Origin of the sequence: Lentilactobacillus rapi DSM 19907 = JCM 15042 (assembly GCF_001436255.1) — a bacterium.
In the GTDB taxonomy this organism is placed as follows: Bacteria; Bacillota; Bacilli; order Lactobacillales; family Lactobacillaceae; genus Lentilactobacillus; species Lentilactobacillus rapi.
This window is the reverse complement of the sequence record NZ_AZEI01000085.1, coordinates 17,283-59,035: the sequence shown is the minus strand read 5'-3', so window position 1 is coordinate 59,035 and position 41,753 is coordinate 17,283. Positions and strand designations below refer to the sequence as shown.

The following is a 41,753-nucleotide window of genomic DNA, read 5'->3' as shown; positions in this document are numbered from 1 at the left end:
CAGTTATGTGCCTGAAAATTATTAAATATTATCTCCAACTATTGGGGTTCACTTCACAAACCAGAATGCATTACTTTTTTCACTTAAATTCTGGGATCAAAACGCCTTTCGTCCCAATCTCGGCCGTTTGACGCAGCTTTAATCCAAGTTAATGACCCCCAAATGGAATTTAACAATCCCTCTATCTTCGGGCAATCAACCAACAAGCCAATGCGTAACCTAACCGTTGGGCAGTTTGCGCCGTCGGGTGAATCTTATGATCCTGTAATGTTTGATCACGGTTATGCCAACTAATGACGGTTGGCGCAATTTGATTAAAGTCAACCACCGTCGCACGGTTTCGCCGGTAGGTTCTGGCTTCGGCTGCCCGCAACTGATCAAAGGTATAACCATACATGTTTGGAATATGATCACAACTTCGACCGAGCACATCATAACGGGAAATTGGCAAGATTCCGTATACCTTAGCACGTGGATTAACTTTGTGAATATAGTTGATTTCTAATGCCAAATGACGAGTCACATTTTGCAAGCTACCTGACCTGGATCCGTTTGTATAGTCGTTGGTGCAAATTTGGACAAAGATCAGATTCATCTTCTTAATTGTCTTACGCTGGTGCTTCAAAACTTCACTCAAGTCTTCTGGAACAACTCGATTATATTTACCACCAACGTATCTGAACCGATGCCCCACAATTTGGGCACTGGGAACTGCTTCATTATGGACTTTCGGCTTGGCGCCCAGGTATTTTCTTGTCCAGTCCGGATAAGCATCATTCAAATAAAAATGATAACCGTCCCATCCAGATGGAATCGAATCACCAAACACGCCAATCCGTTTATGGCTAAATCGATTTCCTGCTTTGGGCAATTTGATCTGAAAGGATTGACTGCCAATTCCCTTAACTTGGGAATGAAACACCCAGTACGTATGCCGGCCATTGGCACTCACCAATTTGAAGACGGCCCTTTTTTGACCATTTACCACAACATGGGCCACCTGCGTGCGATACCAAGCTGTCCTTAAATAACGTTTGGCAGAAACGGATCGTTTGAAACTGAGGCTGGTGTATAGATAGGCCCGTTTCTTAACTGCGTAAGCGTGGGCATGAATCGGCAGGACCGCATGCACGTGAACATCCTTGATTGGATTAGCTTGAACCCCCTGCTGACTAACCAATAAACCACACGCTATTATGAAGCTAATAAGCCAAAAGAAACGCCCCTTATGTAACAAAGCAAATCCTCCCCCAATTAATCAACCGCCGCATTCTAATTATTAATTATACGACAAGTTAGATCACTGGATTGTTTCGTTTTGGTTACAGGCGGGGCGGCGAGTTCAATCGACTTCATTTTTGTTTAAGGGCATACATAGTTAGTTATGGAAATCGATAAAAGAGGGGATATTAGCCCGCAGATTATGCTCCGGTTATTAACCGCTTTGCTGCGCTCACTTTCCAGGACAGCTCCGACGCAACTGATGCTAACATCTAAAGGGCTTTGAACTCAAACCCAAAACCGGGGTTTAAGCCCAAAGCCCTTTAGATACCGCATCACCCGTTGCTCGTCGCTCACTTGTTTAGGACAGCTCCTCAAAGCAGGAATCTGCACATAAGCACCCTGTCTGTAAATCCAGAACCAGGATTTTCAGACAGGGCGACTTATGCTCCGATTCCTAAGCGCTTTGATCCGCTCACTTCTCTTAGGACAGCTCCTCCAGGCAGCAGCCTGCACGTAAGCACCTTTGGCAAAAATCCCAAAATCAGGGATTTTTGCCAAAGGAGACTTACGCTCCGGTTGCTAACCGCCTGGATCCGCTCACTTCTCTTAGGACAGCTCCTCAAAGCAGAGATCTGCATGTAAGCACCTCGAACAAAAATTCCCAAAACCGGAATTTCCGTTCGAGGAGACTTACACTCCGATCTCTAACGCTTTGCTGCGCTCACTTCTCTTTTTTACTTATAATAAATTTTGACAAACTGTTTGTTGGCCGTAACGTAGCCGCCATTTACAACCAACCGCTTCGTTCCCGATTTGGTCAATGAGGTTGGGTGGCTATACGTATAACCCTTGACAGTTAATTTGGTTCCCTTCTTATAAGAACCATTCCGTTTCGTGAAATTAGCATCCCGATAGCGGTTAATTGGTTGTTTAACGACAATTCGTTTAGGCATCTTGACTCTGCCCAACTGAACCAATTTCCGATTACTGGTAATATAGTTGCCATCTGCGAGGACCAGATAACGGCGAGTTAAATTATGCGTTACCAGGTTGCCAACTTTAACGACTTGCCCTTGTTGATAGTGTCGAACCGTGCTGGTTAAATTACGATTTCGATACTCTTTAATCCCCTTAGGACTGATAACTGTAATCACGGATTGTTTACTTTGATAATAAACGGGGCGAACGTACTTGGAGTTAGCCGTAATGAATCCAGTCTTGCCAGCACTTTTACTTTCGTGGTTCACGTCACGAACCCGATATCGCAAATTGCCGGCCTTGGAATACTGATACCCGGTTACGACAAACATCGGTCGAAATACCCGCGGCTTCTTCGCGTAACCAACGATTCGCTCGGACTTTTTAAAGTTCACATTTTTATATAGGTATATCTTCTTCATTGAATAAACAACCGTCTGTTCAACGCTGGCTGGCTGATTGGTGGTGGTTTCCTCCGGCTTAATCGGGGTCGTTGGAATGATCGGTTGACTCGGCGTGGTCGGTTCAGTTGGCACACTTGGCGTATCTGGGTTAACTGGATTGACCGGCGAAGCGTTCTTCGTATACACCAACTTGAAGGTCTGCGCCTGATCGCTAATCTTACCAGTCTGGGCAGGTTCGTACGTTTTAAACGTGTAGCCAGGGATGCTCAATTGATACTGACTGGTAGAAAGATCAAATTCCTGATCGATTGACCCCGTAATTGTCTGAGAAGCATGAATTGAGTTGCCTTGTTCATCCACGTAGTCAACCGTCACTGGTTTAGCAACCAATGGGGTTATCGTATAAGGCTTAAAGTACGTCATTACTGGGAAGCTGTAAGTCGTCCCACCTCCCAAGAAATAACGATACTGGGCAATCATATAATAGGTGTACGGGTTATGAATCACTGCCGCTTCGGTTCCCCATGGGTCGGTGTCGTCAACACTTGGCTGAATCTGGGGTGCCAGCCCTGAATAGTCGATATCATCGCCGACTACTTTGGCCGTTCCCTCAGTTCCATCCTTGTTGAAAACACCATTTCTAAATACTTGGACGTGTTGATAAGGGGTTGTGGTCTCGGCTTGGAATCCGGTAGCTTTAGTACCCGTAGCAATCCATTTAGGATCATAAGGTTGAAACGGCTTAGTGGGGGTTGTCTCAGTATTCTGCGGCAGCTCGTCTTTGAATGGTGCCTGCCAAGTATAGGAATTGCTCGGTAAATCAACGGCCGGCAATACAACAACCTGGTTCAAATAATTAAAGCCACCAGTATACTGTTTGGCATTCAACACATTCAGGTTATAAATACAGTTGTCGTTAATATACAGCGTCTTCAGATTTGGCAATTTGGCAATCGGTGAAATATCTGCAACCCGGTTCCCCACTAGATCAAGATATTCAAGCTTGGTGAGATTCTTCAGTGGGGAAATATCGGTGATATCATTTCGGGTAAACTGATGACCATAACCATAGTTCACGCTGATATTCAATTTAATCAGATTAGTGGCATACTCGATCCCCTTTAATGAATAATTACCGGGATTAGCCGGGCCAATAACGCCATTCCCCCCATCTACCGGGTCCAACGCATCGCTTTCTTCTTTGGTGCCAATCGGCCAATTCAACGATTGTAGCTGTGCTAAATCTTCTTTAAAACTATCCAGCGTAAAATCAGTCATTTGGAAATTTTGGTCAACAATGTTTTCTTGCTTCATATTCAAAAGGACTAATTGTTGCAATTTTTGATTTGGCATCAAGTCATTGATGGCTTGCTGATCGGCTGCCGTGTTGGCCTGAGCAGTGATAGTCAATGGATTAGATGCGATGCTGGTAGAAGACATAAAAGAGACCAATAACGGCATCAACGCTAACAATGCAACCGCTAACATTTTTTTAAATTTCATAAGGCAACTCCCCCCTATTCTCCCTTGGTACTCACTTTTATATTATCATATGGGGGTTATAACCAAGGTGATATCTGCTTGTGAAATTAGTTGTGTGCAGCCCTCTTCATAGTTTATTCAAATCTCAATCACAACAGTATGTTATCCTAAAATCAATCAGTCAGAAAGCCGGTGATTCCTATGCAGCAAATTTCAACCAGCACGCTCAGTAAAAATGTTCAGGCTGATCTCAATCTCAATTGGCCAACCCAGGCAATTTTGTTCTGCGCGATTATTATTGCCTGTATCGGTCTCAATCTGAATTCCGCTCCGGTCGTCATTGGTGCAATGTTGATTTCGCCATTAATGGCGCCGATTGTTGGCATTGGGTTTGCCCTTGGGAATAGCAACTCTAAACTATTACTCAAAGCAACCCGCCTAATGATCACTCAAGCGTCAATCGGGATCTTGGGGGCAACCACCTACTTTTTGATTTCACCGATTAACACCGCCAGCGATCAACTGCTTGCGCGAACTGAACCAACAATTTGGGATGTTCTCATCGCGCTTGCCGGTGGCTTTGCCGGGGTCATCAGTTTAGCCAAAAAAGGCGGTGGCGGCAACGTCGTTCCAGGCGTGGCAATTGCGACCGCTTTAATGCCGCCGCTTTGTACGGTCGGTTATGGAATCAGTCATCTGAACCTATCTTTCACCTTGGGAGCCGGCTACCTGTTTTTAATTAACGCATTCTTCATCGCCTTGGCAACAGCGGCGGGCACAATTTTCTTTCGGATTCGCAGTGGCCAGCACCTGAATGTGTCTGTCAGACAAGAGATCCTGATTTTGATCATCGCAATTATCATCATTATTCCCAGTTCGATTTCTGGTTATTCAATTGTTCGCAAATCTTACGTGGATGCACAATTATCGGCGTTTATCGAAAAAGAACTACCCAACCAGTATATTGCCAAACAATCAATTGATCATCAACACATCAAGCTAGCCGTGATTGGCCGCCGGTTAACCCAAAGTCAGATTTCCAAGCTCAAAAGTTCCTTAAAAGACTACCACCTGAAAGGCTACAAATTAACGATTACCCAGCTCACCAAGGGTAACTATATTACCGCCCAACAATTCCAAGATTACATGAAACAACAAAACAATGGCAATAGCTTACAATCTGATAACGATAATCAAATGGACAAATAAAGAGGTGACACCATATCGAATTTTGGTGATCACCTCTTTTGTTGGAACCATAGTCAGAATAACTGGCGGTTCAAGCGGATATCATCGTGATCGGTAATTTGCCTGATCACTCGACAAGGGTTGCCAACAGCCAATGAATTCGCGGGGATGTCTCGGGTGACCACGCTGCCAGCGCCAATCACCGAACCATTCCCAATCGTCACGCCGCCAATCACCGTCACATTACTTGCCAGCCAACAATTGCTTTCAATTGTAATTGGTTTTGAATACTCCTTGCCTGGCAAGTCGTCGGGAATAAAGTTACGATCTTGGTATCTTAATGGGTGCATGGCAGTCGCCAAGGTGACGTTTGGCCCAAGCAGAACATCGTCACCAATTGTCACTCGACCACTATCCAGCACGGTGATATTGGTGTTGCCATAAAAACGTTCACCAATTGTGGTATGAGTCCCGTAATCAAAAAAGATTGGTCCCTGAAAGTAAATCCGCTTGCCAGCGTTAGGTAACAATTGTTCAAGCAACTGCCGCCGTTTTTCCATCTCGTCTTCAAATGTGTCGTTATACAATTTTGATAAACGGTGAGCTAACTGTTGCCGCTTGGCTAATGCTGGTTCGCGCGGATTGGCAAGCTTTCCTGCAAGCAACTTTTCATCTTCGTTCATGAGTGATTTTCCCCCTAAAATTTCGGCGATTCCAATGATGACTATGATGATCCTCGTTCCTTAATCACACCTTTAAAATTGAGTATAACGCGATTCCCACATTATTCATATTCACCACACATTCAAACAACTAGCGCAACAGATTCCTTCATGGTAGGATAAAGGCAAATTTAGTTGACAGGCAATCTAATATTACTATCAGTAAATGACCGAAGGAAGGATTTTTATGCAATCATTGGAAGATCAATTACAGCAGCTATCCCCAGAGGATCTGATTAAGCTCACATCTGGAGCGGATTTTTGGCGGTCAGCTGCCCTCCCGAAACACCAAATTCCGAGCTTTCGAATGAGTGATGGGCCCAATGGACTGCGTTATCAAGCTGGCGAGGGTGATGCGTTGGGAATAAATGAAAGCGTTATCAGCACGTGTTTCCCAACTGCCAGCGCCGTCGCTTGTACCTGGGATCCTCAGCTAATTTCTGAAATGGGGCAAGCGATTGGCTTGGAAGCCCGCAGTTTAAAAGTCGACATGGTTTTAGGACCGGGAATTAATATCAAACGTAATCCCCTCTGCGGCCGCAACTTTGAATATTTCAGCGAAGATCCTTACTTGGCCGGGACAATTGGGGCTGCCTGGATCAAAGGCCTGCAGTCACAAGGTGTCGCTGCATGTTTGAAGCATTTCGCCGGGAATAATCAGGAGAACGATCGACTATTGTCGGATTCATTAATTGATCCCATTGCTCTTCATGAACTCTATTTGGAAGCCTTTCGAATTGCCGTGCAAACTGCCCAGCCTGAGGGCATCATGTGCTCATATAATAAAATCAACGGTACCTATGCCAGCGACAACGCCTATTTATTGACGGATGTTTTACGCTGACAATGGGGCTTTTCAGGAACCGTGGTCACGGATTGGGGCGCGTTAAACGATAAAGTTACCAGCCTCAATGCCGGCGGTGATCTTGAAATGCCATCGAGCCACAACATGTTTGACCAGCAGGCTTTGACCTCGCTGAAAACTGGTCGTTTGAAGCCCGAAGCCCTTTCTCGAGCTGCAGGCAACGTTGTACGCGTCGCCGAAAAACGCCGACCTGACTTTAAAGATGACCGTCAAGCTTTGTTAACTCAGCATGGTCAGTTGGCTCAACGAATTGAAGAAAATGCAGCCGTTCTCCTAAAAAATGAGGATCAAATTTTGCCAATTCAACCCTCACAAAAGATCCTGGTAGTTGGTGAAATGGCCACCGAGACCCGCTATCAAGGCGCTGGTTCTTCTCATATCAATCCACCGGCTCAAACTTCAATTTTATCGGGCTTGACCAAGGCAAACATCCCCCATGACTATGAGCAGGGTTACGCGTTTTCAAAACCCAACGATGCGCAGTTAACGCGTGCAGCTGAAACTGCTGCTAAAGATGCCCAGACAGTCCTGGTCGTTGTCGGCTTACCAGAAAGTGATGAATCAGAAGGCTTCGACCGTCAAAACATGAAGCTCCCTGATAATCAAAACGCTTTGATTGACCGCCTGGCCGCCATCAATTCAAATTTAATCGTCTTATTAGTTGCCGGCGCGCCAGTTGAACTGCCCTGGCGTAACAAAGTTAAGGGGTTGATCAACCTCTATTTGGGCGGTCAGTTTGTGGGGGACGCCGCTGCCAATCTATTAACTGGCAAAGTCAATCCTTCCGGAAAGTTAGCGGAAAGCTACCCCATTACGTATCAAGATGTGCCCTCAGCTGACCTGTATGACAAAAATCCTCGCTCAGTCGCATACGCTGAGAGTGTTTACGTTGGTTACCGCTACTATGAAAAAGCCCACCAGACCGTGGCTTTCCCATTTGGCTTTGGCTTAAGCTACACCACCTTTAACTTAACCGATGCAAAATTAAGTCAGCCAACAATCCAAGCCGACCAGTCAATCGATGTGCAGGTCACCCTCACCAACAGCGGCAGCCGTGACGGTGCTGAGGTGGTTGAAGTGTTCGTTGGCAATCCAGCGCAACGGGCTTTAAAACCACTTAAGGAATTAAAAGGCTTCCAAAAGGTCTTTTTGAAAGCCGGCGAAACTAAATCTGTGACCATCACGCTGTCCGCTCAGGCATTTAGCGAATGGAACGATCAGCAACAACAATGGCAATTACCGACGGCCAAAAAATCAGTCATCGTCAAAATTGGCTCTACTCAGCAAACGCTCAGCCTGCCAGTTCAAGCTTCCGGTCAATCATCGCCAATGACTCAGGAAATGCCCGCTTGGTACACAACCCCAATTGGCAAACCCAGTCTGGCAGACTTCACGGCAATGAGTGGCTTGAAAGTTCAGCCACAAACACCGCCCCAGCCTGGCCAATATACTCGGTTGAACACGCCGCGGGAACTTGGAGTCCACTCTGTCATTATTCGCACCATTGCCAATACCTTAAAAAAGAACATGACCAAAGACATTGCAGATCCCGACAGCTCCGAAGCCCGCTTCATGGTGACCATTGTCATGGATACGCCACTGATTCGGCTGGCTCAGCAGTCCAGCGGCAAACTGTCCCTTGGTCTAGTAGATAGGCTGGTTGCCTTGGCCAATCGCCATTATTTAAAAGCAATTTTTGGTTGATAACAATCATTAGCTTCTGAGGAGGCCATCTCATGACACGAACATTAAATTGGCGGCTTGCACCCGCACTGTTATCGATTTCAATTCTCTTAACAAGTGCCAACGCGGTCGCTGGCACCATTCCACTGATGGCGGCGAGATTCCCAACGGTTCCGCTGAGCCAAATTGAAAGTTTAACCACAATCCCCAGCCTAAGTGTGTTAATTTTTGTTGTTTTAAGCAATCCAATCGCTAAAAAGTTGGGTAACAAAGTAACCGTCCTGTTGGGCGTTTTAATCGTCTTGATTGCCGGCTTAATCCCCATTGTTGCCAATTCCTTTTGGCTGATTCTGAGCTCTCGATTCCTTTTGGGAGCTGGAATCGGGCTATTCAATGCCATGGCCTATAGTTTAATCAGTTCGTACTACCAAGGAGCTAAGCGGCAAACCATGATGGGCTATCAAGGATCCGTTAACTCACTGGGAAATATTCTGATGTTTTTAATTTCATCATTGCTGATTGGATTTGGCTGGCGTCAGGTTTATTTATATTATTTAATCGCAATTCCAGTCTTTATCTTATTCTGGTGGGGCGCGCCAAATCAACGTCCCGCAGCTGAAAACCAGGAAGAATCGTCAACTGCTCAACCGCAGCTTGGGTTGGGGCAATTACTAAAAGGCCGCTTAATGATTTATGCGTTACTCGTGCTGTTTAGCATGATGATTATGCAGACGGTTATCGTTAAAATTTCAGGATTAATTTTGAGCGCCGGTTATGGCAAAATCGCTGATGGCAGTATTGCTCTGGCCATCTTGGGAGTCGCTAATATGATTGGCGGCACCCTTTATGGTCAGATATTCAAATTGCTTCATCGATTGATTATGCCCCTTGGACTGCTAATTGACGCCGTGGCCCTATTTGCGCTGGCCCACTCCGAATCCCTGTGGCTAACCTACACCTTAACCACGGTTGCCGGTTTAAGTACTTCTCTGGTCGGCCCCTATTTGTTCGCGGGATCCGCTGAAATTGCCGGCAAAGGCAACGAAACACTGGCTTCATCCGTCCTCATTGTTGGCATCAATATCGGCGTGTTCATTACCCCGTATGCGTTATCTGGCCTCAGCCACTTAATCGGCAGTGATCAACCAGGCCCAATTCTAGTGGCCGTCAGTATCATCTTAGCCGTCATCGGCGGACTTACCTTCTTATTGAGGGAACCGGAATGAATTGGGCTTGATCTTGGCTGGCTCGTTAACCACTACTTCACCCTCTTATTAATCTAATGTTTCATCAGCCCATTCGTCAAAAATGCCGTGATATGTTTGATTTCGTCTGTCATGTTAACTGGCATGTTCAACAACCGTTTACCAAAATAGCCTAAAATCGCAGTAAACAGGAACTGAATAATATAATCTTCCGGCAAGTCAACCATCTTGCCGGCTTTTTGTAGTCGTTTGATATTTGGCACAACGTTGGTTGACATTTGGTTGGTAAAAGCCGCTTTGAGTTGGTTAATAACGCCCTGATCGTCAACAATAATCTGGTCAGCCATCAACTTTAAGGCTGCATAATTCTTATCGATAAATCTCAGCCGGTCCGGGACAATTGCGTCAACAAAGCTTTCAACGTCATCAAATGAATGCTGAAAAGCCGTCGTCCCAAATTCATCAACCGCTTGTGGCAAGGCCTGGGTCAAGAGTGGTGTCAAGACAGCCACCAACAGCGCCTGCTTGTTTTGAAACCGTTGATAGACTGACCCAACAGCAACCCCAGCCCGCTCGGCAATCTGGGCACTGGAAGTTTCGCTAAAGCCTTGTGAGGAAAACAACTCGAGTGCCGCTTGTAAAATTTGTTTTTGTTTATCCGTTAAATCGTCCATTTTCTTTAAAGTCTCTTTATACAACTCTTGAAAATCATTCTCGCCGTTTGCCACGGTCCCCACCTCATTTCAATCTTTAGTTTAGCTGACTTTCAAATATTGCACAAACTTGTTTGACATTTTGGTAAAAAAAGACTAATTTTGCTTTTGTTCATAAAATGAATGAGCATTCATTCATAACTTGAGAGGGGTTTAAAAATGACAAAATGGTTTACAAATAAATTTAGTTGGTTGGGACTCTTAATTGCTTCCTTCATTTCACTATCATTTTTGTTTTGTGCACTACCAGCATTTAAGCAGATGCCGACCAATGCGAAAAATTTGCCGGTTGTGATTGTTAATCAGGACAACCAGCAAATTTCAAATAAAGTGACGACCGGTTTGAAAGATAATCTGCCGTTTAAACACGTTACGACTTCGACTGACTTAGCTGGAACGAAGCAACGAATTAAGGATCGCAAAGCATCCCTGGCGGTCGTAATTCCCGCCGGATTCAACAAGGATGTTCGGGCTGGCAAACAGCCAACATTGAACTTTGTCGTCAACAACGCCAATAGCATGCTGCAGACTAACGTCAATCAGTCATTAATCTCGCGGGTCCAAAGTACCGTGAATGCGCAGTTAACCCACCAATCACTGGTAGGAATGTATGCTAAGCAGCTTGCGCCCAAGATGATGAAGACTGCCATGCAGGCCGGGATGAAGACGGCAATGCAAAAGGCGATGGCCGCCTCAAAGGGTCAAGCAGTGAACCAGAAACAAATTCAGCGGCAAGTTCAAGCACAGGTTCAGCCAAAAGTTCAAAAGCAAATAATGGCTCAAGCCACCAAGATGGCCGCCCCATTCAATCTCACCGCCAAATCAACTACTAATATGATGGGCACCAAGCAGCCAAACATGCAGCACCAAATGGCACCGATGTTTACCTCCATGGGCCAATATCTTGGGTTAATGATCGCCTCAATTATTATGACCATGACCTTCATGTCAGTCCGATTCATCGCAGGAAAATGGCGAACCTTTGCCGGTCTGCAAATTACCGGTCTGATCACTACTTTTGTGGTTGCGCTGATTACCGTCGGGGCTTTACGCAGTCTGGTCAGCTTTGATGGCAGTATTTTCAATGGCTTGCTCTGGCACAGTTATCTTTATGATTTCGCCGTCTTTGAATTTACCAGTGGCCTTGCCCTACTTTGTGGCGGTTTGCCAAGCTTCCTTCTCCAGCTGCCACTCTTTGTCCTGCAAATCTTGGGTGGTGGCGGTACCCTGCCACGTGATGCCATGTCCGGCGTCTATAAATTTATCAGCCAAACCACGCCAATGTACCAGAACATTTACAGTGATTTCAATATCATGGCTGGCCTTGGCAACACCGGCGCCTTCGAACAAACCCTCTGGTGGATTATTCTCGGCGGACTCGTGTTAGGCGGCCTGGCCGTTTGGATTGGGTATCGAAGTAAGGAACGACGGGGATTAGCAGCCGTTATTCCGGCAGTATTTTAATCGAGGATGACAAAGTTTGCGAACGCTTGTCGTGACCATAAAATGATTGGTCACTGGGACGATAATGGGCGCTTACGTCACATCTATGTGACCATTTGGCCCGAAAACTAAAGTCTTCATTGCAAGCTTAAACCATCAAAGAGGGCTCCATTGTTCTCAGAGAAGTTGTCTCTGGAAACAATGGAGCCCTTTTTGTCTTAAAAATTATTTTTTGTCCATTCATAACTGGTGCTCTCTTAATGCGTTACAACGAGACGAGAATATATCCTGATCACTTAATTCAAGTAATTGATAAATAATTTCTCGTAGATCTCAATAAAATCTAAATACATCTGTTTATCGACAGATTCATCAACCTGATGAACACTGTTGTTGCCAGGACCAAAAATGATAAACGGAAAGGCTTTTGGCTTGTCCCGCAACATGTTTGAAGCATCGGTAACCGCCGGAATGGCACCGGCTGGAATATCTTTACCAGCATACGGTTTAGCGATTTCTTGGGCTAACTTAATCAAATCAGAATCGCCACTGGTTTCAACCGACCGTTGAGACATGTAAGTGTCTTTTGAAATTTGGGCACCCGCTTGATTTTGTTTTTCAACTAATTTGTCCAGTAACGCTTCCACCACGTCATTGTCAAATTCAGGGATGGTCCGAACATTAATGTCGGCAACCGCCTGCTCTGGAATCGAATTTACCTGATTACCACCTTGGAAAATTGTGGTATTAAAGCTTAGACGGCCCAAAAGTTGACTCTTCTTATCAGTCGTCCGGAATTCATGATTGGCAGCGTGCAACAGGTCAATTAACGGATCAATGGCATTATAGCCATTCTCCGGCATTGAACTATGAGCAGCCTTCCCTTTGGAGGTCAGGCGAATATCCATCGATCCTTTATGGGCATAAGCCAATCGATATCCCGATGGCTCACCGATAATCAAGGCGTCGACATCCTTCATCGAGCCGTCATCCGCGAACGTTCTCGAGCCGACTTCACCAACTTCTTCACCCATTGTGGCCATTAAGCGAAGCGTCCCTTTTTTCAGAAGGCCTTGATCGTGAATCTCGATCATTGCGATCACCATAGCTGCTAAGCCAGATTTCATATCTGAGGCGCCGCGGCCAAACAATTGACCATCCCGCTCCACCAAAGTGAACGGGTCACTGGTCCACTGAGACTCATCCCCAGCGGAAACAACATCCATATGCCCTGAAATACCAAGCACCGGGCTGCCACTGCCAATTTCTGCTTTCAAATCTGTCCGCCGATCACTAATTGGCATGATCGTCGCCTGAATACCGTGTTTAGCAAGCAGATCTTTTAAGTATTCGCTAACCTTTTCTTCGTCTGTATTGACTGATTTAATGGCAACTAAATCCTTAAAGATTTGAAGCCGCTGTTCTTCTGAAATGACTGCCATCGAATTCCTCCTTAAGTTAGTCCTTTAAGTTGTTAATAAGTAGGACTAATTAAATAGTACCTGGTACAATTCCTATTTTAGATTGATCAACTCAAATAACAAGATTAAAAGGCATCGGTTAGCGTTAAAAATGCCATCGCCTCAAGCAACCTAGGGGCTATTTTCAATCCCCCTCATCCTTAAGCTATCTTAATCAGGCCAACCCCGACAATCATTAATACCATACCCAACGCTTGGGCTGGCACCATCTGTTGCTTCGGCGACCGCCACCAGCCAAACTGCTGAATCAGGATTGAACCGATGATTTGCCCGATCAATCCCATCATGATCGTCAAGCCAGTGCCAATTCGGGGAACCGCGATCACCGTTACCAGCAGAAATGTGCCACCCAGAAGGCCGCCAAGCCAATTCCAGGGTTTCGTGGCTTTGAGTTCGTTGGCCGTTGGAATCCGTTTGTCAACCAGCCCAGCTACAATGGCTATCAGAATTGTCCCAATAAAAAACGAGATGAACGCCGCCTGAGTTGTTGAGTGCAGTCGCGTGCCTAAATGGCCGTTGATTGCCTGCTGCATTGCGGCCAGAACGCCAACGATAATTCCCCAGACTTGCCAGCCAATCACCACGGCGGGATGATTCTGTTTGGCAACGGCTGAATCGAATTGCCTCACGTCCCGGTTTCTCAAGCTTGGTAGGACGACCGCAACTGTTACCCCGATGACCAAAATAATAATGCCGGTAAATCGTAACGAAGTCATTGCAACTTCTTCAGCGCCAAACCACCCAAACAAATCGATCACCGATCCCATGACAATTTGGCCAACGATCGGCAAAATCGTTGTTTGAATGGCGCCAATTTTGGAAAACAATAAAATGTTGGAGGTCAAATAGATGGCACCTAACAATCCGCCAAGCCAAATCCACAGCGGTTGAGATTGAATAAAGACGAAGCTTGGAAAAAGCCGGCCACTCGTACTCAAAGCTAAGATGGCTAAGTAGAGCGTCCCAACAATAAAGGAGATCGTCCCGGCAGTCAGTGGCGATCTAACCAGCCGACTTAAATCGGCATTCACCGGGCTCTGATTAGCTAACAAGAACCCGGCAATTAATGAAATCAGCATAAATATAAGCATTTGGATCCCCTCGCAATCACGTCTGTCAATCGAACATGATGAATGAACCCATCAAGTTTCTAAAAGCAGCTAATTTTCAGTGTTGTCGAAAATTAGCTGCTTGATATCATTGTTCTTATTGAACTTAACGCTCGTTATTTAGTTATCATACACCCGTTTTCATGTCTGGACATAAAATTTTCTGAATTGCCGATCACTAGCGCAAGCCACTTACCTTACTGACAAGGGCCTTCAATTCACATCAGCCCTTAATCAATTAATGGCCTGGTCATGATAAGATTAAAGCTGTTGAAGGCAACTTTATATAGTCCTTTGACGGTGAGCATAATTGATATCCTGCTGGTGGCGGCTCTCACAGCCATTGGTGGTCTAGTTGGTACCTGGACTGCCCAAGTCTCCTGGAAGTTATTTATGATCGTTACCACGTACATGATTACTCGACCAACAGGGCGCCACTCGACTAACCCGTCTGGCAAACACGCTAGACGTTAACTAAAGGGCTCAGCTGACTACTGAGCCTTTTTAAGCACAAAAAACCATCAACCAAAAAGGCTGACAGTTTTTGATCTGATCTGAAGATCTTCATGAATCAGAATTGTTCATTTGATTGACTGGATCAAATGAACGGTAATCTATAATTGATACCTGCTAACGGTAGTATATCATCCAATTCACATTGCATCAACAGACAGACTAAAATCAACGACTGGCCAGATCATTTTTCAAATTCTATCCACGCCCAACTAATCTGAAGTACTTGAGAAACAGGATACAGCTACGAACTTGCATCAGTCCACAACCTTTTCCTAAATAATCCTATTTCCCTGCAGAGTGGCCGTATTTCTTTATTTACTACAGAAGCCTACAATATAGTCATGTTATTGATACATAATAGCAAATTTTAGAAAGTGGATGAGTGTCCAAATGAAACAAGCAGTTGTTGTATCGAATTGGTTATTACAACTATGTGGATAAATTTGGGGATCCATTTGGTCAATAACTTATCGGCCATCCCTGGACTTTTATTCAACAATCCACTATCAAGGAGCTGACACTCAAATGATGCGTTCAATCTTAATTTTTCCACAGTTCAAAAAGATTAATCAAATTCAAGCTATTCGACAAGAAATTGACCCACTTTATCCTCACATCCGGCCACATATTTCCCTGGTCTTTCCGTTTGATAGTTCAATTTCTGATCATGAGCTTATTCAAGTTTTAACTCGGGCATTGACTGGTGTTAGTGCCTTTCAGATAAGCTTTTCAACCGTTTCTGGTGACCCCCAAAACGGGTATGTTTGGCTGGCAGCTTCAAAAGGGCGTGAAGCAGTCAAACGCATCCACGATCGGCTGTACTCTCAGCCAGAATTGGCTCCGTTTGAACGAAAAGAGCTTTCCTATGTCCCCCATGTCACACTTGGTCAGCTCGCGACAACCAATCAAGCTCAAACTGAAATTCAGAAGTTGCGACAAAAACAACTTGTATTCTCAACAACAATCGATAAAGTGTCAATTGAACATATTTTAGCCAATGATGACTCAGATGAGTTTTATCAGGAAGAATTAAAATAATTGAAAAAGATCAGTGAGACTGGAACGATCGGCGTTTTGATCCCAGAATTTATTGACACTAACATCCATATCTCAAAGATACTGACAAAAAGCAACCTCCTACGTTTAACGAATTGCTGCCAGTATTTTTTACCCCAATCGCCAGCCAGCTATGTTATGCTTGCCTAAACAAAAATTAAACGATTGAAAGAAGGAGCGGGTCATGATGCAACTTGGCAGCACTTTGAAGAAAATTCGCAAACAGCAGGGCTTATCCCAGAAAGAAGTCTGTGAGGATATCTGCGCCCAATCCATGCTTTCGGCAATTGAACATGATCGCTATGTTCCGAATGCCGAACTGCTGATTAAGTTGTGCCGACGGCTTTCGATTTCGCTGGATGGATTTAGTCTGGCCGCTAATTTTGATATTAGTGCCAGCCAGCAATTCAACCAAACCGTCGAGACCCTCTGTAATGGGCATGAGTACCAGAAGTTAAAAGCGTTCCTGCTCGCTCCGGCAACCGTCGAACAAGTTGAAACCGCCGCCCAGACCCAAGCTTATTACTATTATTTAGGGGTGGCGCAATTTCAAACTGACAGTAACTTAGATGAAGCCCAAGCCAATTTACGGCTGGCGATTCAAAGTGCCCCGGAAATGAATCATCTGTCAACCCTCACCCGATTAGGCTTGATTTCCTTGGCAGTGGTCAAATGCACTAATCAGCAACCAGCTGCTACCGTCAAGCTCGTTCACCAAGCCATGCAGGACATTGAGCTGGCTTCCTACGAAGAAAATCTCAATATCATCTTTTATCTTGCCGCCTTTATCGCCTACAAAACTGATGGCAGCACCTCGACATTTACCGACGTCAACCGAGCCATTGACTTTATCACTGCCCATAATTCGCACTATATGCTGGCCAACTGCTATCGACTGATCGCTCAAATTGCAATGGACCAAGGTGACGACGACCGCCAGCTTGAAGCAACCCAGCGGCAAAAATTTCTAACAGATCTGTTTCACGAACATGTTCAGGAACATTTCTAAAATATCAGGATTCTGATTTTTCATTTAACTTCATATTTAGTAAATTAAGGCCATTCAACTAAGGAGGTCTTTTTTTATGACAACAAACTTATTTACCAATGTCGTGATGGTCCACGCACCAGCTGATGAGGTGACGAAAATCCTCGCTGATCCCAAGCACTTGCTCCAATGGGTACCAGAAATCTCAACCGTGGATCAGGGCCAAAATGGCTTCATCATTAAACGTGACCAAACTGCTTTAAATCAATCGGAACTAATCAAAGTGACCATCACTGCCGGCGAAATCACTTACACCAGCACGCAAGGCCGGTTGGAATATCGATTGGTGTTCACGGTGACTTCGCAAAATGATCAATCGGTCATTCAAGAGGATCTGTATCTTCCTGATGATACCGATCGCCATTTACCCATTAAACTATTAGCGCCGATTGCCAAACATGCCTTTCATACGAATTTGATTCATTTAGGGGCGTTGGTTGAGCTGATAACCACAGAAAAGGGGCGATGAGCATGAATGGCATTGTCCAAATGGATTACTCAGGTATCAGTGGCTTGGAAATCAGGTCCCTGCCAGATCCAGTCAAGCATCCCCTTTCAGCCATCATTGAGACCAAATTTACCCCAGTTTTGCCCTACGACATTCTGATTGAAGAAGGCAAATTAGGTGACCTAAAGCCCGTCAAGCTGCCAATGGTCGTAGGTTATGGATTTGGCGGGATCGTTCAAGATGTCGGCGGACTGCGGGATCGGGATTTAATTGGTCAAAAAGTGATCGGGGCCAATTTGAACGGGTCAAATAGCGAACTGATTAATTCAGTCATCCCACCGCTGCTGTTCCGGGTTCCCGATGAAGTACCGCTTGGGGATGCGACAACAATTATTGGCGGCGGCGATGCAGCCCTTTATGCGACCAACCAAATCAATGCAACCAACCAGGATACCGTGCTGATTACCGGGGCGGCTGGGAGCGTTGGGACGTATTTAATTCAGCTGTTGAAGAATCTTGGAACCACCGTCATTGCGATGGGCCATTCCAGCAACCATGAATTTCTCCATGCGGTTGGCGCCAACTTTGTGATCGACTACGACCACCCCCTCAAGCCGCAGTTAGCTGACGTACCTATGGTTAACAAGATCATTGATTCGGTGGGGTCAGCGGCGTTATTGGACCAGCTAACTGATTACGAGGGTGCTCCCACAATCTTTTCACTTTCCCTGACCCACTATCAACCTCACAACCCGGATCAACATTTTTCGTTTGGCAATGGCAATGTTGGCTTGCACGGTTATCGCGATTTGCTCAGCAAATTAGCTCAGGGCACCTTGAAAGCTTACGTTCAGCACACCTATCCCTTTACTGACGTGAAGGCCGCCCAACAAGCACTCAAGACCCAGCATTCACGGGGAAGGCGCTTGCTTCAATATAATGAAGGAGGACTTAAATGACTGATTTACTCCTCGGAAATGGGTTCAACGCAACCACTATCACCCATTTAATCAACACAATTTTGACGCTCACCATTGTTGGTTGGGTAATTAGGGCAGCTGTTATTGTAACCGTGGGGATTCTGCTGTATCAAAAGATCAAGAAGCGCTGCTAAACGATCGTCAAAATATGCAAAAATGACAAGAACCAATTACTCCAACAGTAGCCGGAATAATTGGTTCTTTCGTTAAGTTCTGGGACCAAACCACCGGTTGTCCCAGTCTATTAACTGTTGTATTCAACTTTTCAATCTGTACTTTCCTCAAGAAGCCTCCTGGGTAACAATAATCCGCCCATCATGTTGCTTACTCAACAATTGATGCCCCTGAATAACGCCAGCAATTGTAAACGGCAGCTGATACCCGATTCTGATTGAAACCTTCTTTTCGGCCATTAGATCTAATAAAGTCGTCAATGCTTTAGCATCCGAAACCGCTTTGGTTGGACTAATTGATTTGAATTGAAATGGTTTGTTGGAAAGCGGCTCATCGCCACCAACGCTGACAATGATGCCATTATCTTTGACAATTTGGGCATCACTGTCACTGCCGGCACCGTTAATGGCGGAATTAATCACAACATCTGCTCGATTAGCGAGGATCAATGCCGGGTCTTGCTTATTATAGGCAACGTATTCGGCTACTCCCAACGACTTCACATAGGCTTCATTTCGACTCGCACCGATGCCGATCACTTGAGCGCCTAAATTCAAGGCCAATTGAACGGCCAGGGAACCAACCCCACCGGATGCGCCTTTGACGACCACCGTTTGGCCCTTCTTGACCTCGCCAAAATAGTAGACCGCCTTATAGGCAGTGATCCCAGGGGTTACAATCCCCGCGGCTTGCGCAAACGTCACGCCCGCGGGAATTTTAACGGTGCCAGCAGCCGCCGCATACGCATATTCGGCGTAAGCACCATGTCCGTGCGCAACGACGCGGTCACCAATTTTGAAGCCAGTCACATTTTTGCCAAGTTTGGCAACCGTGCCAGCAACATCTCGACCCGGAATAACCCGGTGAGTTGCCGGTCTCCATTCACCTGCGCGCATTGATTTTTCAAAATTATTCAGATTAAAGGCCTCAGTCTTGATCAAAATTTGATCATCAGAGATTTCAGGGGTTGGCACGTCATATTCTTCAAAGACGTCCGCATCCCCATTATGATCATATCCAAATGCTTTCATATTGTGTCACTCCTATCTAATTGCTAGTAATTGATTAAATTGTAAGGGTTATCTTTTTTGTTAGCAATCAAATGGCTTGGTGGTATTTTTTGACGCCGTGCAGGCAACGCCAGAAGTGTCAAAAAAAGAGCCTGAAACATTAATTTATAAATGCCACTTGGCTCCCCTTCTTATATCGATAAAACTTGCGACAAACGGCTGATCCCTGCCATTTAAGCCAAAAAAGTAATGCATTCCAAAACCAGAATGCATTACTTTTTTCACTTAAACTCTGGGATCAAATCGCCTTTCCCAATCTCTAAATCTGATTCCAGTAAAGACCCTCCAGATTGGCCTTCTATTTTACAAGTACAGAAATTCAGATTCTAAACAGGTTCAGAAACATTGTTAAAGTAGTCAACCAAGAACCGTGAACCAGTCCACGTCACTTTGGTAATACTACCGTTGATGGTTGGAACATAAACAGGCAAATCGCTCCAACGGGCAACGAGATTTCTAATGGCAGTTCCGTGGGTTGAGATCAAAATCTGATCATCATCAGCGGCCTGATCGATGATCTCTTGAATGCCCGCTGAAAATCGTTTCCAGAATTCATCACTGGTTTCGGCATCCTTATAAGGGTCCGCAGATGCAACGCGGTCTTCCGCCTGTTCAATTGAGTGTTTTATAATCATTTGCTCAAATGAATTAACACCGGCTTCTCCACTCAGTTCCTGCCATAATTGGTTTTCATCGGTTCCTTCAAAATAACCAAAGTTTAATTCACGCAGCGCTTTCATTAGCTTCAATTGGAGGTTTGGGGAGACTTTTTTATTCTCCTGTAATATCAGCTTACCGGTATTAATTGTCCGCATCGTATCGCTCGTATAGGCTTGGGTAAAATGAATATGGCTAAGCCGTCTGCCAGTTCTTTTTGCGGCGATAATTCCCTGCTGGGTTAGCGGAGAGTCACAATTTCCTTGAATCCGATTATATTTATTCAAAAACGTTTGACCATGTCTCACAAAATATAAAGTAATTGCCATCAATTGTGCCTCCCTTCAATGACTCAACTTAATGGTAACGTCAACTGACCTTTTTGTGACGCACCAGACGAATCTTGATTAGCGATTACTGAATGTCAATAAATGGCAATTGAAATAACGTTGCCAAGTCCTTAATTTGTTGTTCTGAAGCCGTAAACGTCAAAACGGTATGGTGACCGCCACCATCTTGAATCCATTCGGTTGCCCCATGCTTGAGTCCCATCTTTGGAGTCCAATATTGTTTGGCAATTGGCAAATATGGTGTCTTCTTCGTTGGTTTGTGAGCAGTCACGCCATAGCCGATCATTCTAAATTCGGTGCCAAAGTCAGAAATCGTTACATCCATTGCATCGCCATCTATACCATCGAACACGAGACGAGCAGGATCATCTTTACCACCGATTCCAAGTGGGTGAACTTCAACCCGTGGCTTATCACTGGCAATTGTTGGATCAACTTCCAGCATGTGTGAGCCCAAAATGGCTTCATTACCTTTGGTTAATTCAAGAGTGTAATCTTCCATAAAGACAGTCCGATCATTATGCGTCATAATCTTAAGTAAACGATCAAGCGCAGCGGTCTTCCAATCTCCTTCGCCGGCGAATCCGTAACCTTCTGCCATCAACAACTGTACTGCAAGTCCTGGGAGTTGCTCCATTCCAAACAGGTCTTCAAAATTAGTTGAGAATGCGGTATAGCCGCCCTTGTCGAGCAGATGCTTGATACCAAAATATTCTCGGATTTGATAACGAATTGAGTGTTCATACTTTGCAGAGTCATTATCACCCTGAACAAAAGTATATTTTTGCTGGAGTTCTTGGTACTTGTTGTCGATATCAGTTTCAGAAACCTGATTGATCTCTTCAACCAAATTGCCAACTGGCCAGTAATCGACTGTCCAGCCAAATTGGATTTGACCCTGAATTTTGTCGCCTTCTGTAACAGCAACGTTGCGCATGGTGTCACCAAAGCGGGCAACTTTGATGTTGAAGCTTTCATTGTAAGCAACGGCAACATCTTCCCAATCAGCAATTTCTTGTTGAACTTCGGGGTCAGCCCAATGACCATAAACGACTTTATTGTGTTTCTGAAGTCTTGCATTGATGTAGCCGTATTCACGATCGCCATGAGCACTTTGATTCAGGTTCATATAATCAAAGTTGATGGTGTCGTATGGAATGTGATCCAAATATTGAGTAGCGAGATGCAGCAATGGCTTTTGCAGTAATTTAGTTCCGTGAATCCAGTTTTTAGCTGGTGAATAGGTATGCATCCAAGTAATCACACCAGCAACCTTATCTGTATAATTAGCTTCTTTCATAACTGCGGTAATTTCATCCGCAGTGGTAGCGACAGCTTTGAACTTAATTGAGTAGGGAAGCTTGCCGGAAGCGTTTAATTGGTTGATAATATCTTCCGTATCGGATCGAACTTCGCCTAATATTTCTTCACCATAGAGATGTTGACTACCAACGACAAACCAAAATTCATAATTAGGTACCTTAAGCATGATATTTCTCCTTCCAAAACTTTCAAACTGGGGTCTCATAAGTTGACATTTAATGACAATTCATTAAATATGATTGTGTTATTGAATTTGCTTGCTATTGTCGGCTCTGATTTCCGGAGTCTTGCTAGTAAACGTTTCAACGTAGTCATCATAATTGAAAGGCAGTTGGATAAATGCACGATATTGCATGAAAAAATATGTATATTTGTTGTTAACAGATAAAAACTTCAATTTCGAAAGGAATAAATTATGAGAATCGCGTTCAGTAATCTCAATGACACCATGCCCATTTCTTGTGATTCAATTGGCTATCACTGGCGCCAATACCCAATTTACCGGCCAAACGGTTACCGCTTTTTTCACTGGTTACAGACTGAAAGCAGCTCCGGAAGCATCAAAATTGATGGTCAGCAAATTCATCTATTGCCAAACTCTGGCATTCTAATTCGCCCCACCGTTCCCCATTCTTATATCGCTGATTCGGATGCCAAAGAGTGGGATACCGCCTACTTAACCTTTTATGGTCCTCTAGCCAACTACCTCGTTAACTATCTGGATGTCAAAGACTACCGGGTGTTCCAAGACTTGCCCGAGGACATTACCGGGTTTATTCAGAATAACTACCGCGCCTTCATCAACAACACAATCGCTGACCGGGTCAATCAATCAGTACTGATCTATCGCCTTTTGCTACTTCTTCATCAATTGGATATCGTTCAGGACAAACAAAGCAAATCCGACCCGATCGTTAATCGAATTATCAGTTTCTTGGAAAGTAACTATCAATTCAACATTACCAATCAAAGCATCAGCAACATCACTGGGCTATCAATTCCTTACCAAACGAATATTTTTCGTCAAAAGTACGGAATGACACCTCTTCAATACTTATTCGAATACCGGATTCGACACGCTGCTTATTTGCTGGTCACCAGAAAAGATCTGCAGGTTCAGGAGATTTCAGAGCGGGTTGGCTTCCCTGACACTTCCAGATTCATCAACGCCTTCAAGAACTTTTACGGCGTGACACCCAAACAGTATAGTAAGACGGCTTATCAGGGAAATAATTAAGGGGTAAAGGAATTGGCAGTAATTTCTGCAATAACAAGCCGCTGGATGAAGTAATTCAGGTAGCTCGTAAACTAGTTCAAATTGTTGACCATGCTCGTCTTGGTGGGCATCCACTTGAAGATGTTAAACCGATAGTACGAACAGATGATTTGCGATTTCAATCTCTAAGTTCTGAAATAATTATGACGACTGCCTTCGACAAGTGTGAGGGCTTTTTTAATATCATCGACAGAACCAGCCAAAATAAAAAGCCGCCAATCTCTCAGCGACTTTCCTTATCAAACTCGACTTAACTTTAATGAAAAAATGAGGACGGGATCAAAACACCTATCGTCTCAATCTCTTGGCTTTTTTCGGAACATTTACGGGAGAAATACGAGTCGATTATCACTATAATCATTCCATTTTTCAGCGATTTGGCTAAGCGGAAAAGTGGTCAATGGGACGGCAATTTTGCCATCAGTGATCATTTTCAACAATGCCGGCATATCATCGGCCAAGTTAGCTGCCGTGAATGACCCGAAGCCGCTGCCAATCAGGTGGAAGTCGATACTTCTAAACAGGCTGCCCTTTAATGGCGAACTTTGACCGGCCATTGACCCAATCTGAACCCAGGTTAAGGTGTGTTGGGGATCTTGGCGCTGGGCAATCATGTCCCCTATCATGGTTGCGGTAATGTCGCCCCACAAGTAGTCCAAAACGACGTCAACATCGCCAATTTTTGCCAGATCGGCTTTTAATTGATCGTCATTGTCAGTTAGCTTGATGGTTGACGCCACGCCAAATTGGTTTAATTTAGCCAACTTTTCAGGATTTCGCCCCACGCCGATCACTTCACTGGCTCCGAAACTAATGCTGATCGGGATGGCGAGTTGACCTGAGGCGCCAGTTGCCCCCAACACCAAAACGCGTTTGCCCCGGATCTTGTCCTCACCCAAACGTTCCTTGATCGCCATGAACGATGACATTGCCGGGTTGGCCGTGGCAGCGACAACCGCCGGATCAATCGTATTATCAATTGGGAACAATGCCCGTCGGTTGACAACCGCCTTTTCTGCCAATGTCCCATAAACGTTACTACCGCTGTTGAAATAGACATGTTCCCCGTCCGCAGTTTCACCCACCGCGTCAACACCAGGAACAATCGGCAAGGTGCTGGTTGCTGAATAGTGGGTTCCGTTTGCCCTTGACCGAGCGAGTTGGCTGACTGCCGCTGCTAAGACCCGGACCTCAACTTCGCCGTCCTTGACTTCTGGATCGGGAAATTCGCCGTATTCGGGCCCGCGGGTAAAATCATTAATAATTGCTGCTTTCATATGAATGCTCCTTAATCATAATTTGAGTGGAATTATTGAAAGACATCTTTCAATATGATTTTTATGATGAGTGAATTCAGATGGATTTGCAACGATATTGATTTTCGATTTAGTAGAATATCTTGCTGCGATTAAATGATGATGCAAACCAGCAATCGTCAATTGTACTTCTCGATGGCTCCAACTTAAAATAAGACGTTTCTCATTCCTCGCTAATTACTCACTTTACCGTTTTGAAAGATGATATTTTACTTTTTTTAAGGCTAGATTTGACCATTTTGTAGGTGATCTCTAAATCATGTTTTACACAAAACGTTCGGTAGCCTTCAATGCTGTTGAATCAAAAACTTATTCAAAAACAAAATAAAAGCCGCTAATTTCTCAGCAGCTTCTTTTATCAAACTCGATTTAATTCAGTTATGCGCCCCCGGAGAGTCGAACTCGGATCATGAGGACCGAAATCCCATCAGATTTATCAAGCAAGCATCAGATCCCACCTATCTACCCTGAACCAATGCTTTTCGAGATCAATAATTGGATGTGTGCAAGCAAGAGCTTGTTGCAAATTTGCAGCAGCTATCGTATACTTTTCTCCAAGAGGTGAGTCGAATGAAAATCCCAAATTCTGGAATTAACAATATTAAGCCAATTTCTGAATTACGCTCCTACAACAAGCTGCTAGACGAAGTAACCCCTGAAAATCCTGTCATTCTCACCAAAAACGGCTATGGCAAGTATGCCATTATTGATATTTCCGAGTACGAAAAATACGAACGAACTCAAATTGCCAACGAATTAGTCCAAATTGTTAATCACGCTCGCAAGGGTAATTTGCATTCATTAGAAGATGTTAAAAAGGAAATCATGAACCGATGACTTATACGCTAAACCTCTTCGATGATGCAAGAGATGATATCCGGTTAATGGCAGCTTATTTGGATGATAAATTCGACAGGTCTATCAGTGATAAGGTGCTATCAGAACTATTTGATCAACTTGAAAACTTACGAAGCTTTACAAAGGTCGGCAAACCTATCGAAACGCTCGGAACAAATACGGGTTTGACCGGATTCTATTATCTTAGAACTCCGAAGAACACGATCTTGTATGACGTTAATGACGCTGAATCAGTCATTAATATTCTTCGTATTTTTGACAATCGCCAAGATGTTGTTATTCGAATGATGAAGTATTTGATTAACTATAAGCCCAAATAACTCTCTAAGTTCTTAAATAGTTACACCAAGGCCGTCGACAAATGTCGGGGGCTATTTTCATACTATCATCACACCCAACACAAAAAGCCGCCAATCTCTCAGCGACTTTCCTTACCAAACTCGATTCACTCCACTTATGCGTCCCCCGAGAGTCGAACTCGGATCATGAGGACCGAAATCTCATGTGCTATCCATTACACTAAGGACGCCTTACATCATATTATTATAGCGAATTTTGAATATTAATACAAGCACCGAGTTTATGAAAATTCGCGGGCTACGCGATCAGCTTGGTCTTCCAAATACCACATTAATTGATTACCGTCTTTTTGAAAATCGGCTTCAAAGGAATCACCGATTGGCTTGATCTTTTTGAGTAACTCCTTCTTCAATCCGTAAACTTCGATCTCTTTGCCGACTAACTTGCCAGTATCGTAATGCCCTTCCTCGGCTTCATCTAAGTAACCTTGGAACGCATCCTCAATCACTTGTTTCATCAGCCCTTCCCTGGTTGTTTCCGGGTGACGGGCTTTTTCGATTGCAAATTTATCTTCGAATTCATGCATATTTTCTGGATAATCCAGTGACATTGTCTCACCTCATTTGAAATTTGGATGATCACCATCCATTTACTCACGCACTCTATATAGTAACATTATTTTGCGCAACGGTTTATTGCTTGCATTTCCCTCCCATTTAGATGAACATATACATGAATAATGTTTTGATTCTAGGACAGCCGCGTAAAGCAAAACTTCCACCTACGCACCTTTAGCAAAAATCCCAGAATCGGGGATTTCTGCGAAAGGAGACTTAGGTTCCGGTTTCTAACCGCTTTACTTAGCTCACTTATTAGGACAGCTCCTCAAAGCAGAGATCTGCATGTAAGCACCTCGAACAAAAATTCCCAAAACCGGAATTTCCGTTCGAGGAGACTTACACTCCGATCTCTAACCGCTTTGATCCGCTCACTTTGACATTTAGGAGGCATTTATTCATGATACAAACAATTTCAGTTGAAGAATCACGGCAATTAGATGACAAAACCATTAACCAAATCGGCATCCCTTCCATGGTCCTCATGGAACGAGCTGGGCTTAAAATATATGATGATATGCGCAACAACTCGGATCTTGATTTAAATAAGGTCTTGATCCTTGCCGGGACAGGCAATAACGGCGGCGACGGTTTGGTCGTGGCCCGCCTGCTCTGCACTCACGGTTACGATGTATCGATCCTCACGGTTGGCAATCCCGATCATGCCAGCGAAGATCACGTCAGCCAACAAAAAATTTGCGACTATTATCAAATCCCCAAGACTTTTATGAACGCCGATTTCAACAAATACACGACCTTGGTCGACGCGTTATTCGGCAGCGGTCTTTCTCGCAATGTTGGGGGTGACTTTGCGACGGTGATCGACAAGGCCAACGCTTCAACGGCAAAGATCCACGCCATTGACATCCCCTCAGGCTTAAACGGCGATACCGGCGAAGTAATGGGCACAGCTATCAAAGCAGATTCGACCTCGACAATTGCCTACGTCAAAGCAGGGATGGTTAAGCCAACCGCCCAACCGTACGTTGGCAAATTATTTATTGATGACATTGGCATTTACAAGGGCAACACATTTGATAATGAATAAATATTAACTTATTATAGGAGTAACTTGTTTAGCGCTGAACATACCAGGAGGTGCCATCATGGCAGGCAAAAAGGATCAAGGATACGTTAACGTGCACGATGTTGACCCAGATATTATTGTTGATTTGAAATACGCAACCACGGACAACTTCACCCATCAAGTGGTGTATGACTTTGATCAGGCAATTTCACGGATTGATACAGTAACCAAGTTGGCGGCAGCTAGTAACGCCCTCAAAAAGCAGGGTTACCGGCTCCGAATTTGGGACGCTTATCGCCCGACTTACGCCCAACGCAAGCTATTCGAAGTTTATCCAGATCCAATTTGGGTCGCTGAACCTGATCCAAATTTTAGTCATCAAAAGGGCGTCACCTTTGACCTCACTTTGACTGACATGGACGGTCACAACTTGGAAATGCCAACCCCATTCGATGATTTTACCGGCTTGGCAAAACGCAGCGAGTACGATTCATGGACTCCAGCTGCCCAAAAGAACTACGACATTTTAAATGATGCAATGACAGCTGCAGGTTTTAACGGCTACGAAAATGAATGGTGGGACTTCCGGGACACGGATGCGGACAAATTTGGTCCGTTAGAAGTTGACCCGAAGGATTACTAATATATAGAAACTAGGAGTAAGGAATATGAACGTTGGAATCATTGGTGCGGGACCACGTGGGGTAATATTAACGTCCCAACTACTAAATCAATTCAAATATAACGCTGACCAGCCAGAAAACCTGACGATCACGCTTTTTGATCCATACGGAATCGGCGGTCGAATTTGGCGCAAAGATCAGTGGGACGGCTTAATCATGAACACCCCTGCCGACCAAATCACCCTCTTCACAGACGCTTCGGTTAATATGACCAGCAAAGTCTATGATGGCCCATCGCTTTTTGAGTGGGCTGCCAGTGCTGAGGCACAGGACTACTTAACTGCCAATGACTACCCAAGCGAAATCAAGGCAGCCGCTGGTAATTTAGGCGGCCGGGATTATGCCCCTCGTGTTCTGTATGGCGCCTACATCAGGTGGTTCTACAGTGAACTGATGAATCAGTGCCCAATTGAATCAACCGTCACCGTTGAAAAGGCGGAAATTGTGGATTTGCAATACAATGCGAACCAACGGATTACATTGAAGACGGATGATCATCAATATGCTTTTGATAAAGTGGTCATGAGTCTGGGCCAGCAAGACAACTACCTCAACGACGAGGAGCAGCAGCTGGCAACCTATGCCCAACGGAACAAATTAACCTACATCTCCCCAACGCACCCCGGGGACGCTAACCTCAACGACATCCCTGCTGGTGAACCAGTCATCATCCGCGGGCTTGGGTTAAGCTTTTACGACTACGTGTCTGAATTGACCCTTGGCCGTGGTGGGACCTATATGAAAAATGATGATGGCAGCTTATCCTACCAACCAACTGGCAGGGAACCTCGAATTGTCGCAGGTTCTCAGCGGGGGATCCCTTATTATCCAAAGGCAATCAGTGAAAAGGGCTACGGTGAACAAGCTCAGCCAGTCTTTTTAACGGCGGCGAACATGGATCAAGTTTCCGTTGACGGCAAACTCCCCTTTGCGGAATTCATGCGATTATTGAAGCTCGACCTCGACTTGGTTTATTACAGTCTGCTCATTCGCGACAAGTTCCCATACAAGAGTGCCACTGATTTCAAAGACCGGTTCATCAACTCTGACAATCGACCGGCCGTGCTGGCTGCGTTCGGCTTTCAAGAAGAAGATATCTTTGACTGGGACTACATTGTTAACCCCTTTAAAGATGTGCAAGTAATTGGCACTGAAGATTACCAATCTGTATTAATCAACTGGCTCAGCCGAGTCATTCCAGATGCTGAAGCGGGATCTAAAACCGGCCCAACATCCTCGGCGCTTGAACTATTGCGCGATTTCCGGCCAGTTTTCAGAAAGATTATCGCGGAGGATCGATTCTCAAACGAAGATTACGTGAACAAATTCCTAGGTGAATTTACCTCAATCATCAGTTTCTTATCAGTTGGTGCCCCCGTTTTGCGGAGTGAACAATTATCCGCTCTGATCCGCAGCGGCTTGGTCACAATTTTAGCTCCTGAGATGGAGTTAAAAACACAGAATGGCTGGTACGTCACAGCTTCGCCAAAACGGAACACAGATGTGTACAAATCCGCCGCGGTCCTTGAAGCCAGAGTACCAAAACCCGACTTGACGATTACAGCCAATCCTTTATTGGAGAACTTAGTTGACAATCAATTGGCGCGCACCAAAACCCTCAAGGTCAACGACCAAGATGTCGGTCTGGCAGCAGTTGATGTCCAGCCAGACTCCGATCAGCTAATTAATAAAGGTGGTGCCAAACAGCCCAACGTGTATATTTGGGGTGTGCCCTTGGAAGGATTAAGGTTCGCCACAAACGCCAGCCCCCGTCCGGGAGTCAACGATATCAACCTCCAGACAGCTGATAAGATTGCGGCAAGTGTCCTGGGCCTCAAAACAGCCGATAAGGTGGATATGAACTAAATTGGTGGGAAAATCGAAACTTGTTTGAATACCAAAGAAAGCCACGGCAGCGGTAGTTGTCGTGGCTTTTAATTCTGATTAATTTGATTGAACCCAACAGCTGGGTATTCCGAGCTTCTTATTGGAAAGAAGCGCCAATGCTACCCGTTTGTCTTTGTATTCTGAACTTCCATAAATGACCGATCTGGAATTCGGATCAAACTAAATCGGTTGGCTTGGCGACCGGCATGCAGGCCGATTCCGTTAAACCAGTTTTTCTTATAAGTGGCTGTAACGGTTGCGACCCAAGCATGTTGGTAGCGATCGTCCAGATGATTCAACCACTCCTTGTTCCACTTGTAGGTTTCAGCTTGCAGGTTCAGGTTGCTCTTGCCATAAACCACCGTCGCGTTTAAGCTGTTAACTTGATATTTACCGCCTTCCACGTAGTATGTATAGTTTTGAACAGGATTTCGGCCGGAACCATTTTGCACTTGCACGTAGTCCGATTGATCGTTCTTGTATTGGATGATCAATGGCTTGTACTCGTAACTGGTCGTCACCCGACTTTGATCCATTTTGGCAACATCTTGGAAAAATGTCGCGTACGACATCCCCCAAATGGCCAACAGAAAGACGACAATTTCGCCGCAGGAGATGCTAAAGTTTTTCCAAGTGAAGCTTTTTTTAGTTGTCACAATTAATTTCAACCGGCGGGCCCGCATATCGTGGATCATCCAAACCAAATAAACAATCAAGATGAGCCAAAGCCCCATACCAATCAAATTCCAGGCGGATTTCATAACTGATTCCCCTTTTTACTTGTTATTGAGTTTAGTTTACACTAATTAAGAGTGCGAAAACAAGCGGTTAACAATCGGAGTGTAAGTCTTCTTTGAAGAAAATTCCCGGTTTTGGAATTTTTTCAGTAGGTGCGTATACGCCAATGATCGCTTGATGAAACAGTCCGACTCTAAACTTGAAACTAAATCCATTCTAACATTCTTAACTGACATTCATCCATTTCGAAAACTCATCGAGGTGACCTCACATGTGCACCAGCCTAACCATTCAATCAAATAATCATCATGTGCTTCTCGGCCGCACCATGGATTTCCCGGTAGAGGCCAAGTGGCATCCAACTCTCATCAATCAAACCAGTTACCAAACTGCACTCGCTGGCAAGCGACCACTCAAATACCCGTACGTTGGCGGTGGCCGTCATGAAAGCCGCACCGACATTTTGATGGCCGATGGCGTTAACATTGCCGGCCTAAGTTGCGCTGAGCTCATGTTTCCACTCAAAGCCCACTATCTGGCCAATGAAGTCCCAGAAAAGTTGAACCTCACCCCACAGGACTTCTTGCCTTGGGTCCTTGGCGAACATGATTCAATCGAAGCCGTGAAAAATGAGCTTCCAGCCGTTGCCCTGATTGGCAAAGATTGGCTTGCGGGCCAAGAAGTCTTTGCGTTTCACTGGATTTTGACCGACCAAACTGGGCAAACATTAATTATTGAACCAACTCAAAATGGTATGGAAATTATTGCCGATTCCATCGGTGTCCTGACCAATTCGCCAACTTATCCCGAACACATGTGGCGGCTTGCCAAAGAACTAAATGGATCCTCAAATAAAGAAAGCTTAGTCCAGCAATCCCGACGTCTTGTCTTGAATCAGCAAATTCCCGCAGCCACCAACACGCCAACTTCGCGATTCCTCGAAGCGGCAATCGTTAAGCTCGGGAATTCGCCGGCGCCAAATCAGTTTGTAGCCCGGAATCGCCTGTTTAACGTCTTAAACGCGGTTGCCATCCCTTATCAACAGACAATGAATGACCATCCCAACTTTAATTACACCCACTACATTTCAATCTTGGATTCAACCAGTCAGACTTATTTTTTTAAATATCATGATGACACCCAAGTTTTCAGCTTTTCGCTGCCACAACTCATTGCCAATTATCCCAACACGGCCAAATTTCTAGCCTAAATATTTGGCAATCTGCTTTTGGACGCCTTGATCCTCGTTGGTTTCATCCGTAACTGAATTAACCCGGGATAACAAGTCTTCAGCGCTATTTTTCATCGCATAGCCCTCGCCAGCCGCATCAATCATTTCAAAGTCATTGCCGTTATCACCAAATGCGGCAACGTCCTCAAACGACAGATTCCAATCAGCCAACAGGATCTGGAGGCCGCTAAGCTTGCTGACGCCGTCGACCATGACGTCCAGCCCATTCATGCCAGAAGACGTGGCCGCAAGTTGGCCGCTAAATTTGTGGTTAAACTCATCTTGGCGTTTAACGACCCCACCAGCTTCCCAAGTGATATCAAGCTTGTAAATTGAATCAAACACCAATTTTAAATCACGCATCGACTGCATGTTTTCGTAAAAATACTGGGAAGCCTTAAAGCGTTTTGAATCAGCCGGCAAGTTACAATAGGTGCCGTTTCTGCCCACTAAAATAATTTCGGCGCCCGCATAAAGTGATTCGGATTCGAGGTACTCGAGTGCTTTTCTTAAAACGAGATGGTCAATAATTTCTTCGGTCACAATCACGCCGCGTTCATCGACGACCAACGCCCCATTGTTACAAATATACGAAATCGGTCCAGAAACGTTTTTAAACAATTCAAGCAGGTGTTGATACTGATTGCTGCTTGCCGAAACAAAGTGCAACCCCTGCTTTTTCATTTCATCAAGTTGAGCTTGAAACGCCTTCTCATCGAAGGTACCCTCATCATTTAAAAACGTGCCGTCCATGTCGCTTGCAATCACTTTAACCAACGCCAATTCCTCCTGTTATTTCAGTTTGATCATTCGTTGTTTCCATACATTCATTCTACAATGTCGTGAATTAGTTTGTAAATTGCTTTTATATTTAGTATACTAAATTCAATCATACAACTTATCTGGGGTGCCTAAAGGCTGAGAAAAACCCATCGAACCTGATCTGGTCAGTACCAGCGAAGGGAGCATACTTCCGTTGTATCCAAATGGATTATTTGCAATAGATGAATTTCGCAGCCAGGGTAAAACTTCAAGTTTTGCGCTGGCTTTTTTGAATGCTCTGATGGTTTTCGGTGACCAAGTAAACCCGGTCTCACCAGCAGACGCCTCTTGCCAACACCAAGTCGTTTGGCACTCCAGATAATTGGGTGAAATATCGTATTGGAGGCATTATTCATGGATAACAAGACTCAACCCGCTACTAATCGGGAACATCAAAGCAAATGGACACTTCGTAACATCATCCTAATTGCTTTGATTGCCATTTTTACAGGAATTATTTTTTGGGGAGCTGGTTTCCTCTATACAGCGCTAACCGTTGTACTCACGCCAATTGGTGCTGCCCCCTTTGCCAATGATCTCTTAATGGGATTGTGGTGTATGGCCGGCCCATTAACTGGCTTTGTGGTTCGGACTTTCGGATCCGCTTTTGTTGGTGAATTTCTCGGTGCTGCCGTTGAAGTCTTTCTTGGTGGCCAATGGGGTGCCGGTGCCTTTATCTCTGGCTTGGTTCAAGGAATTGGTTCCGAACTTGGATTCGCCTTCACGGGCTACAAGCGTTACGACTGGGTTGGCTTGAACGCCTCAATCTTCACCACCGTAGTTGTGACCTTCGCCTGGGACATGATTAAGAATGGCTACAACAAATTCGGCATTCCACTATTGTTGGCACTCTTTGTCACTCGTTACATCTCAACCTTCATTTTTGGTGGTGTTTTAACCAAGATGATTGTTCGTCTTTTGGATCGTAGTAACGCATTTTCACTTTAACCGCTAGGAGTTCTGATAATGACTGACGTTTTGATTGACCACTTCACTTATGAATACCCCGGCAGCACCGTCAAGGTATTGAACGACGTGGACGTAACTTTTAAACACAACCATTTTTCTTTACTGACCGGTCCATCCGGCAGTGGGAAATCAACGCTCCTGTATTTTATTGCTGGATTATATCCGCATTTCATTGGCAACGATGCTCTGGGAGGCATCAAGTTCGGTGACACGGATATCAAACAAATTCCAAGCAACGAAATCAGCCATTCGGTTGCGATGATGTTTCAAAACCCCAACCAACAGTTTGCCATGGACACTGTCATCCATGAGCTGACCTTTGTGCTGGAAAATATGCTGGTAGAACCTGCCAAAATGGACGGGATTATCAACCACGCATTGGCCTTTTGTGGCATCAAGCAGTTACGCTCCAGGGTTATCAATACCTTGTCCGGTGGAGAAAAACAGCGAGTGGCATTAGCCTGCATCGTTGCGATGGATCCACCGGTGATCGTTTTGGATGAGCCGTTTGCCAGCATCGACCCAGATTCACGATTGGATCTGATCAAAAAGCTCAAGCAGCTTCAAGTGGAACACGGGAAAACCATTATCCTCGCAGACCATGACCTTAACGATTACAAAGGTGTCATTGACGAGTTCTACTATCTCGATCCGGATACGCATCACATTAGTTTGTTAGATTCACAATCTGCCCAACACTTCTTCGATAATTTTAAAAACACGCAGACAATTAATAAGCAAGTTGCGATCCCGACCGAAGCCGCTCCGTCAATCATTAATATCAAAGATTTTAAGCTTCAACCGCACCATTCACTGTTATTGAAGCTGGGTGACTTTAAGTTCTGTAAAGAAAAGACCACTTTGATCACTGGCGCCAACGGAATTGGCAAGTCGACATTATTTAACGCGCTGACCAAATTGTTGCCGTATGATGGCGAAATCGACTTTGCTGGCAAGAACATCCAGAAAATTCGGCCGTTGCCATACGCTAAAAATGTCACGCTGCTATTTCAGGATGCCGAAAATCAATTCTTGAATATTACCGTTAAAGAGGAGCTTGATTTATCTCTTAAGAACAGGACAAATCAAGCCTACTCAATCGATGATGTTCAAACAATGCTCAAAGAGCTCAGCATTGACGGCCGTGATGACCAAGTCGTTTATTCATTAAGTGAAGGCCAAAAGAAAAAGCTACAGATTATCGAAATGTTAATCATGAATCCGCCGGTCCTTTTAATGGATGAACCATTCAAAGGATTGGATTATCATTCGCTAGAGGTCGTTGTCGGCTTCTTAAACCGGTCCAAGCAGGAATTTCATCAGACCCAAATTATTATTTCTCACCAACTGTCCGGTTTGGATACCCTCATCGACTATCACGCGAACTTTGCGGATCAAAATCTGACTTACCAGGAGGTTATCAAATGAATCCTGGATTGAAGTTACTATTAGTGATGGCAATCGCCCTGGAAATTTCGTTTACTCAGTCGTTGATTGTCAATGTAATCCTCATCTGTGTCAGCTTCATTTACATTCTCTTTAATCGGGTGACCTTCAAAGCGTTAATCGGCTTAATTTTCTGGCCGTTATTCCCTGCCCTTGGATTATTCGTTTCTCAATGGCTTTACGGAAGCGCTGGTATCCATTTTGCTTGGATCCTGTTTACTCGAATTTACGCCTACGTCTTTCTGGGGGCAACTTTCACGCTGACCAGCAGCATCACCGATTTAGCATTAACATTGGAGCAGGATTTTCGGTTACCCTCCAAATTTGCATACGGCGTCCTGGCAGCCTTTAACCTGATGCCCAAAATCAACGAAGAAGTCCAGATCATTAAAACTTCCGCGTTGATGCGTGGCGAGGCCCTTCACTTCTGGTCACCCAAATTGTACTTCAAAGCGATCTTATCATCGATTCAATGGTCGCAAAATCTGGCCGAAGCGATGACGTCCCATGGCTTCGTGGAAGACCAGGGGCGAACCCATTACCGAGTGATTAAGATCACCGCAATGGATTGGGTTTGGTTTATTGGCCTGTTTGGGATTGTGCAAGTTCTATTATTCTTCATCAGATATTGAAAGCTTTTATTCCTGAATTTTATATTTTGCATTATAATTAAATGCGAGAGTAGAAAGAGTGTGACGCTGAACGATTTGGGTGCATTTCATCACTGTTTGGCAGAACACATTTAGGAAGAAGGCGTTTAGAATGCGGGCAAACATGTTTGCATTTGCGTTCGGCATTTTTGCATTAGTTGTCGGCGTGATTATCGACCTGTTCGGACTATTCAATCAGTTTATGTCCCTGGACAGCGGCAAGACCGTTTTAACCGGTAGTATTACTTTTCTGTTAGGCTTAGCGTTTCTGTCATTGCCCAATCGCATTGAACGATACCTTGGTGAAGCAGTGGTCACATTGGGGTTACTGTATTACTTCTATATCCAAACCAACAACTTATGGGTGGCAATTATTATCGTTGCCATTATCGCTGCGGTCATGGAATATGGGTTAAAGCATCGTTAATGTGTGCCGATTTGCTTTTTATTGCTATAATATATGTATGGCAACACGAGGTTTATCAAATGGAGGAATTATGATGGCAGAACAATTTAGTACCTTAGCTGAAGAAATTATTAATTACCAAAAGAAAAACGACATGCCTGATACTGCGTTAGCATTTAACTTGCACATTTCCGTTGAACGCCTCCACGATATCAAATCGATGGAATCAGAACCGACTCCAGATGAGAAGAGAACGATAGAAGCGGTGGTTCGTTAATTAAGGATGTGAAGCTAAGCAAAACTGGCTTGTCAGACTCTCTTAACAGAAATTACGAGCTTAGGCTTTTACTATGGAAGCTTACATGGAAGTTTCTGCTTGGTAGCCACCATTCGACCATATCACAACCACTATCATCACAAAAAGTTTCAGCAATCATTATTTAAAAAATGAAAAGATGACCCAAAGCAGAAATTTGTTTGCTTTGGATCATCTTTTTTAGTTGGGAGTGCCTCGAATTCTACTGAGCAGTCAATCCACCATCTACCACAAACTCTGATCCTGTTGAATAGCTGGAATCATCTGATGCCAAGAACAGAACCATCTTTGAGACTTCTTCCGGTTCTGCCACTCTTTGTAATGGAATGGCTTTGGCAAATTCTTTGATAACTGCTTCGCTATCACCTTGGTGAATCATCGGCGTGGAAATGACGCCTGGATGCACTGAATTAACCCGGATTCCTGCGTGTGCCAATTGCAGAGCAGCAGCCTTCGTCATTCCTCTAACAGCGAACTTGGTGTCCGTATAGCCAATTGCACCACCAACTAATCCATTCATCGAAGAAATATTAACGATACTACCACCATTTTTCATTGCGGGTGAAGCATATTTCATCCCCAAAAAGACTGATAGCTGGTTAATTTTGAAAATCTTCATGTAGTCATCCACCGTAATGGCTTCAAGTGGTTTATTGAAACTAATTCCGGCGTTATTAACCAAAATGTCTAAGGAGCCAAATTGATCGACTGTGGCATTCACCACATCTTTCCAATTATCTTCGTTCGATACATCCTGCTTCACGAAAATCACGTTGTCGCCAAGCTCTTGAGCCAACGCGGTTCCCTTTTCTTCATTAATATCAGTAATTGCAACCTTCGCGCCTTCATCAACAAATAATCTTGCGTGACTTGCGCCCATCCCCTGAGATGCACCGGTAATGATCGCAACTTTGCCGTCTAATTTTCCCATAATGTACCTCCTAAACAAGTGAGCGGATCCAAGCGGGAATAATCGGAATATAAGTCTCCTTCTGTGGAAATCCTGGTTTTGGGGATTTCTACAGAAGGTGCTTATATGCAGATTATTGCTTGGAGGAGCTGTCCTAATACAAGTGAGCGGAGTAAAGCGGTTAGAAGTCGGAGCGTAAGTCTCCTCGGAGAGAAATTCCTGGTCTTGGAATTTTTCTCCGAGGTGCTTACGTGCAGACTTCTGCTTTACGCAGCTGTCCTAACAAGTAAGCAAATCCAAGCACTTACTAACCTAAACCCAACTCCCTCATCCAACTAAATTATACAATATTGTTATAGTTTTCATAAGATTTTTGCCTGCAATTTTGAGACTGAACTGCCTGGTTTAAATCTAAAAAAAGCAGGCAGCGCAGTCATTCCAATTTTTGAATGACAACACTGCCTGCTTAAATTTTGGAATCAGTTATTTATCGCAACATCTATCAATCTGAAAGCAGCTCAAGATAAACGAAGGACTCATACCACGGCCTCACTTCAAGGCTTCTTATGAAAGAGACGCTGCCAAAACGATGAGCGCTTAGGTTGCTTCAAATCCCCCCGCTCTTGATGATACCGTTTCATCCCTTCCTTGTAGGTATTACCGAACAGTTGATTGTACGAGGGTTTGTGCTGCTCCTGCTTTGGCAGTTTCTTACCACAATTGGGGCAAACCACATCATTAGCGGCTAACTTAGCCCCACAATAGGGACAGTATGCAAATCTACTGGCCATCATCTATCACCCCACTCACTTGACCGCCAGGCTCGATCAGTCAACTTCATTTTCCGCCAAGAAGGCTTTCAAATAATCAAAGGCCATCTCGCGGATCGTCTCAATCCCAACTTGTTTGGTCTGCGACTCACCTTCAGCATCGACATCCAGTAATTCAACGTCAAGAACGCCGGTTTTAAAATCTAGGGACATTGGATAACCAACAAAGTTTTCTTCATCGCTGGTTTCAAATCGAACCACATTCCGATAGTTAATTGCTTGGGTAATGATGTTGACCAGGATGTTATCTGCATTATCAAATGCTCGATCAGCGTTTAACACGGGAAGGGCAAAATGTTTTGCCTTTTGATTAGCAGCGACAAACTTCTCGACGACCCGCAGATAATCGGCATCCACAATCAGCCGGCGAATGTCATCATAGCGAATCCAGACATACCCGCCAAATCGCCCGTTCATGTCCACAACGAGCATGACAATTTCGCTATCGTTGTTTGCGATAATTTTGCCGACATAGAAATATTTGCGGTCATCATTAGTATCGACAATGAGCCAACTGCCATCCTTTCGTAATTGAGTGGCTCGGTTTTTAAATGCAGCCGAATCCGCAATCACAACGTCGTCAATGTGATTAGTCGGTTTAATCATTGGCAGTACATCCTGCAACAGTTGCAGTTCCGTGCCGCCAAATTCAATCCCCCGAATGTCAGTAAATTTAATCACATATTTTGGTCGCTTCGAGAAATCGTATTTATTGATATTTTGAAAGGCGACGCCATCGGGGTGCACCTCGTCAATCAAACCTTCGTTGTATTTTAATTTATCAGCGTCCTTGGTAATAATCAGTGAGACCCGCTGATCTTCATGCAAAGTTTTGATAACCCGGTCGAACAGCGAATCGCTCATCTTAATCGGCATGTCAAACGGTGGGTTTACAGCCATATGATGCGATTCATCAAAGGCAATTCGTTCCTTCATATTGGCCAAGTCATAACTGTCGGTTTCAATTTGCTTAACGGCGCTAATCTTGAGGTACACTTCGCCGTCTTGAAGCCCATAGTCGTTATACGTAATCATGATAAAATCTTTGGAACTCAAATACTGAATGATCCCGGTATAAACAATGTCACTGTCTTTTTGAAATGCGTTAATCAGCAGTTCGTCGATCTGAGCTGCCCGCAATTTGTCGTAAATGGTTTTCAATGTGTTTTGTCCCTTCTCTCTATAGATGGATTTTCTTAATTGCTGTGGCTAATTGATCAGGGCGAAAATCCAGCTTACATCGAATATGCCGCTCCGCCAAGCAAATACTATTTTGTTCAGTCCAATTCAGGGTTATGAAATTGCGTTGCTGACAAACTCTGCCAGCCGCTTTCCTTTTAATCCATCACTAATTCCCACTAGTAATTTAATCCGCGCCTTTTGGCCATTCAATCCCTGACACAGAATGGTTCCCATCTTCTTCAACTGGATGCCGCCACCCTCATAATCGTAGATGTCTTGAGCTACCCCGTTATAGCACCTGGAAACTAAAACAATTGGAATCTTGTTGTCAATGAGTCGTTTAACTGCGGGTAAGGTTTGTGGCGGCAAATTTCCGGCACCGAGCCCCTCGATTACCAAGCCTTTCGTTTCTGGTTTATCGATGGCATCAAACAGTTCCCCATCCATTCCAGCATATGCTTTAATCAAAAACACCCCACTGACGACGTGATTAATATCAGCGACTTCCGTTCGAATCAATTCTTGGAAGTATTTTGCCTTATTTTGGGTTACAATACCAATTGGTCCAAATGTCGGCGTTCTAAATGTTGCCACGTTGGTCGTGTGGGTTTTGGTCACATATCTGGCCGTGTGAATTTCATCGTTCATCACCACCAGCACGCCCTTCCCATAGGATTCATCGGTTGCCGCCACCATAATGGCATTTCTGAAATTGTACAACCCATCTGAACCAATTTCATTTGAGGAACGCATGGCCCCCGTCAGCACCACTGGAATCGTGTTTGGCAGCGTCAAATCCAAAAAATACGCGGTTTCTTCCAACGTATCCGTTCCATGGGTAATAACGACCCCGTCGATACCATCATCAATTGCTTTCATAATCCGCTGCTTGATTTTTAACATCACAGCCGGGGTCACGTGTGGAGATGGCAAATTGAATAGTTCATCGGTAATCAATTTAATTTGGCCCTGTAAGATCACTTGTTGCTCGGCAATTGGGTTCTCGTCATTTGGGACCACTTCGCCTTTTTCATTTTGCGACATTGAAATCGTGCCGCCCGTGTGAATTGCAAGAATTGTTTTCATTTTTATTGAGTTCCTCCATCAACCTGTTAATCTATATTATTGTAACGTAAAATAGCAAGTGAAAACGATATTTCACACTTACTTATAAGAAAGAAGCAAAGTAATGGCCAATTCTGATAGATATTATACTCCCCAAGATTCAAAAGATGCGATGCGACAAATCGAAATGCTGTTTAATAAATACAAAGACGCGCCGCTGACCCAAGAACTTGTCGATTATCACCAAAACTTGGTTAATCGGTTAAAAACAGATATCCTTGCGGCAGCAACCAAGGAGGGCGTTCAATCCCGAGTTGAATCAATTCATTCGATGGTGGCTGTCATGAATAACTGGCTGCAAATCAAGCTTAGCGGCAAGCCCTTCAATGGTAAAATGGTCCACTTTCGGTTTGTTGCAGACAATGCCCAGCCACGATTCAAGCGCCGCGTTCATAAAATGAAGGGCAGCAGCAATCACCGGGCATCCGGGCACTAGTCGTTTCGCTTGTGGTGGGTTGGACATGATCGGTATAATTGATGTGTCCGCATTGAGGCGGAGGATGGCGAAAGTCTTAGTTAGGGGTGAGCTGTGGATTTTTGGATCTGCTCGCTTGTTAGGACAGCTCTGCTAAGCATAAATTCCCATATAAGCGCCTAGCGACGCTCACTTGTTTAGGACAGCCTCTCCAAGCAATAATCTGCATATAAGCACCTTATGCAAAAATCTCCAAACCGAGATTTCCACATAAGGAGACTTATATTCCGATTATTCCCGTTTGGATCCGCTCACTTATTAGGACAGCTCCGTAAAGCAGAAGTCTGCACGTAAGCACCTCGGAGAAAAATTCCAAAACCAGGAATTTCTCTCCGAGGAGACTTACGCTCCGACTTCTAAACCGCTTTACTTTGCTCACTTATTTTAGGACAGCTCCTCCAGGCAGCAACCTGCACGTAAGCACCTTTGGCAAAAATCCCAGAATCGGGGATTTCTGCCAAAGGAAACTTACGCTCCGGTTGCAAACCGCCTGGATCCGCTCACTCACACTAGGACAGCTCCGTAAAGCAGAGATCTGCATGTAAGCACCTCGAACAAAAATTCCCAAAC

General features: G+C 44.6%; 39 protein-coding genes, 1 tRNA gene, 1 pseudogene and 1 riboswitch. Of the genes and pseudogenes, 23 read left to right on the top strand and 18 right to left on the bottom strand.

Annotated elements, in window-relative coordinates; all coding sequences use genetic code 11:
- Window positions 1-181: 181 nt before the first annotated feature.
- Together FD12_RS13160 and FD12_RS13155 are read right to left on the bottom strand one after the other, a co-directional pair.
- Complete coding sequence (locus FD12_RS13160; protein WP_056983434.1) at window positions 182-1,237, bottom strand: SGNH/GDSL hydrolase family protein; 1,056 nt, start codon at window positions 1,235-1,237, stop codon at window positions 182-184.
- Between the two features lie 721 nt (window positions 1,238-1,958).
- Entirely contained in the window at window positions 1,959-4,109 is a 2,151-nt protein-coding gene (locus FD12_RS13155) for a DUF5776 domain-containing protein (protein ID WP_056983433.1), read from the bottom strand.
- 180 nt (window positions 4,110-4,289) lie between these two features.
- Between FD12_RS13155 and FD12_RS13150 the strand changes: the two genes are divergently transcribed.
- The gene (locus FD12_RS13150; RefSeq protein ID WP_082622278.1) at window positions 4,290-5,297 is read left to right on the top strand and encodes a DUF389 domain-containing protein; all 1,008 of its coding nucleotides are present in this window, start codon (window positions 4,290-4,292) and stop codon (window positions 5,295-5,297) included.
- 53 nt (window positions 5,298-5,350) lie between these two features.
- Here FD12_RS13150 and FD12_RS13145 read toward each other — a convergent pair whose 3' ends face one another.
- The gene (locus FD12_RS13145) at window positions 5,351-5,959 is read right to left on the bottom strand and encodes a sugar O-acetyltransferase (protein WP_056983432.1); all 609 of its coding nucleotides are present in this window, start codon (window positions 5,957-5,959) and stop codon (window positions 5,351-5,353) included.
- A 226-nt stretch (window positions 5,960-6,185) separates the two neighbouring features.
- On the opposite strand from FD12_RS13145, the pseudogene FD12_RS13140 reads away from it, so the two are divergent.
- Together FD12_RS13140 and FD12_RS13135 are read left to right on the top strand one after the other, a co-directional pair.
- Window positions 6,186-8,567, top strand: a pseudogene (locus tag FD12_RS13140) (glycoside hydrolase family 3 C-terminal domain-containing protein).
- A gap of 32 nt (window positions 8,568-8,599) precedes the next feature.
- Window positions 8,600-9,772, top strand: a complete 1,173-nt coding sequence (locus FD12_RS13135; RefSeq protein ID WP_054747463.1) for an MFS transporter — start codon at window positions 8,600-8,602, stop codon at window positions 9,770-9,772.
- 53 nt (window positions 9,773-9,825) lie between these two features.
- Here the strand turns inward: FD12_RS13135 and FD12_RS13130 are convergent, their stop codons facing one another.
- Window positions 9,826-10,479, bottom strand: coding sequence for a TetR/AcrR family transcriptional regulator (locus FD12_RS13130; RefSeq protein WP_056983431.1), 654 nt, complete (start codon window positions 10,477-10,479; stop codon window positions 9,826-9,828).
- 144 nt (window positions 10,480-10,623) lie between these two features.
- Here FD12_RS13130 and FD12_RS13125 point away from each other — a divergent pair, with 144 nt between their 5' ends.
- Window positions 10,624-11,928, top strand: coding sequence for a YhgE/Pip domain-containing protein (locus tag FD12_RS13125; protein WP_056983430.1), 1,305 nt, complete (start codon window positions 10,624-10,626; stop codon window positions 11,926-11,928).
- Window positions 11,929-12,203: 275 nt separating this feature from the next.
- Here the strand turns inward: FD12_RS13125 and FD12_RS13120 are convergent, their stop codons facing one another.
- Window positions 12,204-13,349 carry an ArgE/DapE family deacylase gene (locus FD12_RS13120; RefSeq protein WP_056983429.1) on the bottom strand — a complete coding sequence of 382 codons (1,146 nt, stop codon included), beginning with the start codon at window positions 13,347-13,349 and terminating at the stop codon, window positions 12,204-12,206.
- A gap of 179 nt (window positions 13,350-13,528) precedes the next feature.
- On the bottom strand, window positions 13,529-14,479 hold the full coding sequence (locus tag FD12_RS13115) for a DMT family transporter (RefSeq protein WP_056983428.1): 951 nt from the start codon (window positions 14,477-14,479) through the stop codon (window positions 13,529-13,531).
- A gap of 270 nt (window positions 14,480-14,749) precedes the next feature.
- On the opposite strand from FD12_RS13115, the gene FD12_RS13960 reads away from it, so the two are divergent.
- The 6 genes from FD12_RS13960 (at window position 14,750) to FD12_RS13955 (ending at window position 18,679) form a co-directional block, all read left to right on the top strand.
- The gene (locus tag FD12_RS13960) at window positions 14,750-14,971 is read left to right on the top strand and encodes a hypothetical protein (protein ID WP_146986032.1); all 222 of its coding nucleotides are present in this window, start codon (window positions 14,750-14,752) and stop codon (window positions 14,969-14,971) included.
- A gap of 567 nt (window positions 14,972-15,538) precedes the next feature.
- Window positions 15,539-16,051, top strand: a complete 513-nt coding sequence (locus FD12_RS13110) for a 2'-5' RNA ligase family protein (protein WP_054747464.1) — start codon at window positions 15,539-15,541, stop codon at window positions 16,049-16,051.
- A 205-nt stretch (window positions 16,052-16,256) separates the two neighbouring features.
- On the top strand, window positions 16,257-17,078 hold the full coding sequence (locus FD12_RS13105; protein ID WP_056983437.1) for a helix-turn-helix domain-containing protein: 822 nt from the start codon (window positions 16,257-16,259) through the stop codon (window positions 17,076-17,078).
- A gap of 76 nt (window positions 17,079-17,154) precedes the next feature.
- Complete coding sequence (locus tag FD12_RS13100) at window positions 17,155-17,586, top strand: SRPBCC family protein (RefSeq protein ID WP_054747465.1); 432 nt, start codon at window positions 17,155-17,157, stop codon at window positions 17,584-17,586.
- A 2-nt stretch (window positions 17,587-17,588) separates the two neighbouring features.
- Window positions 17,589-18,524 (top strand): quinone oxidoreductase family protein, encoded by a 936-nt coding sequence (locus FD12_RS13095; RefSeq protein WP_054747467.1) that lies wholly within the window; start codon window positions 17,589-17,591, stop codon window positions 18,522-18,524.
- Complete coding sequence (locus FD12_RS13955; RefSeq protein WP_156404081.1) at window positions 18,521-18,679, top strand: hypothetical protein; 159 nt, start codon at window positions 18,521-18,523, stop codon at window positions 18,677-18,679. Before FD12_RS13095 ends, FD12_RS13955 begins: the two co-directional genes overlap by 4 nt.
- 147 nt (window positions 18,680-18,826) lie before the next feature.
- Here FD12_RS13955 and FD12_RS13090 read toward each other — a convergent pair whose 3' ends face one another.
- The 3 genes from FD12_RS13090 to araA all read right to left on the bottom strand — a co-directional run bounded on the left by FD12_RS13090 (window position 18,827) and on the right by araA (window position 22,285).
- Entirely contained in the window at window positions 18,827-19,750 is a 924-nt protein-coding gene (locus tag FD12_RS13090) for an NADP-dependent oxidoreductase (RefSeq protein WP_056983427.1), read from the bottom strand.
- A gap of 365 nt (window positions 19,751-20,115) precedes the next feature.
- Window positions 20,116-20,775 carry a histidine phosphatase family protein gene (locus FD12_RS13085; protein ID WP_056983426.1) on the bottom strand — a complete coding sequence of 220 codons (660 nt, stop codon included), beginning with the start codon at window positions 20,773-20,775 and terminating at the stop codon, window positions 20,116-20,118.
- Window positions 20,776-20,860: 85 nt separating this feature from the next.
- Window positions 20,861-22,285 (bottom strand): L-arabinose isomerase, encoded by a 1,425-nt coding sequence (gene araA, locus FD12_RS13080; RefSeq protein WP_054747469.1) that lies wholly within the window; start codon window positions 22,283-22,285, stop codon window positions 20,861-20,863.
- A 249-nt stretch (window positions 22,286-22,534) separates the two neighbouring features.
- Here araA and FD12_RS13075 point away from each other — a divergent pair, with 249 nt between their 5' ends.
- On the top strand, window positions 22,535-23,356 hold the full coding sequence (locus tag FD12_RS13075) for an AraC family transcriptional regulator (protein ID WP_054747470.1): 822 nt from the start codon (window positions 22,535-22,537) through the stop codon (window positions 23,354-23,356).
- A gap of 362 nt (window positions 23,357-23,718) precedes the next feature.
- Here the strand turns inward: FD12_RS13075 and FD12_RS13070 are convergent, their stop codons facing one another.
- A complete protein-coding gene (locus FD12_RS13070) occupies window positions 23,719-24,672 on the bottom strand; it encodes a quinone oxidoreductase family protein (protein ID WP_054747473.1) in 954 nt (317 codons plus the stop codon).
- A 609-nt stretch (window positions 24,673-25,281) separates the two neighbouring features.
- Between FD12_RS13070 and FD12_RS13065 the strand changes: the two genes are divergently transcribed.
- Both FD12_RS13065 and FD12_RS13060 read left to right on the top strand, forming a co-directional pair.
- Window positions 25,282-25,548, top strand: a complete 267-nt coding sequence (locus FD12_RS13065; RefSeq protein WP_054747475.1) for a type II toxin-antitoxin system prevent-host-death family antitoxin — start codon at window positions 25,282-25,284, stop codon at window positions 25,546-25,548.
- Window positions 25,545-25,889, top strand: a complete 345-nt coding sequence (locus FD12_RS13060; protein WP_054747477.1) for a type II toxin-antitoxin system RelE/ParE family toxin — start codon at window positions 25,545-25,547, stop codon at window positions 25,887-25,889. The genes FD12_RS13065 and FD12_RS13060 overlap by 4 nt, the downstream gene beginning before the upstream one ends.
- Before the next feature lie 137 nt (window positions 25,890-26,026).
- Here FD12_RS13060 and FD12_RS13055 read toward each other — a convergent pair.
- Both FD12_RS13055 and FD12_RS13050 read right to left on the bottom strand, forming a co-directional pair.
- Window positions 26,027-26,098: transfer RNA gene (locus FD12_RS13055), tRNA-Arg, on the bottom strand.
- Window positions 26,099-26,149: 51 nt separating this feature from the next.
- Complete coding sequence (locus FD12_RS13050; protein ID WP_054747478.1) at window positions 26,150-26,479, bottom strand: hypothetical protein; 330 nt, start codon at window positions 26,477-26,479, stop codon at window positions 26,150-26,152.
- A 407-nt stretch (window positions 26,480-26,886) separates the two neighbouring features.
- Here FD12_RS13050 and FD12_RS13045 point away from each other — a divergent pair, with 407 nt between their 5' ends.
- The 3 genes from FD12_RS13045 to FD12_RS13035 are packed head-to-tail and all read left to right on the top strand — an operon-like array spanning window position 26,887 to window position 30,062.
- Window positions 26,887-27,534 carry an NAD(P)H-hydrate epimerase gene (locus FD12_RS13045; RefSeq protein WP_056983425.1) on the top strand — a complete coding sequence of 216 codons (648 nt, stop codon included), beginning with the start codon at window positions 26,887-26,889 and terminating at the stop codon, window positions 27,532-27,534.
- 58 nt (window positions 27,535-27,592) lie between these two features.
- Entirely contained in the window at window positions 27,593-28,156 is a 564-nt protein-coding gene (locus FD12_RS13040; RefSeq protein WP_054747480.1) for a M15 family metallopeptidase, read from the top strand.
- Window positions 28,157-28,181: 25 nt separating this feature from the next.
- Window positions 28,182-30,062, top strand: a complete 1,881-nt coding sequence (locus FD12_RS13035; protein WP_056983424.1) for an FAD/NAD(P)-binding protein — start codon at window positions 28,182-28,184, stop codon at window positions 30,060-30,062.
- Between the two features lie 140 nt (window positions 30,063-30,202).
- Here the strand turns inward: FD12_RS13035 and FD12_RS13030 are convergent, their stop codons facing one another.
- Window positions 30,203-30,844 carry an LVIS_2131 family protein gene (locus tag FD12_RS13030; RefSeq protein WP_054747482.1) on the bottom strand — a complete coding sequence of 214 codons (642 nt, stop codon included), beginning with the start codon at window positions 30,842-30,844 and terminating at the stop codon, window positions 30,203-30,205.
- 248 nt (window positions 30,845-31,092) lie between these two features.
- Here FD12_RS13030 and FD12_RS13025 point away from each other — a divergent pair, with 248 nt between their 5' ends.
- Window positions 31,093-32,031: a linear amide C-N hydrolase gene (locus FD12_RS13025; protein WP_056983423.1), complete on the top strand. Its 939-nt coding sequence runs from the start codon at window positions 31,093-31,095 to the stop codon at window positions 32,029-32,031.
- Here FD12_RS13025 and FD12_RS13020 read toward each other — a convergent pair.
- Window positions 32,023-32,829: a Cof-type HAD-IIB family hydrolase gene (locus FD12_RS13020; protein ID WP_054747483.1), complete on the bottom strand. Its 807-nt coding sequence runs from the start codon at window positions 32,827-32,829 to the stop codon at window positions 32,023-32,025. The two genes, FD12_RS13025 and FD12_RS13020, sit on opposite strands and share 9 nt — an antisense overlap.
- A 116-nt stretch (window positions 32,830-32,945) precedes the next feature.
- A riboswitch (TPP riboswitch) is annotated at window positions 32,946-33,035 on the top strand.
- Between the two features lie 193 nt (window positions 33,036-33,228).
- Here FD12_RS13020 and FD12_RS13015 point away from each other — a divergent pair.
- From FD12_RS13015 to FD12_RS12995, 5 genes are all read left to right on the top strand, one after another.
- A complete protein-coding gene (locus FD12_RS13015; protein ID WP_056983422.1) occupies window positions 33,229-33,822 on the top strand; it encodes an ECF transporter S component in 594 nt (197 codons plus the stop codon).
- Window positions 33,823-33,840: 18 nt separating this feature from the next.
- Window positions 33,841-35,271 carry an ATP-binding cassette domain-containing protein gene (locus FD12_RS13010; RefSeq protein ID WP_054747485.1) on the top strand — a complete coding sequence of 477 codons (1,431 nt, stop codon included), beginning with the start codon at window positions 33,841-33,843 and terminating at the stop codon, window positions 35,269-35,271.
- Complete coding sequence (locus FD12_RS13005) at window positions 35,268-35,921, top strand: energy-coupling factor transporter transmembrane component T family protein (RefSeq protein WP_054747487.1); 654 nt, start codon at window positions 35,268-35,270, stop codon at window positions 35,919-35,921. Before FD12_RS13010 ends, FD12_RS13005 begins: the two co-directional genes overlap by 4 nt.
- 130 nt (window positions 35,922-36,051) lie before the next feature.
- Window positions 36,052-36,366 carry a hypothetical protein gene (locus FD12_RS13000; RefSeq protein WP_054747489.1) on the top strand — a complete coding sequence of 105 codons (315 nt, stop codon included), beginning with the start codon at window positions 36,052-36,054 and terminating at the stop codon, window positions 36,364-36,366.
- A 70-nt stretch (window positions 36,367-36,436) separates the two neighbouring features.
- A complete protein-coding gene (locus FD12_RS12995) occupies window positions 36,437-36,622 on the top strand; it encodes an LBP_cg2779 family protein (RefSeq protein WP_054747491.1) in 186 nt (61 codons plus the stop codon).
- Window positions 36,623-36,863: 241 nt separating this feature from the next.
- Here the strand turns inward: FD12_RS12995 and FD12_RS12990 are convergent, their stop codons facing one another.
- The 4 genes from FD12_RS12990 to FD12_RS12970 all read right to left on the bottom strand — a co-directional run bounded on the left by FD12_RS12990 (window position 36,864) and on the right by FD12_RS12970 (window position 40,669).
- Window positions 36,864-37,592, bottom strand: a complete 729-nt coding sequence (locus tag FD12_RS12990; protein ID WP_054747493.1) for a glucose 1-dehydrogenase — start codon at window positions 37,590-37,592, stop codon at window positions 36,864-36,866.
- Between the two features lie 533 nt (window positions 37,593-38,125).
- Window positions 38,126-38,365, bottom strand: coding sequence for a zinc ribbon domain-containing protein (locus tag FD12_RS12980; protein ID WP_054747495.1), 240 nt, complete (start codon window positions 38,363-38,365; stop codon window positions 38,126-38,128).
- Between the two features lie 33 nt (window positions 38,366-38,398).
- The gene (locus FD12_RS12975; protein WP_054747497.1) at window positions 38,399-39,562 is read right to left on the bottom strand and encodes a hypothetical protein; all 1,164 of its coding nucleotides are present in this window, start codon (window positions 39,560-39,562) and stop codon (window positions 38,399-38,401) included.
- Window positions 39,563-39,694: 132 nt separating this feature from the next.
- Complete coding sequence (locus tag FD12_RS12970; RefSeq protein WP_056983420.1) at window positions 39,695-40,669, bottom strand: asparaginase; 975 nt, start codon at window positions 40,667-40,669, stop codon at window positions 39,695-39,697.
- Window positions 40,670-40,772: 103 nt separating this feature from the next.
- On the opposite strand from FD12_RS12970, the gene FD12_RS12965 reads away from it, so the two are divergent.
- Entirely contained in the window at window positions 40,773-41,144 is a 372-nt protein-coding gene (locus FD12_RS12965; protein WP_054747499.1) for a hypothetical protein, read from the top strand.
- Window positions 41,145-41,753 lie beyond the last annotated feature (609 nt).

What these genes read in the sequence shown, in the direction of transcription:
- FD12_RS13155 (WP_056983433.1), bottom strand. Translation starts at nt 4,109, where the DNA reads ATGAAATTTAAAAAAATGTTAGCGGTTGCATTGTTAGCGTTGATGCCG.
- FD12_RS13150 (WP_082622278.1), top strand. Translation starts at nt 4,290, where the DNA reads ATGCAGCAAATTTCAACCAGCACGCTCAGTAAAAATGTTCAGGCTGAT.
- FD12_RS13145 (WP_056983432.1), bottom strand. Translation starts at nt 5,959, where the DNA reads ATGAACGAAGATGAAAAGTTGCTTGCAGGAAAGCTTGCCAATCCGCGC.
- FD12_RS13135 (WP_054747463.1), top strand. Translation starts at nt 8,600, where the DNA reads ATGACACGAACATTAAATTGGCGGCTTGCACCCGCACTGTTATCGATT.
- FD12_RS13125 (WP_056983430.1), top strand. Translation starts at nt 10,624, where the DNA reads ATGACAAAATGGTTTACAAATAAATTTAGTTGGTTGGGACTCTTAATT.
- FD12_RS13120 (WP_056983429.1), bottom strand. Translation starts at nt 13,349, where the DNA reads ATGGCAGTCATTTCAGAAGAACAGCGGCTTCAAATCTTTAAGGATTTA.
- FD12_RS13115 (WP_056983428.1), bottom strand. Translation starts at nt 14,479, where the DNA reads ATGCTTATATTTATGCTGATTTCATTAATTGCCGGGTTCTTGTTAGCT.
- FD12_RS13960 (WP_146986032.1), top strand. Translation starts at nt 14,750, where the DNA reads ATGATAAGATTAAAGCTGTTGAAGGCAACTTTATATAGTCCTTTGACG.
- FD12_RS13110 (WP_054747464.1), top strand. Translation starts at nt 15,539, where the DNA reads ATGATGCGTTCAATCTTAATTTTTCCACAGTTCAAAAAGATTAATCAA.
- FD12_RS13105 (WP_056983437.1), top strand. Translation starts at nt 16,257, where the DNA reads ATGCAACTTGGCAGCACTTTGAAGAAAATTCGCAAACAGCAGGGCTTA.
- FD12_RS13100 (WP_054747465.1), top strand. Translation starts at nt 17,155, where the DNA reads ATGACAACAAACTTATTTACCAATGTCGTGATGGTCCACGCACCAGCT.
- FD12_RS13095 (WP_054747467.1), top strand. Translation starts at nt 17,589, where the DNA reads ATGAATGGCATTGTCCAAATGGATTACTCAGGTATCAGTGGCTTGGAA.
- FD12_RS13955 (WP_156404081.1), top strand. Translation starts at nt 18,521, where the DNA reads ATGACTGATTTACTCCTCGGAAATGGGTTCAACGCAACCACTATCACC.
- FD12_RS13090 (WP_056983427.1), bottom strand. Translation starts at nt 19,750, where the DNA reads ATGAAAGCATTTGGATATGATCATAATGGGGATGCGGACGTCTTTGAA.
- FD12_RS13085 (WP_056983426.1), bottom strand. Translation starts at nt 20,775, where the DNA reads ATGGCAATTACTTTATATTTTGTGAGACATGGTCAAACGTTTTTGAAT.
- araA (WP_054747469.1), bottom strand. Translation starts at nt 22,285, where the DNA reads ATGCTTAAGGTACCTAATTATGAATTTTGGTTTGTCGTTGGTAGTCAA.
- FD12_RS13075 (WP_054747470.1), top strand. Translation starts at nt 22,535, where the DNA reads ATGAGAATCGCGTTCAGTAATCTCAATGACACCATGCCCATTTCTTGT.
- FD12_RS13070 (WP_054747473.1), bottom strand. Translation starts at nt 24,672, where the DNA reads ATGAAAGCAGCAATTATTAATGATTTTACCCGCGGGCCCGAATACGGC.
- FD12_RS13065 (WP_054747475.1), top strand. Translation starts at nt 25,282, where the DNA reads ATGAAAATCCCAAATTCTGGAATTAACAATATTAAGCCAATTTCTGAA.
- FD12_RS13060 (WP_054747477.1), top strand. Translation starts at nt 25,545, where the DNA reads ATGACTTATACGCTAAACCTCTTCGATGATGCAAGAGATGATATCCGG.
- FD12_RS13050 (WP_054747478.1), bottom strand. Translation starts at nt 26,479, where the DNA reads ATGTCACTGGATTATCCAGAAAATATGCATGAATTCGAAGATAAATTT.
- FD12_RS13045 (WP_056983425.1), top strand. Translation starts at nt 26,887, where the DNA reads ATGATACAAACAATTTCAGTTGAAGAATCACGGCAATTAGATGACAAA.
- FD12_RS13040 (WP_054747480.1), top strand. Translation starts at nt 27,593, where the DNA reads ATGGCAGGCAAAAAGGATCAAGGATACGTTAACGTGCACGATGTTGAC.
- FD12_RS13035 (WP_056983424.1), top strand. Translation starts at nt 28,182, where the DNA reads ATGAACGTTGGAATCATTGGTGCGGGACCACGTGGGGTAATATTAACG.
- FD12_RS13030 (WP_054747482.1), bottom strand. Translation starts at nt 30,844, where the DNA reads ATGAAATCCGCCTGGAATTTGATTGGTATGGGGCTTTGGCTCATCTTG.
- FD12_RS13025 (WP_056983423.1), top strand. Translation starts at nt 31,093, where the DNA reads ATGTGCACCAGCCTAACCATTCAATCAAATAATCATCATGTGCTTCTC.
- FD12_RS13015 (WP_056983422.1), top strand. Translation starts at nt 33,229, where the DNA reads ATGGATAACAAGACTCAACCCGCTACTAATCGGGAACATCAAAGCAAA.
- FD12_RS13010 (WP_054747485.1), top strand. Translation starts at nt 33,841, where the DNA reads ATGACTGACGTTTTGATTGACCACTTCACTTATGAATACCCCGGCAGC.
- FD12_RS13005 (WP_054747487.1), top strand. Translation starts at nt 35,268, where the DNA reads ATGAATCCTGGATTGAAGTTACTATTAGTGATGGCAATCGCCCTGGAA.
- FD12_RS13000 (WP_054747489.1), top strand. Translation starts at nt 36,052, where the DNA reads ATGCGGGCAAACATGTTTGCATTTGCGTTCGGCATTTTTGCATTAGTT.
- FD12_RS12995 (WP_054747491.1), top strand. Translation starts at nt 36,437, where the DNA reads ATGATGGCAGAACAATTTAGTACCTTAGCTGAAGAAATTATTAATTAC.
- FD12_RS12990 (WP_054747493.1), bottom strand. Translation starts at nt 37,592, where the DNA reads ATGGGAAAATTAGACGGCAAAGTTGCGATCATTACCGGTGCATCTCAG.
- FD12_RS12980 (WP_054747495.1), bottom strand. Translation starts at nt 38,365, where the DNA reads ATGATGGCCAGTAGATTTGCATACTGTCCCTATTGTGGGGCTAAGTTA.
- FD12_RS12970 (WP_056983420.1), bottom strand. Translation starts at nt 40,669, where the DNA reads ATGAAAACAATTCTTGCAATTCACACGGGCGGCACGATTTCAATGTCG.
- FD12_RS12965 (WP_054747499.1), top strand. Translation starts at nt 40,773, where the DNA reads ATGGCCAATTCTGATAGATATTATACTCCCCAAGATTCAAAAGATGCG.